A 53,144-nucleotide genomic window follows, 5' to 3' on the forward strand; every position below is an offset into this window, starting at 1 on the left:
ACTCCCCTAGCCCCGATGGGAGGGAAAATCCTTTTGTGGTGGGGTTCACCACAAAAGATTGGAAGGAACAGCGGGAAACAGCTCCTTCTAAAAACTAAATTCCAATAAAAGAACTCCGACTTCGCTCTGACAAAATCACACTTATATATTATAGTATAATTTTCACCTTATATATACGTAGAGAAAAGCATTAGATTAAGGTTAATATTTATTCCTTACATATATATAGTATAAACATGCATATATATATTGTATGTATTTTAGTAATGCGTTATATTTGCATTCACAAAATTATAAACAATGATTAAGATTACTTTACCCGACGGGTCAATTAGAGAGTTTGCTTCTGGCGTAACTCCGATGGAGGTTGCTAAAAGCATTAGTGAAGGATTTGCAAGAAACGTGATTTCAGCATCCTTTAATGGTACAACAATTGAAACCGAAACTCCATTGACGACCGACGGTAGTCTTATTTTATATACCTGGAATGATGCGGAAGGCAAAAAAGCTTTCTGGCATTCAACTTCCCACGTAATGGCTCAAGCCTTAGAGGAATTGTATCCTGGAATTAAATTAACTCTTGGACCTGCAATTTCTAATGGGTTTTATTATGATGTTGATTTTGAAGATCAAAAAATTGTAGAAGCTGACTTTAAAAAAATAGAAGATCGTGTTCTTGAGATTTCAAGAGAAAAACACGAATTCAAAATGCGTCCGGTTAGTAAGGCCGACGCTTTAGCAATGTACAAGGATAACGTTTATAAGACTGAATTGATTTCGAATCTTGAAGACGGAACTATCACTTTTTGTGATCATGCTACTTTTACTGATTTATGTCGCGGTGGACATATTCCGAATACCGGAATTATTAAAGCCTTTAAAATCATGAGCGTTGCCGGTGCTTACTGGAGAGGTGACGAGAAAAACAAACAGTTAACTCGTGTTTACGGAACTTCTTTTCCTAAACAAAAGGATCTAACTGAATATCTTGAACTTCTTGAAGAAGCAAAACGTCGTGATCACCGTAAATTAGGTAAGGAACTTGAATTGTTTGCTTTTTCTCAAAAAGTTGGACAAGGTTTACCTTTATGGCTACCTAAAGGTGCTGCGCTTAGAGATCGTTTAGAACAGTTTTTAAAGAAAGCTCAAAAGAAAGCCGGATACGAGCAAGTAGTTACTCCACATATTGGTCAGAAAGAACTTTATGTAACTTCTGGTCACTATGCTAAATATGGTGCTGATAGTTTTCAACCTATAAATACTCCTGCTGAAGGCGAAGAATTTTTATTGAAACCTATGAACTGTCCTCATCACTGTGAAATCTATAATGTAAGACCTTGGTCATATAAAGATTTACCTAAGCGTTATGCCGAATTTGGTACTGTATATAGATATGAGCAATCTGGTGAATTGCACGGTTTAACTCGTGTAAGAGGATTTACTCAGGATGATGCACATATTTTTTGTACTCCGGAGCAATTAGATGAAGAGTTCAAAAAAGTTATCGATCTTGTACTTTATGTATTCGGTTCGTTAGGTTTTGAAAACTTTACTGCTCAAATTTCATTAAGAGATCAGGAAAACAGAGAGAAATACATTGGCTCTGATGAAAATTGGGAGAAAGCAGAAAATGCAATTATCAACGCTGCGGCTGACAAAGGACTGAATACTGTAGTAGAATATGGCGAGGCTGCTTTTTATGGTCCGAAGCTTGACTTTATGGTAAAAGATGCTTTGGGAAGACAATGGCAATTAGGAACTATTCAGGTTGATTATAACTTGCCTGAGCGTTTTGAATTAACCTATAAAGGTGCTGATAATGAATTACATCGTCCAGTTATGATCCATAGAGCTCCTTTTGGTTCTATGGAACGATTTATCGCAATTTTACTAGAACATACTGCAGGAAATTTCCCACTTTGGCTTATGCCAGAACAGGCTATAATATTGTCTTTGAGTGAGAAATACGAAATTTATGCTAAAAAAGTTTTAGATTTGCTAGAAAATCACGAAATTCGCGCCCTAATTGACAACCGAAACGAGACAATTGGCAAGAAAATTAGAGATGCAGAAATGCAAAAAATACCATTTATGCTGATTGTTGGTGAGGAAGAAGAGAAAAACGGAACTATTTCAATTCGTCGTCACGGTCAAGAAGGAAAAGGGAATATTACAGTTACAATTGATGAATTTGTCGCTATTGTAAACGAAGAAATAAAAAAGACATTAAAAGTTTTTACAGTTTAACTTAAATTATAAAGTCATAGCAATAAGAAGCAACAGAGGTTATCAACCTCGAGTAGAAAAAAAAGATGCACACAGAATAAATAATAATATTCGTGGTGTACAAGAAGTAAGACTAGTAGGCGAGAACATCGAACCAGGTGTATTTAAGCTTGCAGAAGCTTTACGTTTAGCAGATCAATTCGAATTGGATTTGGTTGAAATTTCGCCAAACGCTGAGCCGCCGGTTTGTAAAATCATGGATTACAAGAAATTTGTTTACGAACAAAAGAAACGTGATAAGGTATTAAAAGCTAAATCTACGCAAGTTGTAGTAAAAGAAATTCGTTTTGGTCCTCAGACTGATGAGCATGATTATGAATTTAAAAGAAAAAATGCTGAGAAGTTCCTTAAAGAAGGTGCTAAATTAAAAGCATTCGTTTTCTTTAAAGGACGTTCGATTATCTATAAAGATCAAGGACAGATTTTATTACTACGTTTGGCTACAGATTTAGAAGAACACGGTAAGGTTGAAGCTATGCCGGTTTTAGAAGGTAAGAGAATGATTATGTTCATTGCTCCGAAAAAGAAAAAGTAATCAGTTTGCAGTTTCAGTATTCAGTCTTGAATTTGAAACTGCTAATCTGAAATAAAATAAGTAAGTAAGAATAAATTAAAACACTAGGAAAAATGCCTAAAATGAAAACAAAATCTAGCGCCAAGAAACGTTTTAAAGTTACTGGTTCTGGAAAAATTAAAAGAAAGCATGCTTTTAAAAGTCACATCTTGACTAAAAAATCTAAAAAACGTAAATTAGCTTTGACTCACTCAGCGCTAGTTCACTCTACAGATATGAAAAGCATTAAACAACAATTAAGAATTATCTAATAATTCTTTAGGTTAAAAAATTATTTATATAACCTTGGAGTATGGCCTTTAAGTTCCTTTGATTTAATTCAGGACGCCTGCTACAAAAACACATTAAAATTATGCCAAGATCGGTAAATTCAGTTGCTAAAAGAGCAAGAAGAAAAAAAATAATGAAGCAAGCCAAAGGTTTCTTTGGTAGACGTAAAAACGTTTGGACAGTTGCTAAGAACGCGGTAGAGAAAGCGATGAGCTACGCTTACCGTGACAGAAAACAGAATAAAAGAAATTTCCGTGCTTTATGGATTCAACGTATCAACGCTGGAGCTAGATTAGAAGGAATGTCTTATTCTCAATTCATGGGGAAAGTTAAAGCTAACGGAATCGAATTGAACCGTAAAGTTCTTGCAGATTTAGCTATGAATCACCCAGAAGCTTTCAAAGCAATACTTAATAAAGTAAAATAAACGTTTTATAAACTCAATTTAGATTACTTACTTATCATAGAAAAACCATCCTATTCAGGATGGTTTTTTGTTTTATGATGTTTCCAGAGATTCATTGTTTCAAAATTAAATTAATAAGTAAATTTGCATAAAATAGTTTTAGATGCATACTTCACTTTTACAACATATTCAAAAACATATTAATCTCGAGCAATCAGAAATTGATATTTTAGAAGCTGCTTTAAGCATTTCCAAAATAAAAAAGAAAGAACTCGTTTTACAAGAAGGTCAGCTTTGCAATACTATCTATTTCATTATAAAAGGCTGTATGAGGCAATATATAATTAATTCTAAAGGCATAGAACAAACTCTTCAATTTGGTATCGAGAATTGGTGGATAACCGATTATTTAAGCTATCACAATCATATTCCTTCGCATTTTTACATTCAGGCTGTAGAAAACTCAACAGTAGTTGCCATTGAAAAAACAACATTAGAAGCAATTCTAATTGAAATTCCAAAACTGGAAAGATATTTCCGAATTGTATCTCAAAAATCATTTGGAGCTGCACAAATGAGAATTAAATTTTTATTTACCATGTCGGCAGAAGAAAGGTATCATCATTTCAATAATCTGCATCCGGAATTTGTGCAACGTGTTCCCCAATATATGATTGCCTCCTACCTTGATTTTTTGGCAGAATTTATGAGCAAAATAAGAGCTGGTAAAGTCTAAGTTTTCTTGAAGTAGTTCAAGTTTTTTAAATAAGAGATGCCTGACCTTTGTATCAAACTTTAAAAAATAATAAAATGAAACCAAGAATCGTTGTTCCAACAGTTGCTCCTGAAGCTTATGAAGCCTTAATGAATTTAGAAAAATACAACGCAAAAACATCAGTCACTACAACACACAAAGAGCTAATAAAAATTCGTGCATCACAAATTAATGGCTGCGCTTTTTGTATTAACATGCATACCGCAGACGCAAGAAAGTACGGCGAAACAGAAAAACGTATTTACCTGTTAAGTTCATGGCGTGAAGCTGATGTATATACTGAAGAGGAAAAAGCAATTTTGGCATTAACCGAACAAATTACAATGATTAGTAATCACGTATCTGATGAAGTTTATCAAAATGCCGCTAACCTGTTTGATGAAAAATATCTTGCTGAAATTATAATTATTATCATTACAATTAATTCATGGAACAGGTTAGCAATAGCAACGGGATGGAGAGCCGTATAATTTTATAAAGATTAATTTTACAACATTCAGATCAACTACAAGCCTTCCTGTGTGAAGGTTTGTTTGTATATGCCTCTAAATGAGAATCTCAATGTCTTAATTTTGAAAATTTTTCAAAAACAGGTATTTATACGTGTTCCCAACACTTATAATTCTATATTTTTGGCGCATGATACCACAAAGAATACCGTCGTTTTTATATATTATATTTAGTTTTTTGATTCTTTTATCCTGTCAAAAAAAGAATGACGCCCCTATTAAACCTAAGGACACAAAAGCCGAAGTTAAGAGGATGATTGCTATTGCGGACAATCTGTTTTATGATAATAATAAGTTAGATAGCGCTTTTTATTATTATAACAAAGCAAAGTTTATTTGTAATCCGATAACAGATGCAGACAATTATGTTATTGTGTCAAACTGTATGGCCGAAATTCAGCAGATTCATGGTGATTATGCCGGAAGTGAAGCTACAATTACCGAAGCTCTTCCGTATTTGAAGTATGTAAAAAAAACAGCTCAGATATGGAACTCTTATGTAACCCTGAGCACAAATTACTTAAATACTTACGAATATAAAAACGCAATATTATACAATCAAAAGGCTTTACAATTAAAAACAAAGGAATGGAGAAAATTAGCTGCAAAAAATAATATAGCTGTTATATTAATTGAAGAGGGAAAATACGATGAGTCTCTTGAAATTTTTCTTTCACTAATAACAAAAAAAGACGTATTAGCCGATAATGAATTCCAGGGTAAGGTCTTGGATAATATTGGCTTCTGCTATTTTAAAAAAAATGACTCTAAAAAGGCGCTTTACTATTTTAATAAAAGCCTTGAAATAAGACAAAAGGAAAAAAAACCTTTTGATTTAGGAAAAAGTTATATTCACTTTGCAAAGTTTTATGAAAAAGACAATCCTTTGCTGGCAAAAAAATATATGTTATTAAGCTATGAAAAGTTTAGTATTATAAATAATGTTGATGAAAGATTGTCTGCTTTAAAACTAATAATGACAAATAGTTCGGATAAAGAATTAAAGAAGTACTCAATAATATATGTTAATCTGGTGGACAGTATTTTTGAAGTAAGACAAAAAGCTAAAAATCAATTTGCAAGAATCAAATATGATTCAAAGAAGGAGAAAGACGAAAATCTAAAACTTAAAACACATAAGGCCGAAAATGAGCTTCAATTAGAGAAGCAAAAGAATAGAAATATTATTTCATATATTATTATAGCACTAAGTTTAAGTCTTATTCTGGTACTTTATTTCTATCTGACTTCACGAGGAAACAGAGAAAAAATAGAAGCTACTTATAAAAGTGAAACGCGCATTGCAAAGAAACTTCATGATGAACTTGCTAACGACATTTATCATACAATGGCTTTCGCCGAAAATAAAAACCTTTCTTTGGCGGAAAATAAAGATCAATTGTTAAAAAATCTGGATTTAATATATTCAAGAACGCGAGATATATCAAAAGAGAATAGTCCAATTATTACCACAGACGAATATATCTATTACCTTAAAGAAATGATTGCCGGATTTAATACTCCAAATATTAATATATTATTGAATGGCATAGAAACGATTTATTGGAATGAAATTGAAAAAAATAAAAAAATAACAGTTTACAGAGTATTACAGGAATTACTTGTAAACATGAAAAAACATAGTGATGCGACCCTAGTGGTCATTACTTTTAAAAATACTGATAAAAGTGTTATTGTTACTTATACTGATAATGGAAAAGGTATTGATCTGAATAAAATCACAATTAGAAATGGTCTTCATAATGTAGAAAACAGAATTCTTGCTATAAAAGGAAAAATTGATGTTGATTCAGCTATTGATAAAGGATTTAAAGTCTTTTTTGAATTTCCTTTGTAATGATGAAAAAGGCTTTCTACATTTTTGCAAATAAGAAGATTCTTAAATATCTTCTTATAACTATTTCTATACTTTTATTGGTTATTTTAAATTCATATAAAAATAAAACACCATTAAAAATTAAGAGAAAAGACAAAACAAGTGAAATCAAAAAGCTGATACAAAAGGCAGATTTTCTTTTTGATAATAAACCAGACAGTTCATATTTTTATTACAATAAGGCAATACAACTTTGTGACCCAAAATTAGATTATTTAGAAGACTATATTTACTCCCTTATCTCAATAGCAGAGATTCAACAAAATGCCAGTAATTATAATGCCAGTGAAGAAACATTGACTAAAACACTTCCATATTTAAAAAAATTAAAAAATCCCAAATTTACTTATAACGTTTACACTATAACAGCTTATAATTATTATAATAAATATGACAACACAAGTGCTATAAATTATCACATAAAAGCCTTAAAACTAGCAAAAAAGCCTTTTAAAAAAGCAGAAATTTTAAATGACATTGCTAATATTTATATAGGAGAAGAAAAATATAAAAAAACTGTTCAAATATTAGAACCAATAAATACTCTAGAAATCAAACATGATACTGATAGTCTTCGGACCATTAACCATTATGCAATGTTATTAGATAATTTAGGATTTTGTTATTATAAACTCGGGAATCCAAAAGCTTTAAAATATCTTACGGAGAGTTTAAAAATAAAACTTAAATATAAACGGGATTTTGAATTAATGACTACTTATAGATATCTAGCCATATTTTATGAAAAAAGCAATTTAAAACTTTCCAAAATTTATGCACAAAAATCATACACAACTGCATGTGCGGTAAATAATGCAACATTTAAAGCTAATGGTCTTGCCTTATTAATTCAAAAAACGGAAGGAAATGAATTAAAAAAATATTCATTAGCTTATATCAAAATAATTGACAGTCTTATTACAAACAGGTCAAAAGCTCAAAATCAATTTGCATATATTAAGTATGACTCAAAAAAAGATAGAAAAGAAAACCTTCAACTCAAATCTCAAAAAGCTGAAAACGAATTACAAATAGAAAAACAGAAAAGCAGAAATTTAATTTCTTCGGTAATTATAATTTTCGCTTTAGGAATAATTATATTTCTATACTACTATTTAACTTCAAAATCAAAAAAAGATAAAAATGAAGCTATTTATAAAAGTGAAATGCAAATATCAAGAAAACTACATGATGAACTCGCAAACGATGTTTATCAAACACTGACTTTTGCCCAAAATAGAGATATTGAACTAATTGAACATAAAGACCAGCTATTAAATAATTTACAAGTCATTTATTCACGAGCAAGAAATATTTCAAAGGAAAACAGTACTATTATTACAGATGAAAACTATAGTATTGCATTAAAGGAAATGATTTCGGAATTCAATGATCCAAACATAAACTTTATATTGAACGGCCTGGAAACTATTTCGTGGAATGAAATTGAAAAGAACAAAAAGATAACTGTTTACAGGGTTTTACAGGAACTACTTGTAAACACAAAAAAACATAGTGATGCTTCTTTAATTGGCATAACTTTCAAAAAAACAGATCAAAGTGTTACTGTTTCTTATACTGAAAATGGTAAAGGTTGTGATCTTAACAACGTAACTTTTAGAAACGGTCTTCAAAATATCGAAAACAGAATTCTGGCAATAAAAGGAAAAATCAATATTGATTCGCAGCCAAACAAAGGATTTAAAGTCTTTTTTAAATTCCCATTATAATCATGACAAAAACTTTTTATTTCTTTCAAAACAAAACTGCCCTGAAATATCTCATGATATTTCTATCCCTCTTATTAATTGGGAGCGTAATTTTATTTTATTCTTATAAAAGCAAAAAACCTTTAAAACATGTAAAAAAGGATAATACTAAAGAAATAAAAAGACTTACTGATATAGCCGATGTATATTTTGATGCTTATAAAAGTGATAGTGCAATCTATGTTTTTAACAAAGTTAAAAAACTTTGCAATCCTAATACAAATACTATAGATTATGTTTATGCATTATCCTGTATCGCTGAACTTCAAATAGAACAAGGAAATTATATTGCTAGTGAAGAAAATGCAACGGAAGCATTGCCTTACTTAAAAAAAATTAAAAATCCCAGATATTCATGGATTGTCTATAATTTATTAGGAATTGTATATAGCAATAATTACGATAATTACAATGCTATTTTATACTTCAAAAAAGCTATAGCACTAAAAACCAGTGCATGGAGGAAATTTACTGCCTTAAATAATTTAGTTGCTATTTATATGGAACAAGGCAGATATAAAGAAGCTAAAAAAATACTGCTTATACTAGCCTCACAAAAAAACGTTTCAAAATATGATGCAATAAATCATAATATTTATTCTTTTGTAATAGACAATCTAGGGTATTGTTATTATAAGCTGGGAAATACTAAAAAAGCATTAGATTGTTTTTATCAAGCCTTAAGAATTAGATTAAAACCTGAAACCCAAGAAGGCCTAGTATTGACATATAAACATCTCTCTATATTTTTTGAAAAAAGCAATCCTAATTTATCCAGAGTCTATGCAGATAAAGCATACAAGCATGCATTAAAAGTAAATAATCCAAAAAGTAAAGTTATTGCCCTCTCGCTATTAATTAAATATAGTGATGGAAATGATTTGAAACAACATTCATTAGCTTATATAAAACTTGTTGATAGTATTACTAATGCAAGACAAAGTGCAAAAAACCAATTTACTAATATTAAATATATTTCGAAAACAGACAAAGATGAAAACCTGAAGCTAAAAGCTCAAAAAATAACCTATGAATTACAGTTGGAAAGACAAAAAAAACGAAATATTATCTCTTATATTATCATTGCATTTATTCTGGGATTCATTACATTCTTTTATTTTCATTTAAAATCAAAAGAAAAAAAGGAAACAAATGAGGTAATTTATCAAAGTGAAATGCGAATATCTAAAAAATTACATGACGAACTCGCTAATGATGTTCATGAAACACTTCAGTTTGTAACGCATAAAGATTTGGAACTTGATACAAACAAGGATCAATTATTAAATAATTTAGAAATTATGTATTCCCGAACACGAAATATTTCTAAAGAAAACAGCCAAATTGCTACTGATGAAAATTATCCTTTTGCTTTAAGAGAAATGATTGCCGAGTTTAAGACGCCTAATATTCATATTTTACTGAATGGATTTGATTTGATTTCATGGAATAAAATTCAAAAAAACAAAAAAATAATTCTTTACCGCGTTTTACAAGAATTATTTTATAACCTGAAAAAACATAGCAACGCCACTTTAATAAGCATTACCTTTAAAATAAAGGATAAAAACATCTTTGTAGATTATAATGATAACGGAACCGGGAATGAAAATTCTTCGATAATTTTCAAAAATGGTTTAGCAAATGTGGAAAACCGTATAAAAACTATAAATGGAACCATTACTTTTGACAAAAATTATAAAAAAGGTTTTAAATTAAGTTTCTCGTTCCCTTTATAAACAATCAATATGTACAAAAAAGTTTTAGTTGCCGAAGATCTGGATAGTATTAGCATAGCTGTTATTCAAGTACTTGAAGAACTAAAAGTTCCTGTAATTGATCATGTAAAATATTGCGACGATGGGATTTTGAAAATAAAAAAAGCATTAAATGATAATGAACCATACGATTTATTAATTACCGATTTGTCTTTTAAATCAGATCATCGCAAAGTAAATTTAACCTGTGGAGAAGATTTAGTAGAGGCTATTAATGCAGTTCAGCCTAAACTTAAAAAAATTGTATTCTCGATTGAAGATAAATCATACCGAATAAAATCATTATTTAATGATCTCAAAATTAATGCATATGTTTCAAAAGGCAGAAATAGCATAAACGAATTAAAAAAAGCAATAGAAAGGACATTTCAAAACGAAGAAAAAATTCTTTCATCGGATTTATCTTTTAGCTTCAATGATAAAACTTTGATCGAAATAGAAAGTTATGACATTTCTATTTTAAAATTATTAGCTCAGGGCTTAACATTAGAAAATATTTCCAGCGAATTCAAAGCAAGTTCAATAGCCCCAAATGGAACCAGTAGTCTGGAAAAACGAATTAATAAATTAAAAATTTACTTTAAGGCTAACAATAATGTTCATTTAATTGCAATTGCAAAAGACTTTGGTCTTGTGTAATTATATGGTTTTACGGTTTCCCGTAAGGAAATTGTTACTTATAGGTTTAAGTTTGCTTAAAACCCCTTAACCTACAAAATGAAACCACATTCAGATATCGATTCAGATGAGATTCAATACCGGAAATTTATTTCCAAATTTTATACAACAAAAAATAAAATTATAATGAAAACAATGTTACTCTGTCTATTCCTATCTATTAGCTTTGCTTTAGTGTCAGAAAAAACAGGATGGTTAGAAATTAACTGGAAAATGATCTTCATACCAGCGCTTTTAGTTTTACAAATAATAATTATATCAACTGCTTTAAAGAATAGATATAAAAAACATTAGCTGCTGAATTAAAGTATCAAAAAAATTAAAAATACCAGATTGATCCTTAAATCTGGAAATGGTTTATATTTGATATTTTAAACATTACATGAAAAACAGTCTAATCCTTTTAATTTTATTCTTTACACTTCATTCATTTTCACAGATAAAAATTCTTTCCTGGAATTTAGAAAACTTTGGAAAATCAAAAACAGATTCTGAGTTAAACATTATAGCCAATACGATTCGTAACTACGATATTATAGCAATTCAGGAAGTTGTAGCAGGTTATGGAGGTGCTCAGGCAGTGGCAAAACTGGCAGAAATTCTGAATGAAAAAGGAATAAAATGGGACTACAGCATTAGCAATCCTACAAGTGGTGACAGTTACAAAAAGGAAAGATATGCCTATATCTGGAAAACATCAAAAGCAAAACTTCAAGGCAATACCTGGCTGGAAAAAAAATATAATTTAGAAATTGACCGCGAACCTTATTTTGCCACTTTTATAATTGACAAAAAAACACTTACCTTAGTTAATTTTCATGCTATTACCAAAAAGAAACAGCCTGAAAAAGAAATTAAATATTTTAAATTTCTACCGCAACAATATCCAAACCTAAAATTGGTTTTTATTGGGGATTTTAATTGTCCGGAATCACATACTGTTTTTAATCCATTGAAAAAAATGGGGTTCACTCCTATTTTAGAAAAACAAAAGACAACATTAAAACAAGAATGCAAAGATAATATTTGTCTGGCATCTGAGTTTGACAATATTTTTTATAAGAAAAATAATTTAAAATATATTAACTCTGGCATAATTCCATTTTACAAAACGTTTGATTCCTTACAAGAAGCCCGAAAAATATCAGATCATATTCCGATTTGGTTTGAATTTTCCTTAAACTAGTTACGTTTTCAACTTTTTCTTTCTGGCTGCAGGAAATAATACATTATTAAGTATTAGTCTGTAACCTGGCGAATTAGGGTGTAAATCTAATACCGTTGGCGGATCACCAACCTGATGTTGAAAATCTTCGGGATCATGGCCTCCAAAAAAAGTAAACATTCCTTTTCCTTTTTCCCCATGAATGTATCTTGCTTCTCCATTTAATTCGCAGGTACCCATTACTAAAACATTTGATTTTACTAAAGCAGAATCAAAAGAAGTAGTTTGCCCCATAAATCCTTTAACTAATTGTGTATGATTTTGGCATAACATACTCGGGATCGGATCCCATTTTGCTGAAAATTCCATCAAAGAAAAATAATCTTTTTCCATTGGAATTCTGCGTTTTAAAGTCATATCAATATCTGAAAACTCATATTGCTCGGGACGTCTCTCTAATGTGAAATTTTTAAAAGCAAACGAATTTCCAAAATTCAATTTCGATTGATAATTTGGTTCGCTTGCATCCCCGTCAAACATTGCCTCGCAAATATCTACACCATCAGCAGCTAGCGCAATATCAAAACTATCTGTTGCAGAACACATTGCAAACATAAATCCGCCGCCAATAACAAAATCTCTTATTTTTTTTGCCACAGCTCCTTTTTCCTGGGATACTTTCGAATATCCTAATTTTGCCGCTAAAGCCTCTGCATCCTTTTTTTGATCAATATACCAAGGTGTGTTTTTGTACGCAGCATAAAATTTTCCATATTGTCCTGTAAAATCTTCATGATGCAGGTGCAGCCAATCATATAGCAGTAATTGATCACTTAAAACTTCCTCATCATAAATTGGTGTAAAGGGTATTTCGGCGTATGTTAAAACCAATGTCACCGCATCATCCCAGGGTTGTTTACCTTTTGGTGTATAAACAGCTATTTTTGGTGCTTTTTCAAGAATCACAGATTCCATATTTTGAGAAGGACTGGAAATTTCATTTAAAATCGAAGCTTCTTCACTATCTGAAAGCACTTCAAAGCTTACTCCACGAATTTGACATTCTTTTCGGATTTCTTCAACATCAGGAAGCAAAAAAGAGCCGCCTCTATAATTTAGCAACCAGCTGGCTTTGTAATCTTTACTTAAGCACCAGTATGTAATTCCATATGCTTTAAGATGATTTTGCTGTGTTGTTTCATCCATTGGAAGTAGAAGAAATGAAGCTTTAACAGTCAAAGAAAAAAGAAATATAAATATGTAAGCTAAACTTTTATGCATTATAAATTATTTTAGTAAAGATATAAAGGAAGAATTAAAAAACACAATAGCTTAGGGTAATTTACTAAACTAAGCAACTATGAAGTTAAAATAATTTTGAAATTAAAAATTTATAATGCAAAATCAGGTATAAACACGTATTATGAAAATATAGTTTCTATTTAAATTTGTTTATAGAAATAATCGATTAATGAATCAGTGAAAAATTTAACAATGAAATTTAATGGCAGTAAAAACCAACCAAAAGGATTAAGCATATTACAGAAAATAGGTATTTGCGCCCTAATAATGATAATAATTGTTTATTATGTATTGTCAATTCAATTCTTAACCAGCTAAAATTTATATTGTTAAAACTGCTATTTCGTTTTGAATCGCATAAACCACTAATCCTGCAATATTTCTGGATTCAGTTTTAAGCAGCAGATTATTGCGGTGCCCTTCAACAGTTCTCGGACTTAAAAAAAGATGATCTGCTATTTCTGTGGTTGTTTTTTGCAGACAGATAAGTTGAAGAATTTCTATTTCACGAGGTGAAAGAAAACCGGTTTCTAAATTTCCTTTTGAGTTTTTAGATGAAACAATAGTTTCCTGAATTGTTTTTAAAACTATTTGGCTGTAATAAAACCCTTTTTTTGCTACTTCATTAACGGTATGAATTAAATCTTTGGGGGTTGTATTTTTTATCAAATAAGCAACAGCACCAACCTGTATCATATTTGCTACAAATGATTTTGTGTCATAACTGGTTAGCGCAATTATTTTGATATCAGGATAAGATTTGCGAATAATTTTTGTGGCCTCAACACCATTTAAAACAGGCATTTTCAAATCCATTATAATAATATCGGGCTTTGATTCGCTGCTATTTAATTTGGAAATAAGCTCTTCTCCGTTTGAAGCCTCAAAAATAATTTCAAAATTATCTTCTTTTTGCAATAAAAAAGCAATTCCCTTCCGAAATAAAACTTCGTCATCGACTAAAGCAATTTTTACAATGCTGCTCATTTTATTTATGTATTTGGTTCTTTGGAATTTCGAAATTACAAAATATGCTTTACAAAATGAGAAAAAGCAATCTATTTTATTGATCAAATACAACTATTAATCTTAAAAGAGCTTTAAAAAGTAAACATTACCGCAATACCATGGTTAATTTCAGAATTTATTTTAATTGTTCCATTCAAAAAAGAAATTCTGCTATCAATATTTTTCATACCTAGTCCTTTTTGATTTTCAATATTTTGAGAATCAAAACCGACGCCGTTATCTTCATAGTGACAAGTATTTATTTCGTCTATAATCTTAAAAGCTATCCAAATTTCGGTTGCTTTTCCGTGTCGCAACGAATTATTCATCAATTCCTGTAAAATTCTAAAAACATGTAAATGACGATCAATTTCATTTTCATCAAAATCAATTTCATTTTTGTAATAAATTTTTACGGCTTTACTGCTTTCAAATTCCTCACATAATTCTTCAACACCGGCATTTAATCCAAATTTTTCGAAAACGGGGGGCAATAAATTGTGGGCAATTTTTCTGGAATTCTCTAAAGCTTTTGTAGTTAGAGCAATTATATTTTCTGTGATTTCAATAGTTTCAGCTTCTGTTAAATTTGGAGAAGTTAATAAATGACTATTCAATGATACTATATTTAATTTTGAACTAATATCATCATGTAGATCCTGAGCAATTCTTTTGCGTTCTTCTTCCTGTGTTAGAATAATAGCGTGAAGCTGCTCTTTTTGATATTGTAATACTAAATCTTTTTTTTCGAGTTCTTTCTGAATTATTTTTTTTCTTGAGAAATAGAAAAATACTATCAATATAATAGCAACAATTATAAAGAAAAGAGAAATATATAAAATAACCGCAACAAGTTCTTTTTCTGGAATTGTACTAGCATTCATAGCAAAATTTTTATTACAGAGTTGTGATTAAACTAATGAAGCTTTGGCTGAAAAACTTTTTATCCACTCGTATAAAATAAAGAATTGCAATACCAAAATTAAAAATGCATTAAATATCCAGGTTAAAAATTTCACATCATCGCTAAGTCCTGATGAAAGGTTTCCAACTAAAAACAAAACTGTACTTGACAATAAATACATTACAAAACCAAAACTGATATAATAGTATTTTTTATTATCCGTAAGCATATTATATAAGTGAATCAAAGCATAAACAACCAGCAGTAAAGAGGTTAAAATAATTTCGAATAAATTAAGTTTTACAAACTGGTAAGGATCTAAAACCAATTGGAATCCCAAAATTAATAATGAAACTGCTAATGTAGTTTTAACAAATATTTTTTGATTCTTTATCTGCAATAATGAATTATAGAACAACCCTAATAGTATCATTTGTCCTGCAAAAAACATATTGATAACAAATTGATTCTTCATTCTTAAGAAATACATTACCTCCATCGAAAACTGCATTAAAAAGGCAAAGGCCAAATAAGCAACAAAAAAAACATTAGCTTTTCCCTTACGGAAAAAGCTATATGAATATAGTATTAGATTTAATAATAAAATTAAATATCCTGAATAAATTAAAAAATCATCCACTTTAATATAATTTAAAAATCAATATGGAGGGCAAGATCTTACACCATCATAAACAATCTCTTCGGCAGCCGATCTATTTTGTTGGCTTGTAGGAGGTCCGTAGACATCAATATATTGACCTGTTTCCTTATCAAATTTTGCTCCAACAAAAAGCAATGTCTTTTCTCCCTGGTCATTAATACCTATGTAAGCGCGAACTGCATCTGCATCAAGCTGCAATACAAATTCTAAACTTTCACGTGGAATTAAATAAGATTTGACTTTGTCTTTAGGGTCTTCAACGGTGGTGTCATCCTGGTATCTCTTTTCCCATTCTTTAGCTGTAGCTAATGGAATTTGAATTGGTCCGGGAAAGGTTTCTTCGCTCATAATTTACAATTTTAAATTAGTTAATAATATTAGATTTAATCAATTGGTTTGTTAATAGTTTGGCTAATCTACCGAATTAATTCTTATCTAAGAAATATTATTTGTGCAAAATAGTGTACTAAAAATCTAAATTATTTGCAAAAAAAAATCTTCAGGGGTTAAAAACTCCTGAAGATTTTTCTTTTATATTTTAAAATTAAAACGGCACATCGCTGTCATCATCGTCATCATTCAGATTACTCCCGAATGCTTCATTTGCTGAAGGCAGATTTTTAGTGATAAACGGGTTATCATCATGATTCATTTTTGATGGTAAATCGTCATAACTACCTGAAAAATCATCAAGATTATCGAATTTTCCAAGGTGTCCAATAAATTTCAAACGAACATTTTCGATACCACCATTACGGTGTTTGGCAATCATTATTTCTGCCTGACCAGCAGTTGGGGAAGCCTCATCATCATCCCATTCGTCAATTTTGTAATATTCTGGTCGATATAAAAATGAAACAATATCGGCATCCTGTTCAATTGCTCCAGATTCACGAAGATCCGATAGCAACGGACGCTTACTTGAACCACGCGTTTCAACGGCACGAGATAACTGCGAAAGTGCAATTACCGGAACGTTTAGCTCCTTTGCCAAAGCTTTTAAGTTTCGGGAAATTGTAGAAATTTCCTGTTCACGATTTCCTCCTCCTTTACCATTTCCTCCTGCAGTCATCAATTGCAAATAATCAACAATGACAATTTTGATATTATGCTGTGAAACCAAACGACGACATTTTGCTCTTAAATCAAAAATAGAAAGCGACGGGGTATCGTCAATATACAATGGCGCTTTTTCTAAGTTTTTTACTTTAGTACTTAACATTTCCCATTCGTGGGGCTCTAATTTACCGGTACGTAATTTCTCCGATGATAGTCCCGTTTCTGATGAAATCAACCTTGTTATCAACTGAACCGAGGCCATCTCTAAAGAAAATAATGCCACTCCATGCCCAAACTCAATGGCAATATTTCTAGCCATTGAAAGTACAAATGCGGTTTTTCCCATCGCTGGTCTGGCCGCTATAATAATTAAATCACTTGGCTGCCATCCCGAAGTCAGTTTATCTAAATTAGTAAAACCGGTTTCAACTCCACTCAATCCTTCTTTTCCGGCAATTTCTTCAATACGTTTCTTTGCCTGTAAAACTAAACTTTGCGCTGTTTCAGAACTTCTTTTGATGTTTCCTTGTGTTACTTCATATAATTTTGATTCAGCCTGATCCAGTAAATCAAATACATCTGCTGTTTCATCATAAGAGGCTTCGATAATTTCAGAAGAAATTCGAATCAAACTTCGCTGAATAAACTTTTGAAGTATGATACGTGAGTGAAATTCAATATGCGCCGAAGAGGCAATTTTTTGCGTAAGCTGAATTAAATAAAAATCTCCCCCTGCAACTTCCAATTTTCCATTTTTTTTCAGCTGAGCCGAAACGGTTAATAAGTCAATCGGCTGCGTTTCAGTAAAAAGCTGCACAATCGCTTCAAAAATATATTTGTGTGCATCCTTATAAAACGCATCCGGTTGCAAAATATCAATTACATCATCCACACCTTTTTTATCAATCATCATTGCACCAAGCACAGCCTCCTCTAATTCAAGCACTTGTGGCGGTAACTTTCCTTTTTCTAAATTAATAATGGTGGTTTTATCTACCTTTACAGGGTTTATGTTCTTGAAATTTTCCATATAGCGAAAGTAACAAAATTTAAAAAAAAATTGCTATCGAGTTATAACTATTAATTGTTTATAAATAAGTTTTTTTTGTTGATAACCAAAAAAAAATCCGAAACTGTAGGGCTTCGGATTTTAAATATTATTGTAAGAATTTACTCCTTGTACTCGCCCATATTACTATATTTGTCCATTCTCTGAGCAATTAAGTCGGCTGTTGATAAGTCTTTCAATTCGTTATATCCTTTTGTAATATATTCGGCTACTGTTTTAAAAGTAGTTTCTCTGTCATAATGCGCTCCACCTAGTGGTTCAGGAATTACATCATCAACTAATTTTTGTTTTTTCATGTCAGATGATGTCAATTTTAAAGCATCAGCTGCACGTTCTTTGTATTCCCAGCTTTTCCATAAAATAGAAGAACATGATTCTGGAGAAATTACAGAGTACCAAGTATTTTCTAACATATATACTTTATCACCAACACCTATTCCTAAAGCTCCACCAGAAGCACCTTCACCAACAATAATGGTAATGATTGGCACTTTTAAACGAACCATTTCAAAAATATTTCTGGCAATAGCTTCTCCCTGCCCTCTTTCTTCAGCTTCAAGTCCTGGATATGCACCTGGAGTATCTACAAGAGTTAAAACCGGAATTCCGAATTTCTCTGCCATTTTCATCAAACGCAAAGCTTTACGATATCCTTCAGGATTTGCCATACCAAAATTACGGTACTGACGTGTTTTGGTATTATAACCTTTTTGCTGACCTACGATCATAAACGACTGTCCGTTTACTTTTCCTAAACCACCAACCATCGCTTTATCATCTTTGAAACCTCTGTCTCCATGAAGTTCTAAAAAAGTATCACCGCAAATTGCTCTGATATAATCTAAAGTGTAAGGCCTGTTAGGATGTCTTGACAGCTGGACTCTTTGCCAGGCTGTAAGGTTTTTATATATGTCTTTTTTTGTTTGTTCTAATTTTTTGTTGATTTCCTTGCAAGTTGGTGTTACATCAACGTCAGATTCTTTCCCAATTATAACACACTTTTCTAACTGCTCTTCAAGTTCTTTTATTGGAAGCTCAAAATCTAAATATTCCATGGATTTTTGAATTTTGTTTGTAAATCGAACCGCAAATATAAAAATATTATACTATTCGTATGATTAATTCGTGTTTAAAATGTAAAAATGTAATTTATAAATAAGTAAAGTATTACAGATTCTTCTTGTTTTGATAATGTTTAAAAACACCATTTAGAATAACTGTGATTACAATTATGATTGCACCAATGTAAAACTCTGTGCTCATTTTTTCTTTGCCTCCAAGAATAAAATAAGCTAGCATAATACCGTAAACAGGCTCTAAATTAGTGGTTAACATTACTGTATAAGGCGTTAGCTTCTGCATTACTTTTACCGAAGCCGTAAACGCATAAGCCGTACAAACCGATGCTAATATGAGTAATAAAATCCAATTGTTTACTGACATTGTAAAAAAATCAGCCGTGAATTTTCCCTGTACCAAAAAATAAATAGAAATAAAGAAAACTCCTGCACCAAATTCATAAAATGTAATTACAGACGGTTCATGATCAGAGATTAATTTTCCGTTCATTAAAGTAAATAAAACGCCTAAAATGATAGAAGCCAAGGCGTAATACATTCCGCTTAGGTATTTAACCTCAACCTGCATAATTAGTGCTAAACCTCCAATTATTATCAAACCAAAGAAAACTTCATACCATAATATTTTTCTTCCGTAAAAAAGCGGTTCTAATAAAGAGGCAAAAAAAGCACCCAAAGAAAATATTGATAAGGTTATCGAAACATTAGAAACATGAATAGCCTTAAAAAAGAAAATCCAATGAAGCGCAATCAGCAATCCAACAAAAATTAATTTGGCAAAAGACTGAGCTGATATTATAAAAGACTGCTTTTTATAGACAATGAAACCAGCAAGAAATATCCCTGCAAGAAACATTCTGAACCATACTAAATTTTCGGCATCAATTGTTATTAAAGCTCCTAAAATCGCTGTAAAACCCCAGATAAAAACAATTAAATGAAGATTTAAATAACTTTTTAAATTATCGTTTCGCATTACGTAATAAATAAACTGCCAGAATTCCGAAAACCATATTAGGGAACCACACAGCTAGTAAAGGTGAAAAAGTAGATTTTTCGGCAAGAGTACCAAATATTTTATCAAAAAAAACAAATGAAAAGGCAATTGCAATTCCGATCGCAAGGTTCATCCCCATTCCTCCTCTACGTTTCATTGCCGAAACGGCAACAGCAATAATTGTAAGGATAAATGCAGAAACCGGCACACTATATTTTTTATAAAGAACTACTAAATAAGTATTTACATTTCCGGAACCACGTTTTCTTTCTTTTTCGATAAATTTATAAAGCTTACCCAAAGTTAAGGTCTCGGCAATATAAACTACCGGAGTTAAATCCTCTAATTCAAACTTAAAAGCAGTATTTTTTTCAGGAGCTTTTTCAATTACATCGTTCAGGTCTCCAAGTGTTCTTTTAGTGTAATCATACATGGTGTATGTTTTCTTCTTCGGATCCCATTTGATGCGGCTCGCTGTAATTTTATATTTTAATTTATCTTTTTCGAAATGCTCCAGCGTAAAATTAAAAGCAGTTTTCGATTCTTCATTAAAACTGTTTACAAAAATAAAATCGTTATCATTAATTTGTCTGTAAACATTGGTGTTTTCACCCCGCATGAGCTCTTTTCCATTTCCTTTTAAATAGGTATATCTAAAATTATTATATCCTTCACTGGCGGCAGGAACGATGAAAAATCCCATCAACAATACAAAAATAGAAACGATTGTTGCACCAATAATATAAGGTCGTAAAAAGCGTGTAAATGAAATTCCCGAACTCAAAATAGCAATAATCTCTGTATTATTAGCCAATTTCGAAGTAAACCAAATTACCGATAAAAACAAAAATATCGGAAATAAGGAATTGATAAAATAGATTGTGAAATTGTAATAATAGAACGCAATATCCATAAACGGAATCTTGTTTTCCAACATCTTATTTACCTTTTCAGAAACGTCAATCACGATTCCGATAGGGGCAAATAACAACAACATCACCGAAAAGGTAGCGAGATATCTTTTTAAAATATATTTATCTATTATTGTTAACATAGATTTCTTTTTGTTTTTTTTGTTTCAAGTTTCAAGTTTCAGGTTTCAGGTTCTGTGCGGAACTTGAAACTTGAAACCTCAAACCTGAAACTCTTTTATAGTCTTTGACTCATATTTTTAACCATCATTTCTTTCCATGGTCTAAAATCGCCTGCTAAGATATGTTTTCTAGCTTCACGAACCAACCACATATAGAAACCAAGGTTATGAATTGTAGCAATTTGTTTTCCTAAATATTCGTTGGCAGCAAATAAGTGACGTAAATAGGCTTTTGTGTATTCTGTATCAACAAAAGTATGTCCCATTTCATCAATTGGAGAAAAATCATCTTCCCATTTCTTATTTTTAATATTGATAGTTCCGTTTGCCGTAAACAACATTCCGTTTCTTGCATTACGCGTTGGCATAACACAGTCAAACATATCAATTCCTAATGCAATATTTTCCAGAATATTAATTGGCGTTCCAACACCCATTAAATAACGAGGCTTATCCTCCGGAAGAATTTCGCAGACAACTTCAGTCATTGCGTACATTTCCTCAGCAGGCTCCCCTACTGACAATCCTCCAATTGCATTTCCTTGCTGACCTGAATTTGCAATATATTCTGCAGATTGACGACGCAAATCTTTATAAGTACTTCCCTGAACAATCGGAAAAAACGTTTGTTCGTAACCGTATTTATAAGGAAGTTTATCTAAATGATTGATACAACGATCCAACCAACGGTGCGTCATGTGCATTGAGCGCTGTGCATATCTGTAATCGCAAGGATAAGGCGTACATTCATCAAAAGCCATGATAATATCAGCACCAATTGTACGCTGAATTTCCATTACATTTTCTGGTGTGAAAAAGTGATAAGAACCGTCAATATGAGACTTAAACTTCACTCCTTCTTCCTTAATTTTTCGATTACTCGAAAGAGAATACACTTGGTATCCACCAGAATCTGTCAAAATATTACGATCCCAATTCATGAATTTGTGCAATCCACCTGCTTTTTCAAGAATTTCTGTCTGAGGACGTAAATATAAATGGTATGTATTTCCCAGAATAATATCCGGATTAATATCTTCTTTCAATTCACGCTGATGCACTCCTTTTACCGAAGCAACCGTACCAACAGGCATAAAAATAGGCGTTTCAATTACGCCGTGATCTGTAGTAATACTTCCCGCTCTCGCTTTCGACTGCGGATCTTTTTGTAATAAATCAAACTTCATCTGTTTCTTTTTTCTCCCAATTGTTCGGGACGGCAAAGATAAACTAATTTCAGGGAAATTTAATTAATTAGAAAATTTGTCAATTAGAAAATTAGATAATGATTCCCAACCTTACTTTAAAAAGCAAAAATGTAAAAATTGGAATTTGGAATTTTAGAAAATTTGGAGTTTAAATAGTTTGGGCGTTCCCTCCGGTCGGGCTATCCGCTGCAAGTCCTCGCACTTCCTTCGTCAGGCTGTGGGCTTTTCGCTTCTATCCCTAACGCGCACATCTGACAGCTTTTCGATAAATAACTTAAATGTAAAAGTTGCAACAACCACATTAATAAAGTGTAACATAATAAGAGTATTGATTTCTTAATTTTAATTATCTGGAAAAACTAAATTATATCAATTAAAATTATAGAAATCATGATAAGCTCAGAAAATAAAAACACAACACCCGAAGAACGAATTGAAAGAAATCTGGATAATCTAGATTATCCGGCAAACGAAGATATTTATAATCAGGAAGAAAAACTGGAAGATATCGATCCGGAAGGAATTTCGGGTGAAAGGACAGTCATTAACAATGACAACTATGACAATGAATGGAAACAAAACAGTGACAAGTTAGGAAATGACTTGGATATTCCGGGAGCCGAACTTGATGACGAACAAGAAAACATTGGTTCTGAAGACGAAGAAAACAATTTCTACAGCGAAGGCGACACTGAATAACCCTTTTTGCCCTTAATACAAGAATTTTTACAACTTTATTTTGCCACACATTAAAAGATTTGAAGAGATTTTTAAAATCAAATTAATCTTTTAATGTGTGGCATTTTTTTATATACAATTTACAAGATTTTGAAGTTTTTTTTCACATCAATAAAAAAAGAAGCATAATTTAACAATTGCATCAAACTAATACAAAAAATCATTTGTCTCCCCGCAAAATAAAAATTACTTTTGCTTCAGTTTAACTTTTACATACAAAATGAAGCCTAACACACAACAATTAAGCGATTTAACTATCCAAGTAAGAAGAGATATTCTTCGTATGGTACATGCTGTCAACTCAGGACACCCAGGTGGTTCACTAGGTTGTACTGAATTTTTGGTAACACTATACCAAAATATTATGGACCGTAAAGAAGGTTTTGATATGGACGGAATTGGAGAAGACCTCTTTTTCCTTTCAAATGGTCATATTTCCCCAGTATTTTACAGCGTTTTAGCACGTAGCGGTTATTTTCCTGTTTCAGAACTTGCCACTTTCAGATTATTAAACTCACGTTTACAAGGACACCCAACAACTCACGAAGGATTACCTGGAGTTCGTATAGCCTCTGGTTCATTAGGACAAGGTTTATCTGTAGCTCTTGGAGCAGCTCAGGCAAAAAAATTAAATGGAGACAATCATTTGATCTATACTTTACACGGAGATGGTGAACTACAAGAAGGTCAAAACTGGGAAGCGATCATGTATGCTTCTGCTAAAAAAGTAGACAATCTTATTGCAACCATAGACGTTAACGGAAAACAAATTGACGGAACAACTGACGAAGTTTTACCAATGGGAAGCATTCGTGCTAAATTTGAAGCTTTTGACTGGGATGTTCTTGAAATTAAAGAAGGAAACAGTATCGATGCCATTCTTGCAGGTTTAACAGATGCTAAATCAAGAACAGGAAAAGGAAAACCAGTTTGTATTTTATTATATACTGAAATGGGTAACGGAGTAGACTTTATGATGCACACACATGCATGGCATGGTAAAGCGCCAAACAACGATCAGTTGACAAGTGCTTTGGCTCAAAACTATTCTGCAGATCAAATCGATTATTAAAAAAAGCTTTAAGCTTTAAGCAATAAGCTTTATGCCTATTGCCTACAGCCTACTGCGTACAGCAATAAAACAAAATGAAAAAATATACAAATACAGGAAGTAAAGATACTCGTTCGGGTTTTGGAGCGGGAATGACTGAATTAGGTCAAAAAAATGAAAAAGTAGTAGCACTTTGTGCTGATTTAATTGGATCATTAAAATTTGATGATTTCAAGAAAAATCACCCGGAGCGTTTTTTCCAAATTGGAATTGCAGAAGCTAACATGATTGGTATTGCTGCAGGTTTAACAATTGGAGGAAAAATTCCTTTTACAGGAACTTTCGCTAACTTCTCTACAGGAAGAGTTTACGATCAAATTCGTCAATCTGTTGCTTATTCAGATAAAAATGTAAAAATTTGCGCTTCTCACGCCGGTTTAACACTTGGTGAAGACGGAGCAACACACCAAATCTTAGAAGATATTGGATTAATGAAAATGTTGCCTGGAATGACAGTAATCAACACTTGTGATTACAACCAAACTAAAGCGGCTACTTTAGCATTGGCAGATCATCATGGTCCAGCTTATTTACGTTTCGGTCGTCCGGTTGTGCCTAACTTCATGCCTGCTGATGAGCCTTTCGTAATTGGAAAAGCAATTTTATTAAACGAAGGAACTGACGTAACAATTGTTGCAACAGGACACTTAGTTTGGGAAGCTCTTATCGCTGCTGAAGCTCTTGAAGCAAAAGGAATTTCTGCTGAAGTAATCAACATTCACACTATTAAACCACTTGACGAAGAAGCGATTCTAAAATCATTGGCAAAAACAAAATGTGTTGTAACTGCAGAAGAGCACAACATTCTTGGAGGTCTTGGAGAAAGCATTTCAAGAGTATTAGCTCTAAACACTCCTGCTCCACAAGAATTTGTAGCTGTAAACGATAGTTTTGGTGAATCTGGAACTCCAGAGCAATTAATGGAGAAATACAAACTAAACAATCAGGCTATTGTTGAAGCTGTAGAAAAAGTTATCAAAAGAAAATAATTTTTAGTTTTCTTACTTTATACAAAAAACCTCGAAAGTGATTTCGAGGTTTTTTTATGTCTTATTTTATTTCTATTATTTTATTTCTGTCGGTGAATTATTTCCCATACTGGCTCAAATTCTAATTCATCGAAATTTAAAGTATGCAAATCTTTTTCATAAATACTATTACTAAAAGTATCCTGAATTCCATTCATAAAAACCCATTTCCCTTCTTTTTTAGGCATTCCCCAACTTCTATGTTTTACAACCGTTGCTTTTGCATTTACTTTTTTCGAAAGTTCAGATAAAATAGATTTTGCATCAACATTCAAACTTTTTGCAATTGCAACTACTATAAAATAACCAAATTGAATATCTCGTGAATTATCAAAATCTCTTTGATTCGATATCGAAATAAAGACTTCAGGAGGCGATTGACGTTTTTCGCAAACTGCCCAAATTGGTGACCAAAGTTCAAAACTTTGAAAGTATTCTTCATTCCCATTTTCTACTGTCCATTTATCGTGCGATTTATCATTCCACTTTAATCTTCCCAATTTTATTTCAGTATGATAAATGAATTCTTTATTGTCTTTTTGAGACACTCTTTTTTCAGTTTTGTATTTATTTACACGAATTCCTGTCTCATTATTATTTTCAACCTGATTCAGTATTGCTTCAAAATAAGGTTTAAAATTGGAGTCCCAATTCGATTTCAGCCAAGGCGATTTGGATTCGTCTTCATTCCCAAATAATAAATAAAAGTCATACGTCCTATTCTTCCAATCTGAATCAGCATTAGTTAACCTATCATAAAAGTCACTTAATTTATTGATTAACTTCATAATTTGATTCTCTCTTATTATTTATAACAACATACCCCCTTTTTAATTTCAAGATAACTATTTTATAAAAAGGTTCTTCAAATTTGATAAAAAAAAATGATTTACAATCAGATGTATAAAAAATCAAAAACCTCCAAATCATAAGACTTGGAGGTTTCAAAAAAATATCTTTTAATCCTTTTTATTGCTTCTTAATAGGATATGTATTATCCAAGTGTATTCTTAATCTTGGCTCATCTGTATAATCCGCTTCTATATATTTTCTAGGATTAGATGCCGACTCTGCTGCTGCAGGATTAGTAAGTTCGCCTGTTGGTCTTCTTGGAATTCCTCTAGGCTCTGTTTCATCTGTATTTGGCGTAGCTGGATTATCCACAATTGGACTCCAAGGATAATAAGCACTTATTCCGTAATTAATTCCACCAACATTTCCAATTTGTCCTGTTGGTTTAGATATTTCATAGAAAGTTGTAAAACCATCTCCGTCATCATCAGCATCTAAAAAGTCAGGGATACCATCTTTGTCAGTATCATCCGGATTTACCGGAGCATTTGGATATAAAGTTGTATTTCTAAAATCTCTAACATAACGATCTCCATTTATATCTTCCTGATAATCAAAAACTCCATCAAAATCATGATCAAGTCTTTTATAATCATAAAACTTAACACTAAAAATTAAAGGAGAGTAAGAAGGAATCGAATTATTTCCGGCATAATAACCTAAACCTGAAGGAATAAATAAAACTGCAGACCCGAAATTTTCATATTTAATAGTCCCATCCGCCTGCGTAGTTGAAGTTCCTGTCTTCAACTCAGGAAAAGTTTCACCCCAACCAACGATCGCCGTATACAAGTCTACACTTGTTTGTGGAAACTTAACTTCTTCAAAAAAAGTAGTCTTCAAATAAGTAGGTGCTTTATCCGTTTTAGCAACACGACTTAAATATTCTCCTTTATATGCAGCTAAAACTCCATCAGTATTCATTGGTGATGTTCCTGTACCTTCTCTCAAAATCAAATAGTACATTTTATAAGTAACCCCATCTAAATCAACATTTTTTGCCAACAACTTTGGAAAAGTTTCACTATTCAAATAAGACATTATAGAAGGCTGTGTTGTAGGATCTGTAATACTATCTATAACAACATCCTGATCTTCAGGTGTACCGGCACTTTCTGTTACAGTAATATAATTTGTAGTTAAATATTCTTCAATATTAGCATTATCTGTATTAAATTGCTCCTGATAGTCTCTTAAAGGCTCAACAGGAGTATCATCGTCACCTTTGTTACAAGAAACTATTGCAATACCAGCGAGCAATAAAACAAAATAATATTTAAATTTATTCATTATTGTTAATTTTTTAGGTGCGCAAGATACAATATTGATTTATTTTTGTAAAGAATTTAACTTGGATTTTAGAAAAATTATGAGAATAGATAAATACCTATGGTGCGTTCGTTATTACAAAACCAGAAACATGGTTACTGAGGCTTGTAAAAAAAACCATATTACTGTAAATGGGCAGGTTGCCAAGCCATCTAAAGAAGTTTTTCCTACGGACAGAATTACCTTTAGAAAAGATCAAATTACACAAATTATTACTGTCTTGGATATTCCTGAAAGTCGTGTTGGGGCAAAACTTGTCGATATCTATCGAAAAAACGAAACTCCTGCAGAAGCATATGCACATTTAGAGTTATTAAAACTTTCTAAAGAGCACTATCGCAAAAGCGGAACAGGAAGACCAACCAAAAAAGACCGAAGAGATATTGACGAATACGGAAACGAGATTTTTGATGACGAAGATGAAAATTAAATTCCAATACCGAAGTGTCGGGATAAATCTCAAATTCCAAAATCGGAGCGTATCTAATTATTATATATAAATTCAAAAAAACTAAAAACAAACCCAAGCATTAAAAATTAGAATTTCCTTTCTTAAAAATTGGAATTTGGATTTTTTATATTGGAATTTAAATTAGTTATATTAGCAAAAAATAAAATCATGAGCAAAAATATCATCTTAACACATCAGGAAATCGAACATAAAATAAAACGTATTGCGTACCAAATTTACGAAACTTTTGTTGATGAAGAAGAAGTTGTTATTGCCGGAATCGCTTCTAACGGATCTATTTTTGCCGAAAAAATTGCTTTGGCGCTAAGCAACATCTCTACTCTTAAAATTTCACTTTGCGAAGTTAAGGTCGATAAACAAAATCCGCAACTACCAATACAAACCTCATTAAACGCATCAGAATACTCCAATAAAGGATTAGTATTGGTTGATGATGTATTAAATTCAGGCACTACTTTAATATACGCCGTTCGTCATTTTTTAGACGTTCCGCTTAAAAAATTCAAAACGGCAGTACTTGTAGACAGAAATCATAAAAAATACCCTGTGAAAGCAGATTTTAAAGGAATTTCACTTTCTACTTCTTTACTTGAACATGTTCAGGTAATTTTTGATGACAATGGCAATGATTATGCTTTCTTAAGCTAGAATTTCTAAAATATCTTCAACTGTTTCTTCGACTGTTTTATTATCAACCGCCACTTTATGCTGTGCATGGTTATAATAAAAGCTTCTGTCGAACAAATGTTTTGCGATGAATTCTTTCATTTCTTCCTCATTCATATTAGCAATCAACGGGCGCTTGCTTTTGTTATGAATTAATCTATTATATAAAGTCTCTATTGAAGCCTTTAAATAAATAGATGTAACATCGTCTTTTTTCAATAATTCGTGATTATTGGCATAGCAAGGCGTTCCTCCACCTAAACCTATTATACTATTTTCTGTAGATTGGAGCAATTCGACAAACATTTCGTGTTCTAATTTCCTAAAATAGATTTCTCCTTTTTGTTCGAAAATCTCATTTATTGATAAATTGGCTCTTTTTTCGATGCATTTATCCAAATCTAAAAATGGGATTTTGGTAATTTTTGAAAGATTTTGGGCAATTGTTGACTTTCCGCAGCCCATATATCCTAATAAGACGATTTTTTTCATTCTAATAAAACACTATAAATTAGGGGATTGTAAATTTTGTTTAAAAAAAGACAAATTTATAATAAAATTGCTTGCAAATAATAAAATAAACTCCTTATATTTGCACCCGCATTCAAGGAACATATGACTCGATAGCTCAGTTGGTAGAGCACATCACTTTTAATGATGGGGTCCTGGGTTCGAGCCCCAGTCGGGTCACAAAATTTGTGACTAACAAAATAAGTTTCTTGAAAGCAATGACTCGATAGCTCAGTCGGTAGAGCACATCACTTTTAATGATGGGGTCCTGGGTTCGAGCCCCAGTCGGGTCACAAAAGGTCGAGTAATTTATTACTTGACCTTTTTTCATTTTAGGCCACGTGGAGAAACGGTAGACTTGCCATCTTGAGGGGGTGGTGCTCGTAAGGGCGTGTGGGTTCAAATCCCACCGTGGTCACAAAAAAAGGTAAAATACATAAATGTGTTTTACCTTTTTTTATTTCTACAATTACAAAGACAGCATTAAAATAAACATCTTCATTCTTCATAATGTTTTTGCATATTCAATTTTGCATATAAAATCCGAGTATCTTTACCCGTGATTGCAATAAAGAATATATAGATGAATTAAGCTTTTCTACTTTTAGAACCTAAAAATTCTTTCCTGAAGTCATAAGTTATAATAAAAAATTTCGCAAATAAACAATAGCATTACTAATTTCAATTCCGTTTAGGTTTTTTATTAGTTTTCGCATTTAACTTTAATAGTTATAACATATGACATTGATATCCAAAGAAAAATTTTCTGAAGCTGCCGGTCTTTCTAAAATTCCTATACCGGGATTATCCTCTTATTTAATGAAGGTAATGAAAATTAACAATTTAAACACAATGGTTAAGGAAGCAGGGAATCTTGAAGGTGCAGATTTCGCTAATTATGCCTTAACGAAAATAGGCGTAAAAGTCAAGTATGATGCTGCCGAATTATTAAATATCCCAAGTGAAGGAGCCTTTATCGTAGTGGCTAATCACCCTTATGGAGGTATCGAATCATTAGCCTTATTAAGTACAATTGCGAAAATACGTCCTGACACCATGTATATGGGAAATTTTTTATTGAAGGAAATTCCAAATCTTGAAAAATGCATTATTGCGGTAAATCCATTTGAAAATGTACAAAATTCTGCCAGTATCACAGGATTAAAAATGACGTTCAAAGCTTTATCAGAAGGTATTCCTGTCGCGATATTTCCTGCCGGAGAAGTTTCATCATATGATTTTAAGACGAGTAAAATCACAGATCCGGAATGGCATCCTGTAGTAGGAAAAATTATCAGCAAAGCGAATGTGCCTATCTTACCTATATATTTTCATGGAAATAATGGTTTTTTCTTCAGTATGCTAAAATCAATTCACCCGATGTTGCAAACTTCAAAACTGATTTCAGAAATGTTTAACAAACAAGGACACGAACTAAAAATGACTATCGGGAAAGCCATTTTTTTATCAGGGACAAAAGACAAAGCTGCTGATCTTCTAATGTTACAAAATCTTAGAAGCAAGCTGTATGCTCTCAAAAATCAATTACATAATTAAGAGGTTCAAGTTTATTTAGCATTTATGACCAAACATTGAAAATCAAATACTTTTTTTTTTCAAACCTCTGCTAAGTCGCTTAAAAACTAAAAATCTATTAATAAAAGATTCGAATTTTGTGCAATAAAGGTCGAAATAAAAATAAAAAAGCCTGAGAATCTATATTCTCAGGCTTTTTGGTCAACAAAATTTTCGATATTTTAATTCCAAAAACCTAAAGACAATTTCTTTCCTTTATTCTGTCTTATCCAAACCTGCATCGGTTACTTCTACAGTATCAACAAGCAGATCTTGATAAAAGGTTACTTCATGTACATTGACAGGATCCCATCCTCCGTTTGAAATACGGTGTAATTCAATGTAGTAAATTCCTTCGAACAGATAAACATCACCTAATTGCTTGGTTTGATAATTTGTAAAACTATTGTCAGTTGTTGTAAACGGATAAATAATACTTGAAATATCTTTTATCACCAATTGAAATTTACCGGAAATACCTGCCAGTTCACATTGCCAGTGATAAATACCTGCCTCATTCACTTTCACTCTCCAAGATGCATAAGCAGCTGGATTTGTCCATCCGGCAATACTGTAATAAGGTGGATTTCCTATCCCAATACCACTTCCGTGCAATATGGCATTTTGTCCAGCAACAACAAGGGTTCTATCTGCATTTTGATTGATAATAGGAGTTTTATCAATGTAGGGATGAATTGAAATTTGACGCACATTTACTGGATCCCATCCTCCGCCCGAAATACGGTGCAGCTCGATGTTATAAATACCAACTGGTAAATTAATTGTTCCGATGGTTAAGACTTGATAGTTCTCAAAACCTCTTGTTGTAATTGTAAATGGATACGGTCCCTGATCTACTCCATTTACTTTTAGCACAAACTGTCCCGAATAGCCTGATACAACTGCATCTAAAATGAAATTTCCGGATTGGATAACTTCAACGTGCCATGTGGCAAAGTTAGCATCATTAATCCATGTCCCGAGTTCATAAAGCGGCGGATTTTGAATGCTTAATCCAGGAGCAACAGCATCGATTGGATTTAAATTGAGTGTCCCATCCTTGAATTGCTTAACAAAGGTGAAAAGAAGATCCACTATTCGTGACATTTCTAAGACAATGGTTGTACTGATATTATCCAGAGGAGCTGCAGGCACCGAAATAGTATACCCGGAAAATCCATCATTGGGAGTTATATCTAATGCTGTTTTGTGAATATCTGCAAGGAAATACGCTTTTACAACACTTCCATCAGGCAGATCAGGAACATTTAATTTTTCATTCAGAGGCCAATAATCAGCAAATACATGCAGGTATAGATATTGTGTTCCGTCTACAATTTTGCGAGTAGCCCGTCCCCAAAGTAATTGTGTAGTATAAGGACTGGATTGGGTTTTATCGATAGCCATTTTATTTATACTCATCCAGTAGGCAAATCCATTAAGTCTGTCGATTGCATCAGGCGGGAATGTCCCGTCTCCTTCCGGACCTACATTGAGAAGAAAATTACCTCCTTTACTAACAATATCAATTAACTTTTGAATTAAATCTTTTTGGGTTTTCCAACGTGTATCGTGAGCAGCATATCCCCAATTATCATTCATGGTCATACATGTTTCCCAATCTGTTCCATCTCCGTTTGGCGGCATAGTGGGAATATTTTGTTCAGGAGTTTTAAAGTCTGCGGTCAAACCATCATTCATTCGGTTATTGAATATCAAACGATCTGATCCGGGGATGTTTTTAATTGCTTTCATCATTCGGTAACGGAATTCGGGTGTGCTGGAGCCTCCCATATCCCACCAAATCAGGTCAATATTATAGTCATTAATCATAGTTTGAATATGAGGAACCACAATAGTATCAGTATATTGTGCCTTTTCCTGATAGGAAGCTTCATGATTTGGCGTTGTATTCTGAGGAATCCATCCCATTCCTCCAGGATTCATCCAGTCCAGACATTGAGAATAATAAAATCCAACCTTCAATCCTGCCGAATGAGCCTCTGTCACCAAGTCTTTTAAAACATCGGCTGAAATATTAGTGTCATCCTCAATATTATATCCAACGTGATGTGTGCGCATCAAAGCCAATCCTTCATGGTGTTTGGCGGTAATGACAATATATTTCATGCCGGCATCCTTTGCCATTCTTACCCATTCTGAAGCATTGAAGTTTTGTGCCGTAAAATTTTGCTGCCAGCGTGTTTTATATTCGTTTCTCGGAATCTGGGCTGCAAACATAATCCATTCGGCATATTGACCGGGTTTGTAAGGCTCACCTGTAGCAGGATCAATTTTAATAGTTCCGTCTGGATTAATCCATTCCGGGCGATAAGTTGAATAATAATCCTGCATCCAATAATCAGGTCCAACTCCCGAACCTGATTTTATTAAAGTTGGCCCTGTATAGTGTCCCGCCAGTCCAGAGTAGCCTCCCCAATGCAAAAACAAGCCAAAACCTGCTTCACGCCACCAGGTCATTCGTTGATCTTTATGTTCTTTTGTCTCAAGGGTCGTTACATAAAGAGTGTTACTCAACTTAGTCAAAATATCCAGATTGTCATCCCTGCCTCTTACCGCGAAGCAGTAAATATCAAATGAATTCAAATTATGTACAGTTATTGCGTTGACAGTAACATTTTGATAAAAAACACCTTCTTTAAATACATCGTATGAAGTTACTGCGGGAATTGCATCCCAAGATAAAGAAATAGAATTAGTCTTTACGTCGACTGCTTTTAAGTCTTTAGGATTGTTATTGTAGAAAGGATTAATATCAATCTCTGTATCGCTAAAAATTAAATCATCAATATAAACTATATCTCCAATTGCAGCATTAGCTGTATAATCAGGCTGAATACCAAACATAGTGATATTTTTTACTTTGTTTGACAATAAATCAAATATCGCTACTCCCCATTCGTTTTGTTTATCCAATGGACTTTGAGACAAGAATTCATTATTTCCTCCATCTGAAGCATTAATTCTGATCTGAGAATTCGGATTATTGCGATAATATTTCATGTACAAATACTTATACTCAGAAAGCGGTACATTTGGAGTACAGAAAAATCCTGCCCATATAACAGAATTTCCAATGCGTTCTAATTTCAGAACCTTATTACTTATGTTTGATCCTGTTTTGTCCGGATTATCTACCACCGTAACCCGCATATCGGCTACAGGATTAATTTTTATTTGATTTGTAAAGTTGATCTTTCCGTTTTCAAAATTATCAAATACAAGTGGTTCTCTAATTATTGGATGCGGATAAAAATCCGGCTTAAAACTCAGTTTACCTAATGCTGATTGAATTTCAGGAGCCGACATAAAATAATCCCATAACAGACCTGTACGGTAATTTTCGATCATACAAATAATCGGACCTTGGTCGATAGCCAAATAATAAGTATCAGTCCAATCGACGGTCTCATTAAAAGCATCTACAAATCCTGCTTTTTCGTTCCAGATCTTTGTTCCCAGCTTCTCATAAAAATATCTCAGGGCGGCTAATGATTCTTTAGGCGTATAAGGCATTGCCGAAAGAGCAGCTGTTGGAGCAATCACACCTTTATCATTTCCCGGCGAATGTGCAGTATAAGTTATATTTCCATCACAAGCAGTCAATCCCCAGGCTTTGTTCTCGCCATATCCTTTATAAACCAGCGGATTTTGTTCGCAATAAGCTCTGTTTATCAATGTATGAGCCTGATTTTGCTGGAAATAATTTACATCATTAATACTATCTCTCAAATTTTTCGGGTTAAATCCTAAAAATGAATAATGAGAAAAAAATAAAGGTCCGCCTTTTTCACTTCCGCTTCCAATAGGAAGGGTAATGTCATAAAATTTTTGATTCTTAGTATGATAAGTACCACCAGTTGACCAACCGTTTTTCCATAAACTGGGATCTATGGGATGAGTTGATGAAGCAACAGCCAAGATATAAGTAATCATACACTCGTTCCAACCGACGACTTGCAATGTGAGAGTATTTTGCAGCTCATTGTTACAATGCCAGTACAACTTGTTTGATCCAAATCGAAAATAATCCCAATCTACATTGTTCCAAAGTACATTGATCTTAACAACCAGACTCTGTTCTGTCAAAACTGGCTGGTTGAAATACTGGCGTGCCGTAATCAAACCCTGCATTAGAAAAGAGGTTTCTACCAGATCAGCTCCATTATCATTTTTACTAAACGGAATGGTTTCACCGGTACTTCCATTAATCCAATGGGCAAAAGCCCCTTTATAATTTGTTGCCGAGCTGGTTAAAAAATCAACAATTTTATCAATACGCTCGCGTCCTTGTTCTCTGGTAATAAATCCTCTCTCAATTCCTACCAAAATAGCCATCAATCCAAATCCAGAGCCACCTGAGGTAACGGTGGGTCCGGGTCCTCTCGAAACGGGAAGACGCTCATGTGCCATTCCTGAATTTGCATCTGCATGATCCCAAAAATATTTAAATGCATATTGCTGCGTTTTTGTAAGCAACTGTTCATCCGTAAGTGTTAAAGAGTTTTCCATAAGATTTAATGATTAAGTATAAATAATATTAAGTAAAGCTGTAGTATGCTATATGTCGCTTTTCAATAAATAAAATGGCTTATAGAGACCTGTTAACAAAAACAAGCGTAAGTATTTTTAAATTCAGTATTCCAAAAGTGCAATTGACACATCTATAGTTATTTACCTAACATTCTGTTATTTTAAATCACAATACAGGAATTTGCATTGACAAATAAAATCCGTAGGTAATAAGATTAGGTTTTTATAAATGTTTGAAAGAATATTTCTAACGGTTTTCTATTCGGTATAAATCAAGAAATTACTGCTAGAAAAAGTGCTTTAACAGAGGCTCATTTATCTATTAAAAACGCATCGTAGATGTTTTTTCTTGCTTTTAAAGGCTTAAAAATGTAATAAATATAGTACGAATATATTAATTATTATTTACAATTACACCATGAAAAAATACTTTTAAAACTCATTTATGATGATATTATCATAATAAAGCACAGATAATTAGAGCTTTAAAAAAATAAAAAAGCCTGAGAATATAAATTCTCAGGCTTTTTTATGATTCGAAAATCTTATCGAAGATTTTTACTTTACAAACTCAACAATATTTACTTTTTAATAAACTTTCCGGTTTGATTTTCAACCTTGTAAATGTAAATACCGGATGATAAAGACGAAACGTCTAAACTTATTTTATTAGAATCACTATTATTTCTTTGACTCATTACTTCTTTTCCGGTAGCAGAGAAAATTTTAATATCGGCGTTTTTATTTACTTGTTCTGGAATTGTAATATTGATAATAGAATCAGTAGGGTTTGGAAAAGGACTTAATTTAGCTAAAAGATTAAATTGATCTGTCGACAATGTACCGTTCAAAGCATAAACATCGATAATGTTGCCGTCATTTTTAGATGTAACAAGTTTAAAATCTCCACCGTTAGTTTTAATGATATTTGCCCGGTTTCGATCTCCTAAATTATTAATAACATCTCCATTTTCATTCAATAAATACATTTGATTTGGTGATCCCGAAATCATAACTATAAATTCGATTAGTGCGTCATTATTAAACAATTTGTCACTGGGTGCATATATACTTATATAACCGCTTGCCGGGATTGGCAATGATACTGATTTGTATAACGAATGATTTTCATTATATAGCTTGATTGAATTATCACCCGAACTAAAGTAATAATAATAGGTAGCACTTTCGGTATTGAAAGAAAACGAATAATTAGAATATAGTACCGAATTTGACAGACTATTATCATATGAATGCTCAAGAGAAATTTGGCCTTGTAATTTTACAAATCCTAAAAGTATTGCAATAAGTAATGTTTTTTTCATTTAATTGTTTTAAAGGTTATTATTATTTTTTTGCTTTATTATTTGCACAATGCAGTCTATTTAAAAAACCTTCTTTGGTTTTTCCACTTCGTAAATATATTCGATTTAGTTTACAAACTTATTTTTCATACAAAAATATATCTGCTATTAATTGTTTTTTAAACTGGCAAATACATACTCAATTATTTCATCATTTCCTCACTTTTTTTTTACAAGAAATCACTTTACAAAATAAAACTTTTGCTAAATTCGTCTCGAAATTAATCAACCATTAACCTAACCCCAAATTAGTTTATGAAACACCTACTACTCGTATCATTTATGATGATTACCAGCCTTACATGGGCACAATCTGCAACTGCTTATTTTGACAAGGCGATGAAAAAAGCCGAAGCCGGCAATACAAAAGGTGCTATCGCGGATTACACCAAAGCCATCAGCATGAATTCGCATTTTGTAGAAGCTTACGCAAACAGAGGCGTGGCAAAATACAAATTAAATGACTTGCAAGGCGCTCTTGCTGATTTTACTAAAGCAATAGAGTTAGACACAATGAATTCTGACGCCTTTACAGGAAGAGCAAACGTACAGTACAAATTATTAAATTACGACGCTGCAGTCGAAGATTGCTCTTATTGTTTAATGATGAATCCTAAAGATTATGTTGCCTTAAATCTTAGAGGACTTTGTTACAATAAAATGGGAGAAAAAAAGAAATCATGTAAAGATTTCTCTAAAGCAATCGAATTAGGAAGCCAAAGCGCCATCAAAAACAGGGCAACTTTCTGCAAATAAAATTGAATAAACAAAAACACAAAGCAATCTGTAAAATCATTTTTTTTCAGGTTGCTTTTTCTGTTAATTACCTACCAACTCTGTACAAAAGATATTACTACATTTGTTCGATAAATTAATTTTCAATGGCACTTCTTAAAATACTAAACAATAAAGCCAAGACAGACGAAAATTCTGGTTTTGGAACCAATGCAAACAGTTACGGAGGAAGATTTGTAAACAAAAACGGAACTGCCAATATTGAAAAAAGAGGCATGAATTTACTGCGTCGAATTAGTTGGTATCACACCATGATCGACATGCCAAACTGGAAATTCATGTTTATCCTATTTTCCTTTTATATTGTAATCAATTTTATTTTTGCTATTTTATACTATGCAATCGGCATAGAACATCTTGACGGAATTGCGCAATCGCAAAGTGTTTTAACTCAATTTGGTCAGGCCTATTTTTTTAGTGCACAAACTTTTACCACCGTTGGTTACGGACATATTAGTCCAACCGGTTTTTTGACCAGCGCTTTATCAGCTGCCGAAGCTTTAATAGGTCTATTGAGTTTTGCCATTGCGACAGGATTATTTTTTGGAAGATTCAGTAAACCAACCGCTTTTTTAAAATTTTCACACAACGCATTAATTTCTCCTTATAAAGAACAAAAAGCATTAATGATTCGGGTTGTTCCTTTTAAGAACACCAATTTTACAGATGCAAAAGCAAAAATCACGTTAGGAATGAGCGTAGAAGAAAATGGCGCCAGAACCAATAAATTCTATACTCTTGATCTCGAATTAGACCGTATAAATGCGCTTTCATTAAGCTGGACATTGGTACATGCCATAACAGAAGAAAGTCCGTTGTATAATTTTACAGAAGATGATTTCAAAAAGACTCACGGTGAAATTCTGGTCTTTATTACCACTTTTGATGATATGTTTAGTAATACAGTTGCAGCACGAACATCTTATACATTTAATGAGATTATTTATGGCGCAAAATTCGAAACAATGTACAACAGAAGCAAAGATGGTACTAAAACGATTTTGTATCTTGACAAATTAAATCAGTATCATACTACAAAGTTCTTATAAATCATCATTTTAATCAAGTTTTAAAGGTAATGTCAGATTTTGTTTTATTTTTGTTCACCCAATTAATCTACAATGATAAACAACATAAAGACTGTTTTCAGCATAAAGGATCTGGAAAACCTATCAGGAATAAAAGCACATACAATTCGTATCTGGGAGAAAAGATACAATATTCTTGAACCCATGAGAACGGATACTAATATTCGTCTTTATAATTTACACAGCCTACAAAAACTTTTAAATATAACCTTACTGCACGACTACGGTTATAAAATTTCTAAAATATCAACTTTCCCCGAAGAAAAAATCCCACAATTAGTTCGTGAGATTATATCAAAGAAAAATGCTCAAAACTACGCCATTACTTCTTTTAAAATGGCAATGATGAATTTTGATCAGGAAATTTTCTTCAATACATTCGACTGGCTTATTTCCGAAAAATCGTTTAAGGAAGTTTTCAAAGAACATTTTCTTCCCTTATTAAAAGAACTGGGATTATTATGGCAATCTGAAACGATAACTCCGGCAAACGAGCATTTCATGAGTTATTTAATCAAACAAAAGATTTTAATTTACACAGAAAGTCTTCAAATACTTAAACCAACCAAAACCGACAGAATTTTTGTTCTTTCACTCCCTTTAAACGAAATTCACCAAATTGGATTATTGTATCTGCAATATGAAATTTTATCTAAAGGATACAAAACCATTTATTTAGGTGAAAGCATGCCAATCGAAAATCTTCAGGATCTTACCAAACATTTTGAAAACATCACGTTTGTTTCTTTTATGACTATTCAGCCTGATCGCAATGTTATCAATCAGTATGTAAAAACGATGGGGCAAAAATTACTTCAGAAAACCAATGAAATATGGCTTATGGGTAAAATGACTGAACATATAGACAAAAATCTACCGGACAGAATCAGAATTTTTGACTCGATGGAAGAAACAATAGAATCGATTTAATGTTTTGTTTAAAGTTTTTGTATATTTGTTAAACAAATGACAAAAACAATCGCAATAATAGGATCAGGCTTCTCTGCATTAGCCGCTTCGTGTTACCTGGCTCAACAAGGAAACAAAGTCACTATTTACGAAAAAAACGACACAATAGGCGGTCGCGCAAGGCAATTTAAAAAAGACGGCTTTACCTTCGACATGGGGCCAAGCTGGTATTGGATGCCCGATGTATTTGAACGTTTCTTTCATGACTTTAACAAAAAAACCTCTGATTATTACGAACTAATAAAACTAAATCCTGCTTATAGGGTTTATTTCGGGATAAATGACTTCATTAATATTTATGATAATTTAGAAGAAATAAAATCCACTTTTGAGAATATCGAAAAAGGAAGCGGCGCAAAACTTGAAGTTTTTATTAGTCATGCAAAAAGCAATTATGATATTGCTATTAAAGAATTGGTTTATCGTCCCGGAGTTTCACCATTAGAATTAATTACGCCACAAACCATTCTAAAACTCAATCAATTTTTTAGCACTGTCAGCAACGACATTAGAAAAGAGTTCAAAAACGAAAGATTAGTTCAGATTCTTGAATTTCCCGTTCTATTTCTCGGAGCCAAGCCATCTAAAACACCTTCGTTTTATAATTTTATGAATTATGCCGATTTTGGTTTAGGAACCTGGCATCCAAAAACCGGAATGTTTGATGTAATACGGGGAATAGAAAAATTAGCTCTCGAATTGGGAGTTACTATCGAAACCAATTCAGCAATCGAGAAAATAATAATCGAAAATAAAACCGCAACAGGAATTGTAACTAATGGCAAAATCATTAATGCAGATATTATTTTAAGTGGAGCAGATTATCACCATACCGAAACTTTATTAGACGAAACATTCAGAACTTATTCGGATAAGTATTGGGAAAGCCGTGTTTTTGCACCTTCTTCCCTACTCTTTTTTGTTGGTTTTAATAAAAAAATAGAAAACGTTACCCATCATGCTTTATTTTTTGATGTAGATTTTAATCAGCACGCGGCCGATATTTACGATCATCCAAAATGGCCTGATGCTCCTTTATTTTATGCCAATTTTCCATCAAAAACAGATAAAACAGCAGCACCGGAAGGAATGGAAAGTGGATTTTTCCTTATTCCGTTAGCACCCGGAATAAACGATAGCGAAGAACTTCGGGATGAGTATTTTGAAAAGATAATCACTCGTTTTGAGCAACTTACACAACAAGACGTTAAAAATAATATTATATTTAAGAAGTCATTCTGTAAAAATGATTTTGTGACAGATTATAATGCATACAAAGGAAATGCATACGGAATGGCCAATACATTATTGCAAACCGCTTTTTTAAGACCAAAACTAAAAAGTAAAAAAGTACGTAACTTATATTTCACGGGACAGTTAACTGTTCCCGGACCAGGTGTTCCGCCAGCTTTAATTTCAGGAAAATTGGTTGCCGAATTAATTCAAAAATCTATTAGACCGTAAAAAGATGAAATCACTATTTGATACAGTTTCTTTTAAATGTAGTAAGTTGGTAACCAAAAACTACAGCACATCCTTCTCGCTGGCGGTAAATATGTTATCTCCAAGCATTAGAGATGGTATTCACAGTATTTATGGATTTGTTCGTTTTGCAGACGAAATTGTCGATTCATTTCATGATTACGACAAAGAAAACCTTATAAACGATTTTGAAAAAGAATATTACAAAGCCATTGAGAACGGAATTAGTTTAAACCCAATTCTAAACTCCTTTCAACATACTGTAAAACAATATAATATTACTGATGATCTTGTTCAGGCATTTTTAAAAAGCATGAAACTCGATCTCATTAAATCAAATTACGACACACAAACAGAATATGAAGATTACATCTATGGTTCTGCCGATGTTGTGGGTCTAATGTGCCTGAAAGTTTTTGTAAAAGGAAACAATCAAAAATATGAACAGCTCAAACACGAAGCAATGAGACTGGGTTCTGCTTTTCAGAAAGTAAATTTTCTTCGGGATCTAAAAGATGATAATTTGGTTTTAAACCGAAATTATTTTCCGGGCGTTGATTTAAAATCTTTTGATGAAAATGCAAAAACTGCCATCATCAAAGAAATTGAAGAAGATTTCAGAATTGCTTATCAGGGAATTGTAAAATTGCCTATCGAAGCAAAGTTTGGAGTTTATACAGCTTATGTTTATTACAAAAAGCTCCTCAAAAAACTTAAAAATACACCTTATTATGAAATTGGAAATTCAAGAATAAGAGTTTCAAATTATACAAAAGCCGGGCTTTTAGCGCAATCTTTTGTAACTTACAAATTAAAATTGGTCTAGTTTTTTACATCAAAACAATTCAACAAATACAAAATGATTTCTTTTTTAATCTTTTTAGGTGTTTTTTTATTCATGGAATGCATTACCTGGCTTACGCATAAGTACATTATGCACGGTCTAATGTGGTATTTCCATGCAGATCATCATCAGCCCAAATATGAAAATACTTTTGAGCGCAATGATATTTTCTTTGTCATTTTTGCTATTCCAAGTATAACTCTTTTTTATTTTGGAGTTCAGGGCGGATTCAACTATTTATTTTTTATCGCCTGTGGTGTTACACTTTACGGAATATGCTATTTTTTAATTCACGATGTTTTGATTCATCAGCGTTTTAAGTGGTTTAAAAACACCAAAAACAAATACCTCATCGGTTTACGAAAAGCACATAAAATTCACCACAAACATCTGGGAAAAGAACACGGAGAATGTTTCGGAATGCTCTTTGTGCCTTTCAAATATTATAAGATGTAGTATAATTTGGGCGTTCCCCAAGGGTCGGGCTTTACGTTCCCGCTTTTTTTTGTTCGGCAAAGCCTCTCAAAAAAAGAGCTCCACTACAATCCCTAACGCAACTGTGTTTTCAAAAACAATTCGTAATAATTAATTTTCATGAAAGTATATAAATTAGAAACCGTTCAGCATTTAAACGCCACAATTGAAGAATGTTGGGACTTTTTCTCAAGTCCAAAAAATCTTCAAACCATAACGCCTAAGGACATGACTTTTGAAATTCAGGATTATGACGGCAAACGCATGTATCCCGGACAAGTTATCACCTATACGCTAAAACCTCTTCTCGGCATCAAAATTAACTGGATGACGATCATTACAGTTTCAGAAGAAAACAAATACTTTGTTGACGAACAGCGTTTTGGCCCGTATGCATTATGGCATCACAAACATTTTTTTGAAGCAACCGAAACCGGCACAAAAATGACAGATATAGTTCATTATGCATTGCCTTTAGGATTTCTGGGCCGCATCATGAATACTTTGGTAGTTAAAAACAAACTGAAAAACATCTTTGATTATCGTCGCACTATAATCGATGGATTATTCAAAGCTAAAACATAAATTATTTTTTTGCCACAGATTTTACGATTTGAAAGATTATATCTAAAATTAGCCACGAATTCACGAATTAAAATAACTGAAAAATTCGTGAATTCGTGGCAAAAAAAAGAGAATCAATAAAATGACAAAACAAAAAGTTACTTTTTTCTGGTTTCGACGTGATTTACGTTTAGAAGATAATACAGGATTATTTGAAGCCTTACAATCTGATTTTCCCGTAATTCCGTTGTTTATTTTTGACGATGAAATTTTAGAAAATCTTCCTAAAAATGATGCGCGAGTAAATTTTATTTATGTTTCACTTCAAAAAATAAATGCTCAACTTTCAGAAATTGGCACTTCACTTTTAATTAAAAAAGGAAAAACACTTCAGGTTTGGCAATCACTTCTGGAAGAATTTGACATTCAAAAAGTATTCTTCAATAAAGATTATGAACCTTTTGCTATCAAAAGAGATTTGGCAATTTCTTCTTTATTAAAAGAAAATAATATCGAAACTTTTTCATTTAAAGATCACGTCATTTTTGAAGAAAAAGAAATTACAAAAGCAGATGGGCTTCCGTACACGATTTACACACCATACAAAAACAAATGGCTGGAAAAATACCATCTTTCAGGACAAGCCCCAGAATATGAAACAAAAGCTTTATTAAAAAATTTTGCAAAAAATCAGTTTACGTTTCCAAAATTAGCAGCAATAGGTTTTGAAGAAAGCATTATAAAAGTACTTCCTCATAACTTAACTCAAATTGCCAATTATAAAGAAACTCGTGATTTTCCGGCTTTGGATAGCACGTCGTATCTTTCACCACATTTACGTTTTGGAACAGTTAGTATTCGAAAATTAGTAAATTGGGCAAACAAGAAAAATCAAACGTTTTTAAGTGAATTAATCTGGAGAGAATTTTTTATTCAGATTCTATTTAGTTTTCCCAATGTTGTAAATCACAATTTCAAATCGGCTTACGACGGGATTCAGTGGCGCAATAACGAAGACGATTTTAAGCGCTGGTGTTCCGGAACGACAGGTTATCCTATGGTCGATGCAGGAATGCGTCAGCTTAACGAAACTGGATATATGCACAATCGCGTGCGAATGGTTGTAGCAAGCTTTTTATGCAAACATTTGCTAATTAATTGGCAATGGGGCGAGGCTTATTTTGCAGAGAAATTGTTAGATTTTGAATTGGCATCCAACGTAGGAAACTGGCAATGGACTGCCGGAACAGGTTGCGATGCCGCACCATATTTCAGAGTATTTAATCCCGAAATTCAACAAAAGAAATTTGACGAAAAAGGAATCTACATTCGCAAATGGATCCCTGAATTTGATTTTGGTTATAACGAACCAATGGTTGATCATGCCTTTGCAAGAGATCGCGCGATTGCAACTTATAAGGAGGGAATCTTAAAATAGTTATTTTTGTTTCAGGTTTCAAGTTTCAAGTTACGCAACCTGAAACTTGAAACCTGAAACAAAAGAATTAGTATTTCAAATAATTATCTACTTTAATCTTCGCCTTTAAATCAAACATCAAATTATACAAGCCAAAGAAAGTACGGTTCATATAAATAAAGTGTTTAGAACCACGATTTCCGTTCATTTTTTTGAGATTGGTATCGTTTGAAAAGCGTTCGCCTAATTTGGCAATATTTTCAAAGAAAGTTTCATCTGCAAAATCAAATGTGTCTTCTTGAAAAGGTTTTGTAAAAAGTGACAATAAATCATGAAACATCTCGGTAAAATATTCGATTTCCGAAGGCGAATCATCTGGGCGAAGAATTTCTAACTCAAATAATTTTTCATTAAAAAGAGTTGGATCTGTAATCACGTTTTTATTGATCAACTCAAAATAAGGCACGTAAAAGTCTGTCGGAATTTGTTTCATACAGCCAAAATCTAAAGCAATCAGATTATTTTGATCATCTACCAAAAAATTTCCCGGATGTGGATCTGCGTGAACTTTCCTAAGAACATGAATTTGATACATATAAAAATCCCAAAGTGCCTGCCCAATTTTATCCGCAACTTCACGATTTGTATTAATGGCGGTAAACTCAGAAAGATGAATTCCCGTCATCCAGTCCATTGTAATAATTTTCTCTGATGAAAACTCAGGATAATAATTGGGGAAAAGTATACCTTCTATTTTACTGCAAGCTTCAACAACTTCTTTACTTTGTTCCAGTTCTAATAAATAATTAGTTTCTTCTATCAGTTTATCTTCAACTTCCTTAAAATATTTATCAGAATCTTTCCCCTGCAAATTAAACATTCTGATTGCAATAGGTTTAACCAAAGCCAAATCTGAAGAAATACTATTGGCAACACCCGGATATTGAATTTTAACGGCTAGTTTTTTACCGTTTTTAGTTGCTAAATGCACTTGCCCAATACTTGCTGCATTTACAGAGTTTGCATTAAACTCATCAAAGATTTCATAAGGTGTTTTCCCAAAATTAGTTTTAAATGTTTTTAAAACCAATGGGGCAGATAATGGCGGAACAGAAAATTGTGAAAGCGAAAACTTCTCTACATAAGCCTGAGGCAAAAAGTTCTTGTCCATACTTAGCATTTGCGCCACTTTAAGTGCGCTTCCTTTTAGGCTTTTTAAACCGTCGTAAATATCTTCGGCATTATTCTCGTTGAGTTTATCGCGGGTTAAATCAGGATTTACTATTTTTTCAGCATAATGTTTAACGTAGTTTACCCCAATTTTGGCACCGGTCTGCACTAGTTTTCCGGCTCTTTCTATTTTTGAGGTTGGTATATAATCTATTGTTTTCATTGTTTGTTGTATATTTTTTCTTTGAAAAGAAATTTTCCGAAATCTAAAAGATGGTTCAATGGCGCAACATTCATTAATTCAAATGAAGCGTTTACCGATTTTTCGATAAAAATATCCGTTTTTTCAAAAGCCGGAGATGCATCATCCATCCAGAATTTAATCGTCATCATTAATTGCAGCCAGGCAGATTCCTGAATCCCTTTTTCCTGAAATTTTTGAAATTTTTCCTGCTCAATTCTATAATCATCTGTCAGGATTTCTGAAACATATTCTTTAAAACTTTCTCGAAGCAATGATAATTGCGAAAGGTTTTTTAAGGGATTTCTATCTATTTTTAATGATTGCAGGACGTAGCTTCTGTTGGCAGTCAGTATTTCGAAAAAAGTAAAATAAAAGCTCAACATTTTGTTTTTCATATCATACTCCAGATAATCTGCATTTTTATGAAGCAAATCAACTGTATTAACAAAAAAGAGTCTGAAAATTTCTTTTTCTAAACCTTCCAATGTTCCGAAAAAAGCATAAAATTCTGTTTCTTCAAAATCATTTTCTTTTGCAAAATGGTACACAGATTTTGGCTTTTGCCCTTTCTCTAAAATCTCATTCATGTATAGCGAAACGATATCTTCTTTGTTGATTATCTTCTTTTTAGTATCCATTTTAATTAATTTAGAATTCGCCTTAAAGGTAAGCAATGTTTAATTATCTTTACTAATCGCTAAACAAGATGCACTGTTAAATATATTATAAATCATGTCCAAAAATGTCTTACTTACCGGCGGATCAGGGTTCATTGGCAAATACTTAACCGAAGTATTAATTGCTAATGGTTTTTCGGTTTCTGTACTAAGCCGCGCTGATCGAAAAAACACACCTTTAATCACTTATTACAAATGGGATTTAGAAAATGATTTTATCGAGGAAGAAGCTATACTTAAGGCAGATTATATTATTCATTTAGCAGGTGAAGGAATTGTTGAAAAACGATGGACAGAAAAACGAAAAAAAGCAATTCTGGAAAGTAGAACAAAACCGGTCAAACTAGTTTTTAATGTTTTAAAGAAGAAAAATAAATCACTGGATGCCTTTATTTCGGCTTCGGCGATTGGAATTTACGGCGCATATACCAACAAACAAATTTGCACCGAAGACCAGCCTCCGGCAAATGACTTTTTAGGAATAACCTGCCAAAAATGGGAAGATGCTGTTGACGAAATTAATTCATTAGGAATTAGAACCGTAAAAGTAAGAACCGGAATTGTTTTTGGAAAAAATGAGGGCTTTCTTAAAAAAATTGCACCCTCATTCAAAGCAGGTTTTGGCACTATTTTAGGTTCCGGAAAACAGTATTTGCCCTGGATTCATATTGAAGATCTGTGCCAGATTTATTTAAAAGCTGTCATTGATCCGGAAATGCACGGTGCATATAACGCTGCGATTACAGACAATACTACCAATGGCTCATTTTCTAAAATTCTGGCTAGCCTGTACGGATATAAAATCTGGCTCCCAAAAGTACCTGCTTTTTTAATTCGCTTTGCTTTGGGCGAAATGAGTGTTGCTGTTTTGGAAGGACAAAGAGTTTCTTCTGAAAAAATACAACAAACGGGTTTTGAGTTTCAATTTACTGATATCGAAACTGCACTTTCTCATAGTTTGTCATGATTTTTTATTTTAAAGTTAAAAGAGCCAATTCCTCGTTTCTAATAACTCCGGTCAAACCTGTATTTGCAGTCGATGAGATTTTTGAACCGATTTTCATCGGGATTGAAATATCAAAATCAGATACCAAAATTGGAAAATCAGAATGAATTTGTATTCCTTCATTAACTTTTTTCAACAAGGCTTTTACTTCAATTTCTCGTGATTTTCCGTGTACGGTTAATTTTCCTTTTATCAAATATTCCTTTTCGGCGTCATCAATATCTTTAATATCAAATTTTGCAATTTTTCCTTTAAAAACGGCTTTAGGATAACGATGGCTCTCTAAATAGTTTTCATTAAAATGCTCTTGCATTAAATCTAATTTAAATCGAAAATCTCTGATTATAACTGTACAAATAAATGTACTGGTTTTAGGCTCTAAAACTATCACAGCCGATCTATTTACTGCTTTTATTTCTTCAAAAAGAGGAATGGATGCCTCAAAATTTACTGTGGCTGTATTGGTTGTAAATTTTTCCTGAGCATACAAAGAAAATGCAGTAAAAAGCAAAATAAGTAAAGTAGTTCTTTTCATAATCGTCAGCAATTAAACAATTATGTCACTCCATTTTTTAAATTAAAATAGACAACTGAAAAAATCAGTTTTGAAAAATCGAATGGCAGTTATTCCGTTAAATATAGCAACTTATATATACACCTAAAGTTACGTAATTTTCCGGAGCTTAGTCGCTGGTGTTATGCTAAATATTTGTGAAATGTTTTTGCTCTTGAAATTTAGAATGAGGCAGAAATATTGGTAATGAAGTATTGTCTCTATGGGACACTTTGAAGCGGATGTGTGTTTCAAAGTATCCCGTAGGAACTATATAATAATTAATTTGTGAATTAAATTCCTATCCTTCAACTTCGGTACAAATCTCAATTAAAAAACCATCAAGATCTCTCACATACGCTACAACTTGACCCCACGGTTTTTGTGTTGGTTCTTTTACCAATATTGCGCCAAACGAAGTTGCTTTTTGTACAAGTTCGGGTACGTCATCGGTTATAAAACCTATTTCTATTGCAAAAGGTTTATCTTCTAAACTGCTTTCGACAAAACCATCTTCTAAATTTTGTGCTGCCAGTTTTTTTGATGCAAATGAAAGCGTAGTTTCACCTGTGATCAATTCACCATAATCATTATCAGGTGTAATAAATTTTCTTGAAAAACCAAAAGCGTTTTCATAAAACACAATCGACTTTTCTACATCTTCTACATATAATATTGTATATCCAAATTTGACCATCTCTATACTTTTTTAATTTTTAATAATAGATTTCAATTTACAAAAATCATTTTAAATAGAATTATCCTATTTCTAACAAAACATTATATTTATCTAAACTTGCCAAATCTTCTATAGAATTTACATTCGTAATTTTTGCATGATCTTCTACTTCTTTTTTAGCTTCTATTTGTTTGATGCATTTTCTAAATCTGCGTACTTCATCTAAACTGGATAAAATAAGTCCGGGAACCTGCACACTTTTGCCTTCTTTATCTTTTGCTACCATTGTAAAATAAGACGAAAGACAATGTTTTACGGCACCAGTCTGAATATTTTCAGCTTCAACCCGTATGCCTACAATCATGGAACTGCGTCCTACGTAATTTACGGAAGCCTTCATTGTAACTAATTCCCCAACTTCAATAGGCTTTAAAAAATTCACTGTATCAACTGAAGCCGTAACGCAATAATTACCGCAAAATTTTGATGCCGAAGCAAAGGCAATCTGATCTAATAATTGAAGAATATATCCTCCATGAATTTTACCACTGAAATTGGTATGCGATGGTAACATTAATTCGGAAATACTAATTTTTGATGATGAAACGGGCTTAAAATCTGTAGTCATGTTTTTATTCTGTTTGGTTAGGTTTTAATTTAGGGATTGACTTTCGTCGGTATTTGAGGCTCTTGTAATAATATTTTCCGGAAGTGATTTTTTGGCCTTCGCTCCCATTTTCTTTAATCTTTCTACACTCGAAATTAGATTACCTTTTCCATCAACGAGTTTGTTCATTGCATTCTCATATTCGGTTTTGGTATCTTTTATTTTGTTTCCAATTTTTACTAAATCGGTTACAAAACCTTCAAATTTATCATACAATGCACCGGCTTGTCTAGCAATTTCAAAAGCATTTTCCTGCTGTTTCTGATTGCTCCACATACTATCAATGGTGCGTAAAGTGGCCAATAATGTGGTTGGCGTTACAATTACAATATTGCGATCAAAAGCTCTGTTGTATAACGTAGAATCTTCGTTTAAAGCAATCGCAAAAGCGGGCTCTATTGGTATAAAAAGCAATACAAAATCCGGGCTTTCAATTTGATATAAATCATGATAATTTTTACTACCAAGCTGTTCTACGTGTCTTTTAATCGAAAGTACGTGTTCTCTTAAAAAATCACTTTTAAGAATCTCAGACTCTTCGTTGATCCATTTTTCATAGGCTACCAAAGAAACTTTCGAATCGACAATCATTTTCTTTCCGTCTGGTAAATTAATTACAACATCCGGCAAAACTCGGGTTCCTTCTGTATTGGTAAAACTTTGCTGTACTTCGTATTCCCTTCCTTTTTCGAGTCCGGATTTTTCTAAAACACGTTCCAGAACCAATTCGCCCCAATTCCCTTGCATTTTACTATCGCCTTTTAATGCTTTTGTTAAGTTTAAGGTTTCTTTACTCATTTGAGCATTCATTTCACTTAAACCTAAAATTTGCTGACGTAAAGCTGCATGATAGTCAATACTTTCTTTGTGTGTCTGATCTACTTTTTGCTCAAAAACATGAATTTTATCCTGCAGCGGCAACAAGATACTTTTCATATTTTCATTGTTTTGTTCTGTAAATTTTGCCGATTTTTCTTCGAGAATTTTATTCGCCAAATTTTCAAATTCTTTGGTAAATTTTTCCTGAAGCTCTGTTATTTCTGCTTTTTGTTCTTTATGCCTTTCCCATAAATTTTCAAAATCTACTTCTTTCTTTGAAAGCTGTATGGCGAGACTATCTTTTTCGGTTCTGATATTTTCTTTTTCCAGATTATTTTGCTGCAAAAGTCTTTCAAAATTTTTTCTGTCATTTTCAAATTGCTCTTTCTGCAATTGAAACTGATTTACATTGGCATTTAATCTTTCTTCCAAGCTAACTTTTTCAGATTGAAATTTAGCCGAAAACAATATTCTTCCAAAGTAAATACCTAGTAACAATGCGATTATAAAAACCAATAAAAATGGAAGGAAGTCGAACATAACTAAGTTGTTTTTTAAGTAAAAGTACGCAATAATACGTAGTCCCGAATTTTAAAATTTAAATTTCACGAATTATTATCAATTCAAAATTAAACAAACATTCTGAACCATTTTTCAAAAAATACGCTCAAAAAAAACCGTTCTACGCAACCTTTTTAAAAGATGATTATCTATTAAATATAACCTATTAAAAAAATATCATGAAAAAAATAATGCTTGGCTTATTTATAGCTTTTGGAATTAGTGCCTGCTCCCTTAACAACGATGATTTTAATACAGATTGCGGACCTGATGTAAATGTGCCTTTTACAGGATTTCCTCTTTTATGTAATTATAGTGTAAAAAATATGCCTAATAACCCTCAGGCTATTTATATAGATACTCAGGAAAGTATGGATAAGGCATTTACAAAGCATGAAAACACTTGTCCTGTTGCCAGTGATCCTAATATTGATTTTACAAAAACCCATTTAGTTGGGGTTTATGCCGGAGCAAAACCAACAAGTGGATATGAAATTAAAGTCACTTCTATGTATGAAAATAGCTGTCAAATGATTATCACCTTTTATGAAAAAAGCCCACAGGCAGGTGAACAAATTACACAAACACCAACTTATCCTTCAGACTTTATTTTAATTCCTGCAACTAAAAAGCCACTTGTTTTTATCAAAACTTCAGAGTCTCCTGATAATATTATTATTGGAAACATTGGCAGTATTCGTAATTTCTATCAATTAAATGATTTTAACATTCTTAAATTTCAGGATGTTGCTTACGGAAGTTATAGTTTTGAGCAATACAAATATACCAGCACAATAAAAAGAGGCGAATATACTTTGTTCTTAAAAAATGTTCCAGCTGAAATTTTAAATATTAAAGGTCAGACCAAAACGTACGGTGCTCCGGATACTGCAGATCAGGGCGGCGTTTATTTTCAAATGCGTCAGGCAGGAACTGTTACTAAAATTTTCATTGATACTTATGATACTGCAGATCAAAGCGACGCTATAAAACTTTTCAAAAAAGCCATTCAGGATAAAATTACAAGTTTAAAATAATCCGATTATGAAAAGAATTTTATTGTTTTTTATTGCCTTTTGTCTTTTTTCAAGCTTTTGTGCTACAGAAAAGACAATAAATTCCAATGCGATAGTAAATACCTGGATTTGGGAAAAATCTATTGGAGGAACCAATAATCCTTACACGGCTACACCAAAAACAAGTGGATTTACTAAAAAAGTAGTTTTTACTTCTGATGGAAGGGTGATCACGTATAAAAATGATGTAGAGATTAGAAACAGCAGCTATGAAATTGGAAAAGGCCTTGGTGCAGCAGATAATCTGGAACATGACCTTATTTCGTTTGAAGGTAAAACTTATGTAATCGAAAAGCTTGATAATCAAAACCTAACCATTTTAAGCAATAACTCAGACGCTACCCGGACTATTTTTAAAAGATAGTTAAATGAGTTAAAAAAAGCTAATTTTGCCAAAACAAATCTAACCACTTTTTGAAAGACGATTTAGAAAAATATATTCGCCAATGCATGCAAAATGAACGAGAGGGACAACTGAAAATTTATCAGTTGTTCTCTCCGGTTTTATATGGCATTTGCTTAAAATATATGAAAAACGAAGATGATGCAAAGGATGTTTTTCAGGAAGCATTTATTGTTGTTTTTCAAAAAATAAATCAGTTTAAGTTTGAAGGAAGTTTTGAAGGCTGGATGAAGCGAATTTTTATAAACAAACTCATTGAGGCTTTAAATAAAAAGAAAAAAGAAAGTTTCTTTTTGGATGTTTTTGATCCTGATACCGATTTTATTGAAGAACAGGAACTGGATATCCCGCCAATAGAACAAGAAAAACTGTTAGAATATATTCGGGATTTACCAGATCAATACAGGACGGTTTTTAACTTGTATGTTTTTGAAAAAATGAAACATAAGGAAATAGCCGAATTACTAAAGATCTCAGAAGGAACATCAAAATCAAATTTAAACAGGGCCAAGCGCATTTTGCAAAAGAGAATTTTGAGCATAAAAAATTTTAAGACAGCATGAAAAAGCAAAATATAGAAGATATTTTTTCATCAATGGAAAACTTTTCAAGTGTTCCGCCTCCTGAATTATGGAGTCAGATTGAAGAAAAACTAGACAAACCAAAAAAGAAAAAAAGAGCGATTCTTTGGTGGTCTGCTGCCGCATGCTTGTTATTGGGTTTAATGCTCCCAACTGTTTTACATTTTAGTTCTGATGCAGGAATCAAAACTATTGATAATAGCTCTAAAAATAATAATGTTGTTCTGGACGAGAAAAATACAGACTTAAATGATTCAAAAACAAGAAGCATTGAAGAAAACAATATTCAGAAAGATACAATTACCAACGAAATAAAAAGTGCAGAAAACGCTGTTGCGCTTGGAAACTCATCTGAAAAAGAAACAAAAAGCATATCAGATCCTTCTAAA

At 32.4% G+C, this 53,144-nt stretch carries 50 protein-coding genes, 3 tRNA genes and 1 pseudogene; 33 read left to right on the plus strand and 21 right to left on the minus strand.

All coding sequences use genetic code 11. The features are described from left to right. Positions 1-300: 300 nt before the first annotated feature. The 11 genes from thrS (at position 301) to AC4FQ3_RS21780 (ending at position 12,128) form a co-directional block, all read left to right on the plus strand. Positions 301-2,247: a threonine--tRNA ligase gene (thrS, locus tag AC4FQ3_RS21730; RefSeq protein WP_042567370.1), complete on the plus strand. Its 1,947-nt coding sequence runs from the start codon at positions 301-303 to the stop codon at positions 2,245-2,247. A gap of 22 nt (positions 2,248-2,269) precedes the next feature. Continuing rightward, on the plus strand, positions 2,270-2,821 hold the full coding sequence (gene infC, locus AC4FQ3_RS21735; protein WP_072974136.1) for a translation initiation factor IF-3: 552 nt from the start codon (positions 2,270-2,272) through the stop codon (positions 2,819-2,821). 92 nt (positions 2,822-2,913) lie between these two features. Next, complete coding sequence (gene rpmI, locus AC4FQ3_RS21740; RefSeq protein WP_007810722.1) at positions 2,914-3,111, plus strand: 50S ribosomal protein L35; 198 nt, start codon at positions 2,914-2,916, stop codon at positions 3,109-3,111. A gap of 101 nt (positions 3,112-3,212) precedes the next feature. Further along, positions 3,213-3,557 (plus strand): 50S ribosomal protein L20, encoded by a 345-nt coding sequence (rplT, locus tag AC4FQ3_RS21745; RefSeq protein ID WP_017498429.1) that lies wholly within the window; start codon positions 3,213-3,215, stop codon positions 3,555-3,557. 142 nt (positions 3,558-3,699) lie between these two features. Continuing rightward, a complete protein-coding gene (locus tag AC4FQ3_RS21750; RefSeq protein ID WP_491183267.1) occupies positions 3,700-4,272 on the plus strand; it encodes a Crp/Fnr family transcriptional regulator in 573 nt (190 codons plus the stop codon). 74 nt (positions 4,273-4,346) lie between these two features. Then, on the plus strand, positions 4,347-4,781 hold the full coding sequence (locus AC4FQ3_RS21755; RefSeq protein WP_491183268.1) for a carboxymuconolactone decarboxylase family protein: 435 nt from the start codon (positions 4,347-4,349) through the stop codon (positions 4,779-4,781). Positions 4,782-5,073: 292 nt separating this feature from the next. Continuing rightward, positions 5,074-6,678 carry an ATP-binding protein gene (locus AC4FQ3_RS21760; protein WP_491183269.1) on the plus strand — a complete coding sequence of 535 codons (1,605 nt, stop codon included), beginning with the start codon at positions 5,074-5,076 and terminating at the stop codon, positions 6,676-6,678. Continuing rightward, positions 6,678-8,447 carry a tetratricopeptide repeat-containing sensor histidine kinase gene (locus AC4FQ3_RS21765; protein ID WP_491183270.1) on the plus strand — a complete coding sequence of 590 codons (1,770 nt, stop codon included), beginning with the start codon at positions 6,678-6,680 and terminating at the stop codon, positions 8,445-8,447. The genes AC4FQ3_RS21760 and AC4FQ3_RS21765 overlap by 1 nt, the downstream gene beginning before the upstream one ends. A gap of 2 nt (positions 8,448-8,449) precedes the next feature. Then, a complete protein-coding gene (locus AC4FQ3_RS21770) occupies positions 8,450-10,225 on the plus strand; it encodes a tetratricopeptide repeat-containing sensor histidine kinase (protein WP_491183271.1) in 1,776 nt (591 codons plus the stop codon). Between the two features lie 9 nt (positions 10,226-10,234). Further along, positions 10,235-10,903 carry a DNA-binding transcriptional response regulator gene (locus AC4FQ3_RS21775; RefSeq protein WP_042567366.1) on the plus strand — a complete coding sequence of 223 codons (669 nt, stop codon included), beginning with the start codon at positions 10,235-10,237 and terminating at the stop codon, positions 10,901-10,903. A 421-nt stretch (positions 10,904-11,324) separates the two neighbouring features. Then, positions 11,325-12,128 carry an endonuclease/exonuclease/phosphatase family protein gene (locus AC4FQ3_RS21780; protein WP_491183272.1) on the plus strand — a complete coding sequence of 268 codons (804 nt, stop codon included), beginning with the start codon at positions 11,325-11,327 and terminating at the stop codon, positions 12,126-12,128. On the opposite strand, the gene AC4FQ3_RS21785 is transcribed toward AC4FQ3_RS21780, so the two are convergent. The 10 genes from AC4FQ3_RS21785 to tgt form a co-directional block, all read right to left on the minus strand. Then, positions 12,129-13,388 (minus strand): hypothetical protein, encoded by a 1,260-nt coding sequence (locus AC4FQ3_RS21785; RefSeq protein WP_042567363.1) that lies wholly within the window; start codon positions 13,386-13,388, stop codon positions 12,129-12,131. It lies immediately after the preceding gene. A 342-nt stretch (positions 13,389-13,730) separates the two neighbouring features. Then, positions 13,731-14,396 carry a response regulator transcription factor gene (locus AC4FQ3_RS21790; RefSeq protein WP_042567362.1) on the minus strand — a complete coding sequence of 222 codons (666 nt, stop codon included), beginning with the start codon at positions 14,394-14,396 and terminating at the stop codon, positions 13,731-13,733. A gap of 113 nt (positions 14,397-14,509) precedes the next feature. Continuing rightward, the gene (locus AC4FQ3_RS21795) at positions 14,510-15,301 is read right to left on the minus strand and encodes a sensor histidine kinase (RefSeq protein WP_491183273.1); all 792 of its coding nucleotides are present in this window, start codon (positions 15,299-15,301) and stop codon (positions 14,510-14,512) included. Between the two features lie 27 nt (positions 15,302-15,328). Continuing rightward, on the minus strand, positions 15,329-15,796 hold the full coding sequence (locus tag AC4FQ3_RS21800; protein WP_491183274.1) for a hypothetical protein: 468 nt from the start codon (positions 15,794-15,796) through the stop codon (positions 15,329-15,331). A 183-nt stretch (positions 15,797-15,979) separates the two neighbouring features. Continuing rightward, positions 15,980-16,330 carry a hypothetical protein gene (locus AC4FQ3_RS21805; protein ID WP_491183275.1) on the minus strand — a complete coding sequence of 117 codons (351 nt, stop codon included), beginning with the start codon at positions 16,328-16,330 and terminating at the stop codon, positions 15,980-15,982. 196 nt (positions 16,331-16,526) lie between these two features. Continuing rightward, a complete protein-coding gene (gene dnaB / locus AC4FQ3_RS21810) occupies positions 16,527-18,071 on the minus strand; it encodes a replicative DNA helicase (RefSeq protein ID WP_042567358.1) in 1,545 nt (514 codons plus the stop codon). A 140-nt stretch (positions 18,072-18,211) separates the two neighbouring features. Continuing rightward, positions 18,212-19,165: an acetyl-CoA carboxylase carboxyltransferase subunit alpha gene (locus AC4FQ3_RS21815; RefSeq protein ID WP_042567357.1), complete on the minus strand. Its 954-nt coding sequence runs from the start codon at positions 19,163-19,165 to the stop codon at positions 18,212-18,214. Between the two features lie 112 nt (positions 19,166-19,277). Continuing rightward, positions 19,278-20,165: a DMT family transporter gene (locus AC4FQ3_RS21820; protein ID WP_491183276.1), complete on the minus strand. Its 888-nt coding sequence runs from the start codon at positions 20,163-20,165 to the stop codon at positions 19,278-19,280. Further along, entirely contained in the window at positions 20,152-21,240 is a 1,089-nt protein-coding gene (locus AC4FQ3_RS21825; RefSeq protein WP_042567355.1) for an LptF/LptG family permease, read from the minus strand. Before AC4FQ3_RS21825 ends, AC4FQ3_RS21820 begins: the two co-directional genes overlap by 14 nt. Positions 21,241-21,335: 95 nt before the next feature. Next, positions 21,336-22,466 carry a tRNA guanosine(34) transglycosylase Tgt gene (tgt, locus tag AC4FQ3_RS21830; RefSeq protein WP_042567354.1) on the minus strand — a complete coding sequence of 377 codons (1,131 nt, stop codon included), beginning with the start codon at positions 22,464-22,466 and terminating at the stop codon, positions 21,336-21,338. Between the two features lie 411 nt (positions 22,467-22,877). Between tgt and AC4FQ3_RS21835 the strand changes: the two genes are divergently transcribed. The 3 genes from AC4FQ3_RS21835 (at position 22,878) to AC4FQ3_RS21845 (ending at position 25,325) form a co-directional block, all read left to right on the plus strand. Next, positions 22,878-23,186, plus strand: coding sequence for a hypothetical protein (locus AC4FQ3_RS21835; RefSeq protein WP_491183277.1), 309 nt, complete (start codon positions 22,878-22,880; stop codon positions 23,184-23,186). Between the two features lie 259 nt (positions 23,187-23,445). Further along, positions 23,446-24,297, plus strand: coding sequence for a transketolase (locus AC4FQ3_RS21840; RefSeq protein WP_042567352.1), 852 nt, complete (start codon positions 23,446-23,448; stop codon positions 24,295-24,297). 74 nt (positions 24,298-24,371) lie between these two features. Next, a complete protein-coding gene (locus AC4FQ3_RS21845) occupies positions 24,372-25,325 on the plus strand; it encodes a transketolase family protein (protein WP_073396641.1) in 954 nt (317 codons plus the stop codon). 80 nt (positions 25,326-25,405) lie between these two features. Here AC4FQ3_RS21845 and AC4FQ3_RS21850 read toward each other — a convergent pair whose 3' ends face one another. Continuing rightward, positions 25,406-26,152, minus strand: a complete 747-nt coding sequence (locus AC4FQ3_RS21850) for a hypothetical protein (protein ID WP_491183278.1) — start codon at positions 26,150-26,152, stop codon at positions 25,406-25,408. 181 nt (positions 26,153-26,333) lie between these two features. After that, positions 26,334-27,506: a BamM family beta-barrel-assembly machinery protein gene (bamM, locus tag AC4FQ3_RS21855; protein ID WP_491183279.1), complete on the minus strand. Its 1,173-nt coding sequence runs from the start codon at positions 27,504-27,506 to the stop codon at positions 26,334-26,336. Positions 27,507-27,585: 79 nt separating this feature from the next. Between bamM and AC4FQ3_RS21860 the strand changes: the two genes are divergently transcribed. After that, positions 27,586-27,975, plus strand: coding sequence for an RNA-binding S4 domain-containing protein (locus AC4FQ3_RS21860; protein WP_042567348.1), 390 nt, complete (start codon positions 27,586-27,588; stop codon positions 27,973-27,975). Positions 27,976-28,164: 189 nt separating this feature from the next. Beyond that, entirely contained in the window at positions 28,165-28,665 is a 501-nt protein-coding gene (locus AC4FQ3_RS21865; protein ID WP_073396779.1) for a phosphoribosyltransferase domain-containing protein, read from the plus strand. Here the strand turns inward: AC4FQ3_RS21865 and AC4FQ3_RS21870 are convergent. Beyond that, complete coding sequence (locus AC4FQ3_RS21870) at positions 28,657-29,175, minus strand: shikimate kinase (RefSeq protein ID WP_463460001.1); 519 nt, start codon at positions 29,173-29,175, stop codon at positions 28,657-28,659. The genes AC4FQ3_RS21865 and AC4FQ3_RS21870 overlap by 9 nt on opposite strands. 125 nt (positions 29,176-29,300) lie before the next feature. Between AC4FQ3_RS21870 and AC4FQ3_RS21875 the strand changes: the two genes are divergently transcribed. From AC4FQ3_RS21875 to AC4FQ3_RS21890, 4 genes are all read left to right on the plus strand, one after another. After that, positions 29,301-29,373, plus strand: a tRNA-Lys gene (locus AC4FQ3_RS21875). Between the two features lie 40 nt (positions 29,374-29,413). Continuing rightward, a tRNA-Lys gene (locus AC4FQ3_RS21880) sits at positions 29,414-29,486 on the plus strand. 42 nt (positions 29,487-29,528) lie between these two features. After that, a tRNA-Leu gene (locus AC4FQ3_RS21885) sits at positions 29,529-29,611 on the plus strand. Positions 29,612-29,931: 320 nt separating this feature from the next. Then, the gene (locus tag AC4FQ3_RS21890; protein WP_042567380.1) at positions 29,932-30,750 is read left to right on the plus strand and encodes a lysophospholipid acyltransferase family protein; all 819 of its coding nucleotides are present in this window, start codon (positions 29,932-29,934) and stop codon (positions 30,748-30,750) included. A gap of 234 nt (positions 30,751-30,984) precedes the next feature. Here the strand turns inward: AC4FQ3_RS21890 and AC4FQ3_RS21895 are convergent, their stop codons facing one another. Continuing rightward, positions 30,985-35,301, minus strand: a complete 4,317-nt coding sequence (locus tag AC4FQ3_RS21895) for an alpha-L-fucosidase (RefSeq protein ID WP_491183280.1) — start codon at positions 35,299-35,301, stop codon at positions 30,985-30,987. 602 nt (positions 35,302-35,903) lie between these two features. Next, positions 35,904-36,647, minus strand: a complete 744-nt coding sequence (locus AC4FQ3_RS21900; RefSeq protein ID WP_491183281.1) for a T9SS type A sorting domain-containing protein — start codon at positions 36,645-36,647, stop codon at positions 35,904-35,906. A gap of 294 nt (positions 36,648-36,941) precedes the next feature. Between AC4FQ3_RS21900 and AC4FQ3_RS21905 the strand changes: the two genes are divergently transcribed. The 8 genes from AC4FQ3_RS21905 (at position 36,942) to AC4FQ3_RS21940 (ending at position 44,340) form a co-directional block, all read left to right on the plus strand. Further along, positions 36,942-37,442 (plus strand): tetratricopeptide repeat protein, encoded by a 501-nt coding sequence (locus AC4FQ3_RS21905; RefSeq protein ID WP_242607255.1) that lies wholly within the window; start codon positions 36,942-36,944, stop codon positions 37,440-37,442. 125 nt (positions 37,443-37,567) lie between these two features. After that, the gene (locus tag AC4FQ3_RS21910; protein WP_042567345.1) at positions 37,568-38,530 is read left to right on the plus strand and encodes an ion channel; all 963 of its coding nucleotides are present in this window, start codon (positions 37,568-37,570) and stop codon (positions 38,528-38,530) included. A gap of 72 nt (positions 38,531-38,602) precedes the next feature. Continuing rightward, positions 38,603-39,499, plus strand: coding sequence for a MerR family transcriptional regulator (locus AC4FQ3_RS21915; protein WP_491183282.1), 897 nt, complete (start codon positions 38,603-38,605; stop codon positions 39,497-39,499). A gap of 36 nt (positions 39,500-39,535) precedes the next feature. Next, the gene (gene crtID / locus AC4FQ3_RS21920) at positions 39,536-41,002 is read left to right on the plus strand and encodes a bifunctional phytoene desaturase/3,4-desaturase (RefSeq protein ID WP_491183283.1); all 1,467 of its coding nucleotides are present in this window, start codon (positions 39,536-39,538) and stop codon (positions 41,000-41,002) included. A gap of 4 nt (positions 41,003-41,006) precedes the next feature. Beyond that, complete coding sequence (locus AC4FQ3_RS21925; RefSeq protein WP_073396613.1) at positions 41,007-41,846, plus strand: phytoene/squalene synthase family protein; 840 nt, start codon at positions 41,007-41,009, stop codon at positions 41,844-41,846. A gap of 33 nt (positions 41,847-41,879) precedes the next feature. Further along, positions 41,880-42,320: a sterol desaturase family protein gene (locus AC4FQ3_RS21930; protein ID WP_042567341.1), complete on the plus strand. Its 441-nt coding sequence runs from the start codon at positions 41,880-41,882 to the stop codon at positions 42,318-42,320. Between the two features lie 138 nt (positions 42,321-42,458). Further along, on the plus strand, positions 42,459-42,923 hold the full coding sequence (locus AC4FQ3_RS21935; protein ID WP_491183284.1) for an SRPBCC family protein: 465 nt from the start codon (positions 42,459-42,461) through the stop codon (positions 42,921-42,923). A 121-nt stretch (positions 42,924-43,044) separates the two neighbouring features. Further along, on the plus strand, positions 43,045-44,340 hold the full coding sequence (locus AC4FQ3_RS21940) for a cryptochrome/photolyase family protein (RefSeq protein WP_491183285.1): 1,296 nt from the start codon (positions 43,045-43,047) through the stop codon (positions 44,338-44,340). Positions 44,341-44,407: 67 nt separating this feature from the next. On the opposite strand, the gene AC4FQ3_RS21945 is transcribed toward AC4FQ3_RS21940, so the two are convergent. Beyond that, positions 44,408-45,712, minus strand: a complete 1,305-nt coding sequence (locus tag AC4FQ3_RS21945; protein ID WP_491183286.1) for an ABC1 kinase family protein — start codon at positions 45,710-45,712, stop codon at positions 44,408-44,410. Beyond that, entirely contained in the window at positions 45,709-46,371 is a 663-nt protein-coding gene (locus AC4FQ3_RS21950; protein WP_491183287.1) for a TetR family transcriptional regulator C-terminal domain-containing protein, read from the minus strand. Before AC4FQ3_RS21950 ends, AC4FQ3_RS21945 begins: the two co-directional genes overlap by 4 nt. Positions 46,372-46,465: 94 nt before the next feature. Here AC4FQ3_RS21950 and AC4FQ3_RS21955 point away from each other — a divergent pair, with 94 nt between their 5' ends. Then, a complete protein-coding gene (locus tag AC4FQ3_RS21955) occupies positions 46,466-47,377 on the plus strand; it encodes a TIGR01777 family oxidoreductase (RefSeq protein WP_491183288.1) in 912 nt (303 codons plus the stop codon). A gap of 4 nt (positions 47,378-47,381) precedes the next feature. Here the strand turns inward: AC4FQ3_RS21955 and AC4FQ3_RS21960 are convergent, their stop codons facing one another. The 4 genes from AC4FQ3_RS21960 to AC4FQ3_RS21975 all read right to left on the minus strand — a co-directional run bounded on the left by AC4FQ3_RS21960 (position 47,382) and on the right by AC4FQ3_RS21975 (position 50,674). Then, positions 47,382-47,951, minus strand: coding sequence for a YceI family protein (locus tag AC4FQ3_RS21960; RefSeq protein ID WP_042567335.1), 570 nt, complete (start codon positions 47,949-47,951; stop codon positions 47,382-47,384). Between the two features lie 319 nt (positions 47,952-48,270). Further along, on the minus strand, positions 48,271-48,666 hold the full coding sequence (locus tag AC4FQ3_RS21965) for a VOC family protein (protein ID WP_491183289.1): 396 nt from the start codon (positions 48,664-48,666) through the stop codon (positions 48,271-48,273). Positions 48,667-48,727: 61 nt separating this feature from the next. Beyond that, positions 48,728-49,276, minus strand: coding sequence for an acyl-CoA thioesterase (locus tag AC4FQ3_RS21970; protein ID WP_491183290.1), 549 nt, complete (start codon positions 49,274-49,276; stop codon positions 48,728-48,730). A 24-nt stretch (positions 49,277-49,300) separates the two neighbouring features. After that, complete coding sequence (locus tag AC4FQ3_RS21975) at positions 49,301-50,674, minus strand: DNA recombination protein RmuC (protein ID WP_491183291.1); 1,374 nt, start codon at positions 50,672-50,674, stop codon at positions 49,301-49,303. A gap of 200 nt (positions 50,675-50,874) precedes the next feature. Between AC4FQ3_RS21975 and AC4FQ3_RS21980 the strand changes: the two genes are divergently transcribed. The 4 genes and pseudogenes from AC4FQ3_RS21980 to AC4FQ3_RS21995 form a co-directional block, all read left to right on the plus strand. Beyond that, the gene (locus AC4FQ3_RS21980; protein ID WP_491183292.1) at positions 50,875-51,732 is read left to right on the plus strand and encodes a protease complex subunit PrcB family protein; all 858 of its coding nucleotides are present in this window, start codon (positions 50,875-50,877) and stop codon (positions 51,730-51,732) included. A 7-nt stretch (positions 51,733-51,739) separates the two neighbouring features. Next, positions 51,740-52,135: a hypothetical protein gene (locus tag AC4FQ3_RS21985; RefSeq protein WP_042567330.1), complete on the plus strand. Its 396-nt coding sequence runs from the start codon at positions 51,740-51,742 to the stop codon at positions 52,133-52,135. An 86-nt stretch (positions 52,136-52,221) separates the two neighbouring features. After that, entirely contained in the window at positions 52,222-52,737 is a 516-nt protein-coding gene (locus tag AC4FQ3_RS21990; protein ID WP_262489598.1) for an RNA polymerase sigma factor, read from the plus strand. Further along, positions 52,734-53,144 (plus strand): annotated as a pseudogene (locus AC4FQ3_RS21995) (hypothetical protein); the annotation flags it as partial. The gene AC4FQ3_RS21990 and the pseudogene AC4FQ3_RS21995, both read left to right, overlap by 4 nt.

This window comes from Flavobacterium sp. AK-345 (genome assembly GCF_058310175.1).

Bases quoted from the DNA above. Each gene is read 5' to 3' on its own strand.
- thrS (WP_042567370.1), top strand. From the start codon at position 301: ATGATTAAGATTACTTTACCCGACGGGTCAATTAGAGAGTTTGCTTCT.
- rpmI (WP_007810722.1), top strand. From the start codon at position 2,914: ATGCCTAAAATGAAAACAAAATCTAGCGCCAAGAAACGTTTTAAAGTT.
- rplT (WP_017498429.1), top strand. From the start codon at position 3,213: ATGCCAAGATCGGTAAATTCAGTTGCTAAAAGAGCAAGAAGAAAAAAA.
- AC4FQ3_RS21750 (WP_491183267.1), top strand. From the start codon at position 3,700: ATGCATACTTCACTTTTACAACATATTCAAAAACATATTAATCTCGAG.
- AC4FQ3_RS21755 (WP_491183268.1), top strand. From the start codon at position 4,347: ATGAAACCAAGAATCGTTGTTCCAACAGTTGCTCCTGAAGCTTATGAA.
- AC4FQ3_RS21760 (WP_491183269.1), top strand. From the start codon at position 5,074: ATGATTGCTATTGCGGACAATCTGTTTTATGATAATAATAAGTTAGAT.
- AC4FQ3_RS21765 (WP_491183270.1), top strand. From the start codon at position 6,678: ATGATGAAAAAGGCTTTCTACATTTTTGCAAATAAGAAGATTCTTAAA.
- AC4FQ3_RS21770 (WP_491183271.1), top strand. From the start codon at position 8,450: ATGACAAAAACTTTTTATTTCTTTCAAAACAAAACTGCCCTGAAATAT.
- AC4FQ3_RS21775 (WP_042567366.1), top strand. From the start codon at position 10,235: ATGTACAAAAAAGTTTTAGTTGCCGAAGATCTGGATAGTATTAGCATA.
- AC4FQ3_RS21780 (WP_491183272.1), top strand. From the start codon at position 11,325: ATGAAAAACAGTCTAATCCTTTTAATTTTATTCTTTACACTTCATTCA.
- AC4FQ3_RS21785 (WP_042567363.1), bottom strand. From the start codon at position 13,388: ATGCATAAAAGTTTAGCTTACATATTTATATTTCTTTTTTCTTTGACT.
- AC4FQ3_RS21790 (WP_042567362.1), bottom strand. From the start codon at position 14,396: ATGAGCAGCATTGTAAAAATTGCTTTAGTCGATGACGAAGTTTTATTT.
- AC4FQ3_RS21795 (WP_491183273.1), bottom strand. From the start codon at position 15,301: ATGAATGCTAGTACAATTCCAGAAAAAGAACTTGTTGCGGTTATTTTA.
- AC4FQ3_RS21800 (WP_491183274.1), bottom strand. From the start codon at position 15,796: ATGAAGAATCAATTTGTTATCAATATGTTTTTTGCAGGACAAATGATA.
- AC4FQ3_RS21805 (WP_491183275.1), bottom strand. From the start codon at position 16,330: ATGAGCGAAGAAACCTTTCCCGGACCAATTCAAATTCCATTAGCTACA.
- dnaB (WP_042567358.1), bottom strand. From the start codon at position 18,071: ATGGAAAATTTCAAGAACATAAACCCTGTAAAGGTAGATAAAACCACC.
- AC4FQ3_RS21815 (WP_042567357.1), bottom strand. From the start codon at position 19,165: ATGGAATATTTAGATTTTGAGCTTCCAATAAAAGAACTTGAAGAGCAG.
- AC4FQ3_RS21820 (WP_491183276.1), bottom strand. From the start codon at position 20,165: ATGCGAAACGATAATTTAAAAAGTTATTTAAATCTTCATTTAATTGTT.
- AC4FQ3_RS21825 (WP_042567355.1), bottom strand. From the start codon at position 21,240: ATGTTAACAATAATAGATAAATATATTTTAAAAAGATATCTCGCTACC.
- tgt (WP_042567354.1), bottom strand. From the start codon at position 22,466: ATGAAGTTTGATTTATTACAAAAAGATCCGCAGTCGAAAGCGAGAGCG.
- AC4FQ3_RS21835 (WP_491183277.1), top strand. From the start codon at position 22,878: ATGATAAGCTCAGAAAATAAAAACACAACACCCGAAGAACGAATTGAA.
- AC4FQ3_RS21840 (WP_042567352.1), top strand. From the start codon at position 23,446: ATGAAGCCTAACACACAACAATTAAGCGATTTAACTATCCAAGTAAGA.
- AC4FQ3_RS21845 (WP_073396641.1), top strand. From the start codon at position 24,372: ATGAAAAAATATACAAATACAGGAAGTAAAGATACTCGTTCGGGTTTT.
- AC4FQ3_RS21850 (WP_491183278.1), bottom strand. From the start codon at position 26,152: ATGAAGTTAATCAATAAATTAAGTGACTTTTATGATAGGTTAACTAAT.
- bamM (WP_491183279.1), bottom strand. From the start codon at position 27,506: ATGAATAAATTTAAATATTATTTTGTTTTATTGCTCGCTGGTATTGCA.
- AC4FQ3_RS21860 (WP_042567348.1), top strand. From the start codon at position 27,586: ATGAGAATAGATAAATACCTATGGTGCGTTCGTTATTACAAAACCAGA.
- AC4FQ3_RS21865 (WP_073396779.1), top strand. From the start codon at position 28,165: ATGAGCAAAAATATCATCTTAACACATCAGGAAATCGAACATAAAATA.
- AC4FQ3_RS21870 (WP_463460001.1), bottom strand. From the start codon at position 29,175: ATGAAAAAAATCGTCTTATTAGGATATATGGGCTGCGGAAAGTCAACA.
- AC4FQ3_RS21890 (WP_042567380.1), top strand. From the start codon at position 29,932: ATGACATTGATATCCAAAGAAAAATTTTCTGAAGCTGCCGGTCTTTCT.
- AC4FQ3_RS21895 (WP_491183280.1), bottom strand. From the start codon at position 35,301: ATGGAAAACTCTTTAACACTTACGGATGAACAGTTGCTTACAAAAACG.
- AC4FQ3_RS21900 (WP_491183281.1), bottom strand. From the start codon at position 36,647: ATGAAAAAAACATTACTTATTGCAATACTTTTAGGATTTGTAAAATTA.
- AC4FQ3_RS21905 (WP_242607255.1), top strand. From the start codon at position 36,942: ATGAAACACCTACTACTCGTATCATTTATGATGATTACCAGCCTTACA.
- AC4FQ3_RS21910 (WP_042567345.1), top strand. From the start codon at position 37,568: ATGGCACTTCTTAAAATACTAAACAATAAAGCCAAGACAGACGAAAAT.
- AC4FQ3_RS21915 (WP_491183282.1), top strand. From the start codon at position 38,603: ATGATAAACAACATAAAGACTGTTTTCAGCATAAAGGATCTGGAAAAC.
- crtID (WP_491183283.1), top strand. From the start codon at position 39,536: ATGACAAAAACAATCGCAATAATAGGATCAGGCTTCTCTGCATTAGCC.
- AC4FQ3_RS21925 (WP_073396613.1), top strand. From the start codon at position 41,007: ATGAAATCACTATTTGATACAGTTTCTTTTAAATGTAGTAAGTTGGTA.
- AC4FQ3_RS21930 (WP_042567341.1), top strand. From the start codon at position 41,880: ATGATTTCTTTTTTAATCTTTTTAGGTGTTTTTTTATTCATGGAATGC.
- AC4FQ3_RS21935 (WP_491183284.1), top strand. From the start codon at position 42,459: ATGAAAGTATATAAATTAGAAACCGTTCAGCATTTAAACGCCACAATT.
- AC4FQ3_RS21940 (WP_491183285.1), top strand. From the start codon at position 43,045: ATGACAAAACAAAAAGTTACTTTTTTCTGGTTTCGACGTGATTTACGT.
- AC4FQ3_RS21945 (WP_491183286.1), bottom strand. From the start codon at position 45,712: ATGAAAACAATAGATTATATACCAACCTCAAAAATAGAAAGAGCCGGA.
- AC4FQ3_RS21950 (WP_491183287.1), bottom strand. From the start codon at position 46,371: ATGGATACTAAAAAGAAGATAATCAACAAAGAAGATATCGTTTCGCTA.
- AC4FQ3_RS21955 (WP_491183288.1), top strand. From the start codon at position 46,466: ATGTCCAAAAATGTCTTACTTACCGGCGGATCAGGGTTCATTGGCAAA.
- AC4FQ3_RS21960 (WP_042567335.1), bottom strand. From the start codon at position 47,951: ATGAAAAGAACTACTTTACTTATTTTGCTTTTTACTGCATTTTCTTTG.
- AC4FQ3_RS21965 (WP_491183289.1), bottom strand. From the start codon at position 48,666: ATGGTCAAATTTGGATATACAATATTATATGTAGAAGATGTAGAAAAG.
- AC4FQ3_RS21970 (WP_491183290.1), bottom strand. From the start codon at position 49,276: ATGACTACAGATTTTAAGCCCGTTTCATCATCAAAAATTAGTATTTCC.
- AC4FQ3_RS21975 (WP_491183291.1), bottom strand. From the start codon at position 50,674: ATGTTCGACTTCCTTCCATTTTTATTGGTTTTTATAATCGCATTGTTA.
- AC4FQ3_RS21980 (WP_491183292.1), top strand. From the start codon at position 50,875: ATGAAAAAAATAATGCTTGGCTTATTTATAGCTTTTGGAATTAGTGCC.
- AC4FQ3_RS21985 (WP_042567330.1), top strand. From the start codon at position 51,740: ATGAAAAGAATTTTATTGTTTTTTATTGCCTTTTGTCTTTTTTCAAGC.
- AC4FQ3_RS21990 (WP_262489598.1), top strand. From the start codon at position 52,222: ATGCAAAATGAACGAGAGGGACAACTGAAAATTTATCAGTTGTTCTCT.